This window comes from Vibrio sp. 10N.286.49.C3 (assembly GCF_041469545.1).
Lineage (GTDB): Bacteria > Pseudomonadota > Gammaproteobacteria > Enterobacterales > Vibrionaceae > Vibrio > Vibrio tasmaniensis_A.
Map to the genome: position 1 here is coordinate 1 of NZ_JBFRKT010000046.1, position 57,671 is coordinate 57,671.

At 44.3% G+C, this 57,671-nt stretch carries 49 protein-coding genes and 5 tRNA genes (1 of these 54 running past the window's edge); 12 read left to right on the forward strand and 42 right to left on the reverse strand.

All coding sequences use genetic code 11. From position 1 onward, the window contains the following. From AB4180_RS17135 to AB4180_RS17195, 13 genes are all read right to left on the reverse strand, one after another. Positions 1 to 77 (reverse strand) — tRNA-Arg (locus AB4180_RS17135). Positions 78 to 161: 84 nt separating this feature from the next. Next, positions 162 to 238: transfer RNA gene (locus tag AB4180_RS17140), tRNA-Arg, on the reverse strand. An 85-nt stretch (positions 239 to 323) separates the two neighbouring features. Further along, positions 324 to 416 (reverse strand) — tRNA-Ser (locus tag AB4180_RS17145). A gap of 48 nt (positions 417 to 464) precedes the next feature. Then, positions 465 to 541 (reverse strand) — tRNA-Arg (locus AB4180_RS17150). Positions 542 to 587: 46 nt separating this feature from the next. Continuing rightward, positions 588 to 680: transfer RNA gene (locus AB4180_RS17155), tRNA-Ser, on the reverse strand. Positions 681 to 1,157: 477 nt separating this feature from the next. Further along, the gene (csrA, locus tag AB4180_RS17160) at positions 1,158 to 1,355 is read right to left on the reverse strand and encodes a carbon storage regulator CsrA (protein WP_004415691.1); all 198 of its coding nucleotides are present in this window, start codon (positions 1,353 to 1,355) and stop codon (positions 1,158 to 1,160) included. 92 nt (positions 1,356 to 1,447) lie between these two features. Next, complete coding sequence (locus tag AB4180_RS17165; protein WP_080518014.1) at positions 1,448 to 2,629, reverse strand: aspartate kinase; 1,182 nt, start codon at positions 2,627 to 2,629, stop codon at positions 1,448 to 1,450. Positions 2,630 to 2,849: 220 nt separating this feature from the next. After that, entirely contained in the window at positions 2,850 to 5,432 is a 2,583-nt protein-coding gene (gene alaS, locus AB4180_RS17170; RefSeq protein ID WP_102249692.1) for an alanine--tRNA ligase, read from the reverse strand. Positions 5,433 to 5,682: 250 nt separating this feature from the next. Next, complete coding sequence (locus tag AB4180_RS17175) at positions 5,683 to 7,554, reverse strand: alpha-amylase family glycosyl hydrolase (RefSeq protein WP_102249691.1); 1,872 nt, start codon at positions 7,552 to 7,554, stop codon at positions 5,683 to 5,685. A gap of 363 nt (positions 7,555 to 7,917) precedes the next feature. Continuing rightward, the gene (locus tag AB4180_RS17180; RefSeq protein WP_012604763.1) at positions 7,918 to 9,039 is read right to left on the reverse strand and encodes an ABC transporter ATP-binding protein; all 1,122 of its coding nucleotides are present in this window, start codon (positions 9,037 to 9,039) and stop codon (positions 7,918 to 7,920) included. Positions 9,040 to 9,295: 256 nt separating this feature from the next. Beyond that, a complete protein-coding gene (locus AB4180_RS17185; RefSeq protein ID WP_029225461.1) occupies positions 9,296 to 9,778 on the reverse strand; it encodes a glycosidase in 483 nt (160 codons plus the stop codon). A 96-nt stretch (positions 9,779 to 9,874) separates the two neighbouring features. Further along, entirely contained in the window at positions 9,875 to 10,915 is a 1,041-nt protein-coding gene (gene lpxD, locus AB4180_RS17190; protein ID WP_102249690.1) for a UDP-3-O-(3-hydroxymyristoyl)glucosamine N-acyltransferase, read from the reverse strand. A gap of 37 nt (positions 10,916 to 10,952) precedes the next feature. Continuing rightward, positions 10,953 to 11,984, reverse strand: a complete 1,032-nt coding sequence (locus tag AB4180_RS17195; protein ID WP_012604766.1) for a hypothetical protein — start codon at positions 11,982 to 11,984, stop codon at positions 10,953 to 10,955. A 500-nt stretch (positions 11,985 to 12,484) separates the two neighbouring features. On the opposite strand from AB4180_RS17195, the gene AB4180_RS17200 reads away from it, so the two are divergent. The 6 genes from AB4180_RS17200 to AB4180_RS17225 all read left to right on the forward strand — a co-directional run bounded on the left by AB4180_RS17200 (position 12,485) and on the right by AB4180_RS17225 (position 19,774). Continuing rightward, positions 12,485 to 13,729 carry a maltose ABC transporter substrate-binding protein gene (locus AB4180_RS17200; protein WP_009847627.1) on the forward strand — a complete coding sequence of 415 codons (1,245 nt, stop codon included), beginning with the start codon at positions 12,485 to 12,487 and terminating at the stop codon, positions 13,727 to 13,729. A gap of 127 nt (positions 13,730 to 13,856) precedes the next feature. Next, positions 13,857 to 15,140: a carbohydrate ABC transporter permease gene (locus AB4180_RS17205; protein WP_102249689.1), complete on the forward strand. Its 1,284-nt coding sequence runs from the start codon at positions 13,857 to 13,859 to the stop codon at positions 15,138 to 15,140. 37 nt (positions 15,141 to 15,177) lie between these two features. Next, positions 15,178 to 16,011, forward strand: coding sequence for a sugar ABC transporter permease (locus tag AB4180_RS17210; protein ID WP_029223077.1), 834 nt, complete (start codon positions 15,178 to 15,180; stop codon positions 16,009 to 16,011). Between the two features lie 9 nt (positions 16,012 to 16,020). Further along, positions 16,021 to 17,874, forward strand: a complete 1,854-nt coding sequence (locus tag AB4180_RS17215) for a glycoside hydrolase family 13 protein (RefSeq protein ID WP_102249688.1) — start codon at positions 16,021 to 16,023, stop codon at positions 17,872 to 17,874. A gap of 127 nt (positions 17,875 to 18,001) precedes the next feature. Beyond that, positions 18,002 to 18,919, forward strand: coding sequence for an ROK family protein (locus tag AB4180_RS17220; RefSeq protein ID WP_102249687.1), 918 nt, complete (start codon positions 18,002 to 18,004; stop codon positions 18,917 to 18,919). Positions 18,920 to 18,973: 54 nt separating this feature from the next. Beyond that, positions 18,974 to 19,774 carry a TrmB family transcriptional regulator gene (locus tag AB4180_RS17225; protein WP_009847632.1) on the forward strand — a complete coding sequence of 267 codons (801 nt, stop codon included), beginning with the start codon at positions 18,974 to 18,976 and terminating at the stop codon, positions 19,772 to 19,774. A gap of 299 nt (positions 19,775 to 20,073) precedes the next feature. Here the strand turns inward: AB4180_RS17225 and recA are convergent, their stop codons facing one another. Together recA and pncC are read right to left on the reverse strand one after the other, a co-directional pair. After that, positions 20,074 to 21,114 (reverse strand): recombinase RecA, encoded by a 1,041-nt coding sequence (recA, locus tag AB4180_RS17230; RefSeq protein ID WP_029225458.1) that lies wholly within the window; start codon positions 21,112 to 21,114, stop codon positions 20,074 to 20,076. Between the two features lie 139 nt (positions 21,115 to 21,253). Beyond that, entirely contained in the window at positions 21,254 to 21,748 is a 495-nt protein-coding gene (pncC, locus tag AB4180_RS17235) for a nicotinamide-nucleotide amidase (protein WP_029223075.1), read from the reverse strand. A 124-nt stretch (positions 21,749 to 21,872) separates the two neighbouring features. Between pncC and mutS the strand changes: the two genes are divergently transcribed. Next, positions 21,873 to 24,434 carry a DNA mismatch repair protein MutS gene (mutS, locus tag AB4180_RS17240; protein WP_017103825.1) on the forward strand — a complete coding sequence of 854 codons (2,562 nt, stop codon included), beginning with the start codon at positions 21,873 to 21,875 and terminating at the stop codon, positions 24,432 to 24,434. A gap of 139 nt (positions 24,435 to 24,573) precedes the next feature. Here mutS and rpoS read toward each other — a convergent pair whose 3' ends face one another. The 13 genes from rpoS to rlmD form a co-directional block, all read right to left on the reverse strand. Then, a complete protein-coding gene (rpoS, locus tag AB4180_RS17245) occupies positions 24,574 to 25,554 on the reverse strand; it encodes an RNA polymerase sigma factor RpoS (RefSeq protein WP_009847636.1) in 981 nt (326 codons plus the stop codon). 98 nt (positions 25,555 to 25,652) lie between these two features. Continuing rightward, complete coding sequence (nlpD, locus tag AB4180_RS17250) at positions 25,653 to 26,567, reverse strand: murein hydrolase activator NlpD (protein WP_009847637.1); 915 nt, start codon at positions 26,565 to 26,567, stop codon at positions 25,653 to 25,655. A gap of 35 nt (positions 26,568 to 26,602) precedes the next feature. Further along, the gene (locus AB4180_RS17255) at positions 26,603 to 27,229 is read right to left on the reverse strand and encodes a protein-L-isoaspartate(D-aspartate) O-methyltransferase (RefSeq protein ID WP_017103823.1); all 627 of its coding nucleotides are present in this window, start codon (positions 27,227 to 27,229) and stop codon (positions 26,603 to 26,605) included. Then, positions 27,230 to 27,973 (reverse strand): 5'/3'-nucleotidase SurE, encoded by a 744-nt coding sequence (gene surE / locus AB4180_RS17260; RefSeq protein WP_009847639.1) that lies wholly within the window; start codon positions 27,971 to 27,973, stop codon positions 27,230 to 27,232. A 76-nt stretch (positions 27,974 to 28,049) separates the two neighbouring features. After that, positions 28,050 to 29,096, reverse strand: a complete 1,047-nt coding sequence (truD, locus tag AB4180_RS17265) for a tRNA pseudouridine(13) synthase TruD (protein ID WP_029223074.1) — start codon at positions 29,094 to 29,096, stop codon at positions 28,050 to 28,052. Positions 29,097 to 29,118: 22 nt separating this feature from the next. Continuing rightward, positions 29,119 to 29,598 carry a 2-C-methyl-D-erythritol 2,4-cyclodiphosphate synthase gene (gene ispF / locus AB4180_RS17270; protein WP_029223073.1) on the reverse strand — a complete coding sequence of 160 codons (480 nt, stop codon included), beginning with the start codon at positions 29,596 to 29,598 and terminating at the stop codon, positions 29,119 to 29,121. Between the two features lie 2 nt (positions 29,599 to 29,600). Continuing rightward, positions 29,601 to 30,302 carry a 2-C-methyl-D-erythritol 4-phosphate cytidylyltransferase gene (ispD, locus tag AB4180_RS17275; RefSeq protein ID WP_009847642.1) on the reverse strand — a complete coding sequence of 234 codons (702 nt, stop codon included), beginning with the start codon at positions 30,300 to 30,302 and terminating at the stop codon, positions 29,601 to 29,603. Next, positions 30,302 to 30,583, reverse strand: coding sequence for a cell division protein FtsB (ftsB, locus tag AB4180_RS17280; RefSeq protein ID WP_012604777.1), 282 nt, complete (start codon positions 30,581 to 30,583; stop codon positions 30,302 to 30,304). The genes ispD and ftsB overlap by 1 nt, the downstream gene beginning before the upstream one ends. Positions 30,584 to 30,885: 302 nt before the next feature. Continuing rightward, a complete protein-coding gene (gene eno / locus AB4180_RS17285; protein WP_009847644.1) occupies positions 30,886 to 32,184 on the reverse strand; it encodes a phosphopyruvate hydratase in 1,299 nt (432 codons plus the stop codon). An 81-nt stretch (positions 32,185 to 32,265) separates the two neighbouring features. Continuing rightward, a complete protein-coding gene (locus tag AB4180_RS17290; RefSeq protein WP_012604779.1) occupies positions 32,266 to 33,906 on the reverse strand; it encodes a CTP synthase in 1,641 nt (546 codons plus the stop codon). A 132-nt stretch (positions 33,907 to 34,038) separates the two neighbouring features. Then, on the reverse strand, positions 34,039 to 34,854 hold the full coding sequence (mazG, locus tag AB4180_RS17295; protein ID WP_029223072.1) for a nucleoside triphosphate pyrophosphohydrolase: 816 nt from the start codon (positions 34,852 to 34,854) through the stop codon (positions 34,039 to 34,041). 330 nt (positions 34,855 to 35,184) lie between these two features. Beyond that, a complete protein-coding gene (gene relA, locus AB4180_RS17300; protein WP_102249686.1) occupies positions 35,185 to 37,410 on the reverse strand; it encodes a GTP diphosphokinase in 2,226 nt (741 codons plus the stop codon). 136 nt (positions 37,411 to 37,546) lie between these two features. After that, entirely contained in the window at positions 37,547 to 38,866 is a 1,320-nt protein-coding gene (gene rlmD / locus AB4180_RS17305; protein ID WP_102249685.1) for a 23S rRNA (uracil(1939)-C(5))-methyltransferase RlmD, read from the reverse strand. Between the two features lie 165 nt (positions 38,867 to 39,031). Here rlmD and barA point away from each other — a divergent pair, with 165 nt between their 5' ends. Next, entirely contained in the window at positions 39,032 to 41,845 is a 2,814-nt protein-coding gene (gene barA / locus AB4180_RS17310; protein WP_102249684.1) for a two-component sensor histidine kinase BarA, read from the forward strand. Positions 41,846 to 42,132: 287 nt separating this feature from the next. On the opposite strand, the gene acpS is transcribed toward barA, so the two are convergent. From acpS to rpoE, 11 genes are all read right to left on the reverse strand, one after another. After that, positions 42,133 to 42,513: a holo-ACP synthase gene (gene acpS / locus AB4180_RS17315; RefSeq protein ID WP_009847650.1), complete on the reverse strand. Its 381-nt coding sequence runs from the start codon at positions 42,511 to 42,513 to the stop codon at positions 42,133 to 42,135. Positions 42,514 to 42,606: 93 nt separating this feature from the next. Further along, positions 42,607 to 43,344, reverse strand: coding sequence for a pyridoxine 5'-phosphate synthase (gene pdxJ / locus AB4180_RS17320; protein ID WP_009847651.1), 738 nt, complete (start codon positions 43,342 to 43,344; stop codon positions 42,607 to 42,609). After that, positions 43,341 to 44,069: a DNA repair protein RecO gene (gene recO / locus AB4180_RS17325; RefSeq protein WP_012604785.1), complete on the reverse strand. Its 729-nt coding sequence runs from the start codon at positions 44,067 to 44,069 to the stop codon at positions 43,341 to 43,343. The genes pdxJ and recO overlap by 4 nt, the downstream gene beginning before the upstream one ends. Before the next feature lie 102 nt (positions 44,070 to 44,171). Further along, a complete protein-coding gene (gene era, locus AB4180_RS17330) occupies positions 44,172 to 45,143 on the reverse strand; it encodes a GTPase Era (protein WP_004735384.1) in 972 nt (323 codons plus the stop codon). After that, complete coding sequence (gene rnc, locus AB4180_RS17335) at positions 45,136 to 45,813, reverse strand: ribonuclease III (protein ID WP_004735383.1); 678 nt, start codon at positions 45,811 to 45,813, stop codon at positions 45,136 to 45,138. Before rnc ends, era begins: the two co-directional genes overlap by 8 nt. A 26-nt stretch (positions 45,814 to 45,839) precedes the next feature. Further along, positions 45,840 to 46,736 (reverse strand): signal peptidase I, encoded by an 897-nt coding sequence (gene lepB, locus AB4180_RS17340; RefSeq protein WP_102249683.1) that lies wholly within the window; start codon positions 46,734 to 46,736, stop codon positions 45,840 to 45,842. Between the two features lie 245 nt (positions 46,737 to 46,981). Continuing rightward, positions 46,982 to 48,775: a translation elongation factor 4 gene (gene lepA, locus AB4180_RS17345; RefSeq protein ID WP_009847653.1), complete on the reverse strand. Its 1,794-nt coding sequence runs from the start codon at positions 48,773 to 48,775 to the stop codon at positions 46,982 to 46,984. A gap of 137 nt (positions 48,776 to 48,912) precedes the next feature. After that, positions 48,913 to 49,383: a SoxR reducing system RseC family protein gene (locus AB4180_RS17350; protein WP_009847654.1), complete on the reverse strand. Its 471-nt coding sequence runs from the start codon at positions 49,381 to 49,383 to the stop codon at positions 48,913 to 48,915. Next, entirely contained in the window at positions 49,380 to 50,342 is a 963-nt protein-coding gene (gene rseB / locus AB4180_RS17355; RefSeq protein ID WP_009847655.1) for a sigma-E factor regulatory protein RseB, read from the reverse strand. The genes AB4180_RS17350 and rseB overlap by 4 nt, the downstream gene beginning before the upstream one ends. Further along, positions 50,339 to 50,962, reverse strand: coding sequence for a sigma-E factor negative regulatory protein (locus AB4180_RS17360; RefSeq protein WP_029223850.1), 624 nt, complete (start codon positions 50,960 to 50,962; stop codon positions 50,339 to 50,341). The genes rseB and AB4180_RS17360 overlap by 4 nt, the downstream gene beginning before the upstream one ends. A gap of 26 nt (positions 50,963 to 50,988) precedes the next feature. After that, positions 50,989 to 51,567: an RNA polymerase sigma factor RpoE gene (rpoE, locus tag AB4180_RS17365; protein ID WP_004735377.1), complete on the reverse strand. Its 579-nt coding sequence runs from the start codon at positions 51,565 to 51,567 to the stop codon at positions 50,989 to 50,991. 389 nt (positions 51,568 to 51,956) lie between these two features. On the opposite strand from rpoE, the gene nadB reads away from it, so the two are divergent. Then, a complete protein-coding gene (gene nadB, locus AB4180_RS17370) occupies positions 51,957 to 53,573 on the forward strand; it encodes an L-aspartate oxidase (RefSeq protein WP_012604791.1) in 1,617 nt (538 codons plus the stop codon). Between the two features lie 65 nt (positions 53,574 to 53,638). On the opposite strand, the gene AB4180_RS17375 is transcribed toward nadB, so the two are convergent. Beyond that, positions 53,639 to 54,079 carry a protein YgfX gene (locus tag AB4180_RS17375; protein WP_331284036.1) on the reverse strand — a complete coding sequence of 147 codons (441 nt, stop codon included), beginning with the start codon at positions 54,077 to 54,079 and terminating at the stop codon, positions 53,639 to 53,641. Continuing rightward, positions 54,027 to 54,287 (reverse strand): succinate dehydrogenase assembly factor 2, encoded by a 261-nt coding sequence (locus tag AB4180_RS17380; protein ID WP_004735374.1) that lies wholly within the window; start codon positions 54,285 to 54,287, stop codon positions 54,027 to 54,029. Before AB4180_RS17380 ends, AB4180_RS17375 begins: the two co-directional genes overlap by 53 nt. Positions 54,288 to 54,454: 167 nt before the next feature. Between AB4180_RS17380 and ygfZ the strand changes: the two genes are divergently transcribed. The 3 genes from ygfZ to AB4180_RS17395 all read left to right on the forward strand — a co-directional run bounded on the left by ygfZ (position 54,455) and on the right by AB4180_RS17395 (position 56,662). After that, a complete protein-coding gene (ygfZ, locus tag AB4180_RS17385) occupies positions 54,455 to 55,426 on the forward strand; it encodes a tRNA-modifying protein YgfZ (RefSeq protein WP_102249682.1) in 972 nt (323 codons plus the stop codon). 4 nt (positions 55,427 to 55,430) lie between these two features. Further along, complete coding sequence (locus AB4180_RS17390; protein WP_017097293.1) at positions 55,431 to 55,892, forward strand: aminoacyl-tRNA deacylase; 462 nt, start codon at positions 55,431 to 55,433, stop codon at positions 55,890 to 55,892. A 563-nt stretch (positions 55,893 to 56,455) separates the two neighbouring features. Then, entirely contained in the window at positions 56,456 to 56,662 is a 207-nt protein-coding gene (locus AB4180_RS17395) for a DUF1107 domain-containing protein (RefSeq protein ID WP_009847660.1), read from the forward strand. A gap of 150 nt (positions 56,663 to 56,812) precedes the next feature. Here AB4180_RS17395 and AB4180_RS17400 read toward each other — a convergent pair whose 3' ends face one another. Next, positions 56,813 to 57,671 carry the 3' portion of an FAD-dependent 2-octaprenylphenol hydroxylase gene (locus AB4180_RS17400; protein WP_102249681.1) on the reverse strand. 365 nt of this gene lie beyond the right edge of the window, so 859 of the gene's 1,224 nt are visible here — the last part of the coding sequence; its start codon lies off the right edge, out of view — the gene reads right to left on this strand; it ends in the stop codon at positions 56,813 to 56,815.

The following is a 57,671-nucleotide window of genomic DNA, read 5'->3' on the forward strand; positions in this document are numbered from 1 at the left end:
TGGTGCGCCCTGGAGGATTCGAACCTCCGACCGCCTGGTTCGTAGCCAGGTACTCTATCCAGCTGAGCTAAGGGCGCAACGGTTTCGACACTGAACTTTTAGCTAAGGCAATAAAGCAAAACTAAACATTCAACATCAGGATTAATAAAAACCCTAAATAGTGGTGCGCCCTGGAGGATTCGAACCTCCGACCGCCTGGTTCGTAGCCAGGTACTCTATCCAGCTGAGCTAAGGGCGCACGGTATCTTCAAGTGAAGAAGTTGTGAAATATATCACATTCTTGTTTCTACGAAACAAAAAAAAGGCCATAGGCCTGTAATGAATGGCGGTGAGGGAGGGATTCGAACCCTCGATGCGGCTACAAACCACATACTCCCTTAGCAGGGGAGCGCCTTCGGCCACTCGGCCACCTCACCTAATTCATTATTCTTATCTATTACTTCTTAACAAAGTAATCTAAAGAATGGTGCGCCCTGGAGGATTCGAACCTCCGACCGCCTGGTTCGTAGCCAGGTACTCTATCCAGCTGAGCTAAGGGCGCACATTGTTACTTCTGTGTTTGCTTGCAAATTCAAACGTGCAAGAAATGGCGGTGAGGGAGGGATTCGAACCCTCGATGCGGCTATAAACCACATACTCCCTTAGCAGGGGAGCGCCTTCGGCCTCTCGGCCACCTCACCGTCTTGCGGAGGCACATATTACGTTTTACCGAAAATATGTCAAACACTTTATTGAAAAAAACCGGACAAAAACATTCAACCGTTTGCAATTTAATCAAAGCGCTTGCAAATTGAACTTATAACATCCAATTAGCGCTTTTTCCCTTAAAAATTAAGGTGAAAGATTGGCAATAATTAACTGCGGAAAACAATTATCTAATTTATCTCGCAGTAAGTGTCACTGCTGATTGCACCATACTACGGGATGCTCTATTTCGCCATAGGGTAAGTCAGTAAAACTTGAACTATGGCAAACAAATCTCACGATGCTTCAATAAGAGCTAACTCTGGTGGCGTGGCTTTTCTATATCAAGCACTCCATCCAGCATCTATAACTAAGCCAGCTAGTGAATCAACCTATTGCTAAGTTGTGATTATGTGCACCCCAAGATCAAAAAAGGCTAGCAACAATGCTAGCCCCTCTTCTACGCAAAAGTATTAGTAGTTGCCAGATGCAACGTTACCATTACCTTTTTCAGCTTGAATGCGCATGTAGATCTCTTCACGGTGAACAGATACTTCTTTAGGTGCGTTAACACCAATACGTACTTGGTTACCTTTAACGCCAAGTACAGTAACTGTTACTTCATCACCAATCATCAGTGTTTCGCCAACACGGCGAGTCAAAATTAGCATTCTTTGCTCCTTGAGTAATCTCTAAATTTATCTAGCTACGCGAGCATTATCCAACAAAAGTTATATTTTCGTAAACTATCGATTGAGTTTATTTAACCAAAATGCACTTCTTTTTTAGGATAACCCTGTGTTTCACGCGCTACGATGTATGCATTGTGTAATATGTTAGCAGCCATATCGACTTGCGTTGGTGATATCACCAAAGTTAAAGACTGCTGTTGCAATAAGTGATGCTGTACATCAATTTCGCCTTCAGACAACAATCCATGTGAACTGACCACAATTTCTTGTGTTCGGCTTCCTACCACAGTTAACAAACTAACCTGTTCACTATTACGGATTTTCTCGTCAAAAACTAGTTTTAATTTAGCACTTATGTCCGGTTTGATAATGAGTGCTGCCCGTTCTGCTTCCTCGATCACACTACAGACTTCAATCCCTAATAAATGGCAATGCGACATGAGAGACGGTAAATCTTGATTCAAACACTCGACGCGAACCATATCTCTTTGAATGGCTATCCCAGCAATATCATTCAAACAGTCATTACCCGCGATAAGAGTTCCCTCGCCTTCTTCAAAGCTCGAAAGCACTCTCAATGGTACATTGTGTCGCCACGCATGTTGAACACATGGAAGGTGTAAAACCTTAGCGCCTCTGCGAGCCATTTCTTCCATAGAGGGAAAGTCTAAGGTATCTAATTTCTTAGATTGCTTAACCACTCTAGGGTCGCAGGAATATACACCATCAACATCAGTATATATCTGACACTCTTTCGCTTGAAGGGCGCCCGCCAACGCAACGGCCGTGGTGTCTGAACCACCTCGCCCTAAGGTTGTGATATCACCTTTTGCATTAACGCCTTGAAAACCTGCAACAATGACAATCTGGTCATCATCTAACAGCGCTTTAATAGGAGCGGTATCAATACGCTCAATCGTCGCATTATTATGATTAGAATCGGTGTGTATTTTGGCTTGATAGCCAGTCATCGATGTCGCTTCATAACCCAACTTGTGCAACGTCATCGCCAACAAAGCCATGGAAACTTGTTCTCCGGCCGTTAACAGCACATCCAACTCTCTAGCGTTTGGTACGCTATCAACTTGTGAAGCTAAGTTAACTAACCGATTTGTTTCACCTGACATAGCAGAAACGACAACCAGGATCTGGTTCCCTTCATTTTTCGCTTCAATGATTTTTTCTGCTACATGATGGATTCGTTCAATTGAACCCACCGACGTTCCACCAAATTTCTGCACGATAAGAGGCATTTTCACCCTTCCTCACCTTCCCAAGACCAATGTCTATATATGACAAAAAAACACATACTCCGCGTCATGGCGAAGCAATAAAAAATTAACCAAGGAGTCTAACGTTACCATTAGCCTTCTTGGTTAATCTCAATCAAACCTTTTTCAAAGGTTCTTCCAATGGGCAAAATAAAAGATGCCCAATCAGTTGATTGGGCATCTTTGTATCAATTACTTAAGCTTAAAGACGCTCTTCAAGCCAAATACGTACTGATTTAAGCGCTTCAGGTAGTGCTTCAACGTCAGTACCACCCGCTTGAGCCATATCTGGACGACCGCCGCCTTTACCGCCAACTTGCTCAGCAACCATCTTAACGAGGTCACCCGCTTTAACTTTGCCGATAAGGTCTTTAGTTACGCCAGCAATCAGGCCAACTTTACCGTCTGCTACGTTCGCGATCAGGATAATGCCGCTACCCACTTGGTTTTTAGCATTATCAACCATAGTACGTAGGTTCTTGTTGTCTGCGCCTTCAATTGCAGCAACCAAAACTTTAGTACCAGAGATGTCTTCTACTTTGCCCATGATGTTTGCGCTTTCTGCAGCAGCCATCTTTTCTTTAAGTAGTTGGATTTCTTTCTCTAGCGATTTCGCTTTCTTAGCTGATTCAGCAAGCTTCTCTTCGTAAGCGTTAGCCTGAGCTTCTACTGCATCTAGAGCTGCTTCACCCGTTACCGCTTCAATACGACGAATACCCGCAGCAATACCACCTTCAGAAGTGATCTTGAATAGACCGATATCACCCGTGTTGCTTGCGTGGATACCACCACAAAGCTCAGTAGAGAAATCGCCCATAGACAGAACGCGAACTTCATCATCGTACTTCTCGCCAAACAGTGCCATCGCACCTTTTTCTTTCGCTGACTCGATGTCCATGATGTTAGTTTCAATCACATGGTTCTTACGAACTTGTGCGTTAACTAGACGCTCTACTTCTTTAATCTGTGCTGGTGTTACCGCTTCAAGGTTAGAGAAGTCAAAACGTAGGTTGTCTGGCTTAACTAAAGAACCTTTCTGAGCAACGTGCTCACCTAGCACTTCGCGCAATGCTGAGTGAAGTAAGTGAGTTGCAGAGTGGTTTAGTGAGATAGCAGCACGACGCTCAGCATCAACGCGCGCTTCTACTTTATCGCCTTGAGCAAATACGCCTTCAACTAGCTCACCGTGGTGTGCAAATGCATTACCTAGCTTTTGAGTATCTTGTACTTTGAACAGACCCGACGCTGTGCTTAGCGTACCCGCGTCACCACATTGACCGCCTGACTCAGCGTAGAATGGTGTCTCTTCAAGGATGATGATTGCTTTGTCGCCTGCCGATAGTGAAGATACTTCTTCGCCGTCAACGAATAACGCAGAAATCTCACCTGCACCTTCAGTACCTGTGTAACCACAGAACTCAGTGTTCGTGTCTACTTTGATCGTTGCGTTGTAATCAGTACCGAACTGACCCGCTTCACGTGCACGCTTACGCTGTGCTTCCATCGCCTTCTCAAAGCCTTCTTCATCGATAGTAAAGTCGCGTTCACGAGCTACATCGTTAGTAAGGTCAGCTGGGAAGCCGTATGTATCGTAAAGTTTAAAGACTGTTTCACCGTCAAGCTCTTTGCCTTCAAGTGCGTCTAATGCGTCGTTTAGGATAACCATGCCGCGCTCTAGAGTACGACCAAAGTTCTCTTCTTCGATGCGAAGTACTTTTTCAACAAGCTCTTGTTGTTTCTTAAGCTCTTCAGCCGCAGAACCCATCACTTCAGCCAGTACACCCACAAGTTTGTGGAAGAACACGCCTTGTGCACCAATCTTGTTACCGTGACGAACTGCACGACGAATAATACGACGTAGAACGTAGCCACGACCTTCGTTTGAAGGCATAACGCCATCAGCGATTAGGAATGAACAAGAACGGATGTGGTCAGCGATAACGCGCAGCGATTGGTTCGATAGGTCGTCGTGACCTACTACTTCTGCTGTCGCCTTGATTAGCTTTTGGAATACATCAATTTCGTAGTTAGAGTGAACGCCCTGCATGATTGCAGAGATACGCTCAATACCCATACCAGTATCTACAGCTGGCTTAGGTAGCGGTTCCATAGTGCCGTCAGCGTGACGGTTGAACTGCATGAATACGTTGTTCCAGATCTCGATGAAACGGTCACCATCTTCTTCAGGTGTACCAGGGCGGCCACCCCAAATGTGCTCACCGTGATCGTAGAAGATTTCAGTACATGGACCACAAGGGCCTGTGTCACCCATTGTCCAGAAGTTATCAGATTCAAACTTCTTGCCACCTTCTTTGTCGCCGATGCGAACAATCTTGTCAGCTGGAATGCCCACTTTCTTGTTCCAGATTTCGAATGCTTCGTCATCTGTCTCGTAAACCGTTACTAACAGGCGATCTTTTGGCAGACCTAGTGTTTCAGTCAGGAATTCCCAAGCAAATCCAATCGCTTCTTCTTTGAAGTAATCACCAAAGCTGAAGTTACCTAGCATTTCGAAGAATGTATGGTGACGAGCCGTGAAACCTACGTTTTCAAGGTCATTGTGTTTACCACCCGCACGTACACAACGCTGAGCCGTAGTTGCTCGAGTGTAGGCACGTTTTTCGGCGCCTAAGAAGCAATCTTTGAATTGGTTCATGCCTGCGTTAGTAAATAGCAGGGTTGGATCGTTATGTGGAACTAACGATGAACTGTCTACGATTTGGTGTTCTTTGCTCTCAAAGAACTTAAGGAACGCGTTGCGAACCTCATCAGTGCTCATGTACATGCAGCTCTTCCTGAAAATAGTCGAGTTAGAATTTTGCCGTATTGTAGATCATGGTTAAGGCTTCGACTAGTTTTCTTGTAGAAAAGACACCCTTGGGCAGGATTTTAGTTGAAATTCGATAAAATGAAGAATATTCCACTAGCTCAAGCGAAGAAAAATAAAAAAAACCTCGCACACTATGTACGAGGTTTATGCTGTTGATACTCAATCAAAAACCAGTAAAACCGTTATCAATAGCCTGTATTACCTGTTAGTGCTTAGTGCGTAAGATAACCACTTCATTTTGGTCTAGATTAAATGTGCCACTGCCATTAGAAACAACTACTTGGTCAGTGCCTAATACACTATCGTAAGTTCCGTTTGCCAATCCTAAATTCACCGCGTTAACCGATGTACCTTGACCGAGGTTCATTGCAACCACAACTACGTCATCGCCTGCGTTACGTTCATATACCAATACATCATTGCTTATCCAGCGCTCGATATAATCACCTTGCTGAACCGCATAGCTGTCCTTACGAAGCTTACTTAATGTTTTTATCATCTTGTAAGCGTTGGTCGTTTTATCAAAGCTTGGCATCATTTCACGGTTGTATGGGTCATTACCTTGTTGGCCAAAACCGTTGGTAGTGAAGTTAGCCGCGTAGTGCTCTGTTCCATAGTAAATACATGGAATACCACGAGAGGTCATGATAAGCGCTAAACCCAGCTCCACTCTGTCTTGTGCAAAGGCAACACTTTGGCTGCCGCCCCACTTGTCTTTACCTGCGCCAAAGTTCTTCGCATCGGAACGCAAAACCGTAGAAATACGTGACGCATCGTGGTTATCTAAGAACACCACTTGCCAATCACTGCTTGTGAATTTTTGGTCTCTCAGCTTCATGTAGTTATTAATGGCATACATGCCAGTTCCATTGTGTTGTAGCAAGGCGTTTTCGATGGTGTTTCTCAAACCAAAATCAAGCAATGCAGAGCCTGATGTATTGGCAAAATCGATAGAGGCAAAGTTTGATCCCGTTGCGTCAGCACCTGAATCCATCCACTCACCAAAGAAATAAAAATCTTTACCTTGGCTTTTCTTCGCGTACGCGTTTATTTGGCCAGTAAAATCTTGGATAAACTCTTTATCCATATGTTTCACCGCATCAATACGAATCGCATCCACCCCTAAGTCTACCCAGAATTTCGCGCCATCAATCAAGTACTGACGCGCAGGGCCATCTTTACGTTGGTCAAAATCGGTTAAGTTAAACAAGGTTTTATTACGAACTGCCCATGCGTCGTTCCATTCCCAATCTTTACCGTTTTCAGCGATCGCTCCATTATGATGGTAATACCCTGCATTATCATTTTTGTAGTCGGTAACTCGGACACCCTTTTTATAAAGTGCACCGTATTCCCCTTCATCATCAGGGTTAGAGTGATTAGGCGCATAGTCCAGCACGAGTTTCATGCCGTAGCTATCCATTTTCGTCTTTAATGCTTTAAAATCTTCAACGGTACCTAGGTGCTCATCAACTTTAAAAAAGTCACGTCCCCAGTAGCCGTGGTAACCCGCTCCACCCCGACTGTCAGGTACGTTAATGTTATCAGCTGGAGGCGTTATCCAAATGGCCGTGATCCCCATATCATGCAAGTAATCTAGCTTTGCAGTTAAACCTTTTAAGTCACCACCAAAGTATTTTTTGAAATCCGATTTGTCTGCCGAATACATGTCGGCACCCGTCGCTGTATTATTGGCTGAATCGCCATCATAGAAACGGTCAAGAAACACGAAATACATGGTTTCATCACGCATATCAAAGGGAAGTTTTTCATGGACCACCACTTTATTCGTGTCGTCATAGAAATTAATTTCGTAGGTTTTATTAGGGTCAACTGAGAAATTTGATAGAGGGTAGTTTTCAGACCAATCACCAAAGCGATCAACCTTAAAACTAGGAGAGTTCGTTCCATCACCGGTATTAAATTTTTTCACTATTTGCCAGTGGTTTGCTTTCACTTTAACCATAGATTCGGCTTGCCAGTTATTGGCTGTACCACGGAAATAGGCCTGGTTCCAATCTGCCATAGCAGGTAGGGAAGCCAGTAATGCTGATAGCACAATAAGCTTATTCTTCATGTGTCGTCCTTTATTCACGTTATGTTGGTGTAGGTTATTGTTTTATATTCTTGTCACGCGATTTAACTATCAGGTCGTGTTTCGTGAGCATGCTATATAGTCTCCCTCCCATACAACCATTACGGCCGCGTTAAATAATGTCAGAAGCGATGAAGTCAGCTGTACGAATAAAACCTTCCTTATATAAGTTCTATTTAATTGAGGCGTGACAGTATCTTGAGAATGAGTTCTCAGGATTCATTTATATTTTTATTATGCCCTTAAGCCAAAGTGAGATACTTAGGGCATATTATTAAAGTGAGGTGTTAGAACGTTCTATTGAAACCATTCATCTACGATAGTTAATGCCAATAAGGCCTGATTTTACAACGTCAGGTTCTGTTCGGTTTCACCATCAAAAATATGGCAAAAAGCAGAATCAAAATTAAAGCGTACTTGGCTGCCAATATCTGATGTACTTATGCTTTGGTTATTCACTCGCGCAACAATTTCGTTATCACCCAATTTGAAATACAGGTATTTTTCATTCCCTAAGTTTTCAACCACGGTCAGCTCACCAGGGTGTACGTTCACCATCTCATCATCAGCGGCAATATTTATGTGTTCAGGTCGAATGCCTAGACACACGGGCTTATCAATATGATCCACAAGCTTTTCTTGCAAACGTTTAGGAATAATAATTTGGGCGTTAGGGGCAAGTTCCACGTAAATATCATCACCTAACTTGCGTAGGGTTGTGTTCACTAAATTCATGGCTGGGGAGCCGATAAAACCCGCCACAAACTTGTTCTGTGGTGCGTTGTACAAGTTGGTCGGCGTGTCCACTTGCATAATGTTACCTTGATTTAATACACAAATTCGGTCGCCTAAAGTTAAAGCTTCCGTTTGATCGTGCGTGACATAAATCATGGTCGCAGGGTTACCTTCATCTTTAAGAGACTTGTGCAATTGTGCGATTTTTACACGCATCGAAACACGTAGTTTGGCATCAAGGTTGGATAGAGGCTCATCAAATAAGAACACGTCCGGTTTACGAACAATAGCTCGCCCCACCGCAACACGCTGACGCTGACCACCCGACATTTCTTTAGGCTTACGATACAGGAGATCGGTAATTTCTAGTTTTTCAGCGGCATCTTCTACACGTTGTTTGATCTCTTCTTTTGGTCGCTTTTGCATTTTCAAACCAAAGGCCATGTTATCGAAGACCGTTTTGTGTGGGTACAACGCATAGTTTTGGAATACCATGGCAATACCACGCTCTTTAGGCGCTAAATCATTCACCACTCTATCGCCAATACGCACTTCACCTGCCGAGATATCTTCTAAGCCAGCAATCATTCGCAATGTGGTAGATTTGGCGCAACCAGACGGCCCCACAAATACCATGAACTCACCTTCGTGAATATCTAAGTCAATTCCGTGTACGGCTTTAAAACCATTATCGTACTGTTTTTCTACTTTACGTAGGCTAACTGTTGCCATTTGAAACTCCGAATACGGGTTAAATCTTGATAGGTAAAAATCTTTTTAGCCAGTGACTGGAGCTCTCAAGTTACTGGCTAAAAAGACGTAAACGTTAATCATTGAACATTTAAGGTTTATGTTTAAAACATAGGCACTCTGATATTCAGAGCACCTTTCTTCTGTATCACTGCGTTCAACCACGAGTTTATAAACGGTGTTATAGCGTGGTTATAAATGGTGATATAGAGTGAGTTATGTCGGTTGGCTACATCGCTTATTTACACGCTTTAACCAATGCACGAACTGGCTTCTTATCTTCGCTAATTTCAACACTCCATAAATATTTGCCATCCTCTGGAATATTAACGGTGGTGTTTTTTGCAAAGCCACCACGTTTTAGCGTCTTCTCATAACCCGCCGTCATCGACATGCCAGCTGCGGTAAATTGTGGAGACCAGCCCATCGTTGCGAACTGCAAACTTACGTTGCCCGCTTTTTCTTCGCTTACCACTTGGTAAATACCTTTGCCTTTATGCGACATCTGACGGTTTTCCATGTGGATCCACTGACCATCAGGGAAAGTGCCTATAACATAAAGTGAAGGACGAATTGGCCCGCGATCTTCCACCGTGGCGAGATTACAATTGGCGAAAGGACCTGTTGCTTTCATTTGATCAGCTGCTGGCGTGTCAGCTGTGCTCGCACAACCCATTAACGCTGAAGATAAAAGTGCGGCTACAAGTAGAGTACGTTTCATTGTCATTTCCTTATTATTTTTTATATATGTAGGGTTCTATTCCGTTTTAGTCATCGCGAGTTAGGGCTTTAATTTTTAAGCTCTCGCTTCGGCAACCTATAAACGAAATAGTCTCGCTATTAAGCTCTTTTTCGGTACCACCGCTCTTTTGTCTGTATCAAGTTCTAACGATTTAGAGTTTGGACGGGAGTTACTGTTTTTTTGATGAGTTAATTTGTTCAATACGGCTAAGTTTTTATAATAAGAACGTGCATCTTTCGCCGGATAACCGAACAGATCACTATTGGCAGGGAAAGAGTGGCTCACACCTGATTTGGCTTTAATAACGGAGTTTTTCCCGATAGTAAGATGCCCTGCGGTACCGGCTTGACCATGAACAATGACATGATCTTCCAAGGTAGTGTGGCCCGCAAAACCAGCCTGAGATACCAGTAAACAATGCTGGCCTATTTTGCAGTCATGCCCTATTTGCACTAGGTTATCTATTTTGGTTCCACGACCAATAACGGTGTCGCCTAAAGTGCCTCTGTCGATGGTGTTATTACAGCCAATTTCAACTTCATCACCAATGATCACTCGACCCACACTTTCCACGCGTTCATAACGGGTGTTGTGCCCGGTCATGTATTCGAAGCTGTAATTACCAATGGAGTTGTTAGAGTCGATGGTGACATTGTTACCAATCACTGTGCCTTCTTTGATGACTGTATTGGCATGAATTGCAACGTTATTGCCGATTGTTACACCGTTCATGATTTTAACACCGGGCATGAAATGGCAACCTTCACCTATTTGACAATGCTTTCCGATATAAACATCGGGAGTATCTGATGTATTCCCTTGATCAAATAATTGATATTTTTGAACTTTATAATGACGCATTAGTTGATTGAGCTTCTCAGCTTCGAGCTTCTCAATCACGATTTTTGTTTTTGCTTTAGTCTGTAAAATGGCTTCTGGCCCAACAATGACATCAGCCAAAGTTTCAGATAGCCCTTTTAAATCGGCTTTAGCAAAGACAATGGCTAAGCCGCCCTCTTCTACGCTGGAAACTGGGCGAATCTTAGATATTTCTACCGTGTTATCACCTTCAATTTTTCCACCAACGATTTGGGCGATATCTGAAACTTTGATCATAATATTACTCTGTCATTTGAGTTGTGATTAATACCACTTAGAAGCGGTAAAGCGCTTGTAGATACATTGTTTCTTGTTCTACAGTTTTCTCTTCGCCTTTCAGCTTAGAGAAAGTCTCTGTGTCTTTAGCCCACTCAAGTTCGCCTTTTACCAACCAATCGTCGCCAATTGCTTGCTCATAGCCTAAAGTTGCCTTACGAATATCTTTGAAGAAAGTTTCGTTCTTTGCCCAACCGTCTGTATGTTTCGTTTCGTTTTCACCAATACGAGCACGAACGTACATAGTGCCGGCTTCTTCAAAGCTGTACTGAACGATTGGCTCAATGTACATCTCGGTGAAATCGCTGGCTTCATTGAGTGAACCGTTAGCGGTTTTCGCTTTATTTTCTTTAACTTGATAGTAGAGCTCAGCTGCAACTTCCCACTGACCAAAGCGCTTGTAAGGTTTAAATAAGAGACTGTAACCTTCCTCTTCACGAGAACCCCAAGCACTCTTATCTGAATCGTTGTATAGGTACTCTAGGTTTGAATAGAAGCCCGCTGAATATTCATTATTCCAGTACGTAAGGTATGGACGAATACTGTGCTCAGCTTTCGTGGTTTTCAAGCCGTCTACTTTCGCAGAAGTAACAATATCACCCTTTGTATATTCCAACTCATAGATCAAGCCCGTTCCCCAACCATTTCCTAGCTGAAAACTTTTATTTAATGATAATAAGTGCTTATATCCATTTTCTGTTTCTGCGTATGCGCCTTTCTTTTTCTTACGATTTTCAAGTTTGAACGCGTAAAGTGCTGTCGCATTCCACGCAGCGTTGTTATAGAAGACGTTAAACACTTCATGAGTCGTTGTACGCTCTTTAGACTTGCCACCACCCCATGATGCAAAATCAGTGATGTTTTTCTCTTCGACTTCAATCGATGTTCCAACATGCCCACCAAATTTTAAAGCGTCATAAAAAAAGATATCACTTGGAGACATAGTTCGGTCATCAGCAGCCGAAGCGCCAGCACTAATAAGTAGAGTGTTGGTGATCACTACAGACAATAATGTTTTTTTCACGGTCATTCCTTATTGATTCTTCACTGAATCATTTGTTGTTATTTGTAGGGTTATTTTTGTTCACTGTTTCTCTTTATCTATCCACTGTGTCTCTTGATAGGCTTGCTGATTTCGCAACATTTAACCAGAAAAACATAGTCGTCCGTAATGAACGCCTATTTATTGTTCTAGAATTATAAATGTTTTGCTTCCTATTGAATTTAGAAATGAGAGATCAATCACCCTTGACTGCGGAGATTATTGATCACCATCACAAACGGTAGGCTTTTCATTAATCTAAGTATCAAAACGAACAAAGCACCGTTCAAAACCCCCAATAAACAAGACATAAAACCCTATAGCTACTAGATGTAAAAAGCACAAACGGAAGGTGACAAGCATCACAAATACGCTGACATTTCAACCAGGTAATGTTGACATATTGTCGGCGAGACATACCATAGTAGTACTTAACGAACGACTACTATGATTTTAAATAGCGCGGTGTCAGTATGAAAAATTCAGGAATGAAAAAGAATCTATTCGCGGCAGCCTTAATGGCGGCAACGTTAACGACCAGTACATTAACGGCTGCAGCCGATGCAAACGCAGACACAATTCAGCCAGAAAATGGGGCTGAGTTGTTAATCTGGACCGACAAAACAACACTCGACTACATGGAGTACGCCGCTCAGTCCTTTAATAAAGAGTTAGGATACGATATTGATTTTTCATTCCGTGGGTTAGCGCCGATCGATGCCGCTTCTCGTTTGATTCAGGATGGCGGCTCTGCTCGCGTGGCAGATGTAGTAGAGATTGAACATGACTTATTGGGGCGATTAGTCGTGGCAGGTGGGGCGATGGAGAATCTGGTGTCTGCCGAACGTATCTCGAATACTTTTATGCCAAATGCGATTAATGCGTCTCAAGCTGAAGGGGTGAGCTATGGCTTCCCAGTTAGCTTCGCTACTACCGCTCTGTTCTACAATAAAGATTTACTGACTAAAGCACCTGAGACTTTTGAAGAAATTATCGAATTTTCAAAAACTTTCAACAATAAGCAAGAACATAAATACGCACTGCTTTGGGACATACAGAACTATTACGAGTCTCGTATGTTTGTCACGCTTTACGGCGCATACGAATTTGGTAATAACGGTACCGATGCAAAAGACATCGGCATCAATTCTGAAAAAGCCCAACAAGGCTTAGAAGCAATGAAAACCCTGCAAGTGGCCAACAATTCAAATCCAGTTGATATGCGCAACCCGCAAGTACGTCGTGGCTTATTTAATGAAGGAAAAGTCGCCGCTATTATCGACGGCCCTTGGGCAATCGAAGGGTATCAAGAATCAGGGATAAATCTTGGTGTTGTACCTATGCCTAAATTAGCAGGCCAACAACCACGCACTTTTGCAACTGTTCGTCTTGCGGTTGTGTCTTCTTACACTGAGTATCCGAAAGCCGCACAATTATTTGCTGACTACCTTACTTCCGACGCGATGCTGAAAAAACGCTATGAGATGTCAAGAGCACTCCCTCCGATCCAGTCAGTTATGGAAGAGATCATTGTTGATGCCGATGAAGCCACTTACGCCATTATTACGCAAGGTTTCTACTCAGACGCAATGCCATCGATTCCTGAAATGGGCTTCATTTGGTCACCAATGGCCAGTGCTATTACAGACTACTGGGTAAACGATAAACCTGCGAGTTCTGTTCTTGACCGTGCGCTTTCGATCATCGAAGAACAAATAGAATTACAAGAGTAACCTCTGAACTCCCGTCGCGACTTACAAGCGACTTAGCTCATGCGCTGTGTCATAAAGCCACAGCGCTAGTTCAGGGCGTGACCAGAAAACGAATACATAACGACAACCTAAACAATAGAGATAAACAATGTTGTTAACAGAGAATCAGCCGGCATCACGAATGCCCGCTTCACTCCTTATTATGGGGAGTACACAGATCGTAAAAGGTCATTGGATAAAAGGCGGTGTATTTTTAGCCATGCAGCTAATCACATTGTTGATTCTCCCGGAGCTGTTGGCCTCGCTAAAAGGCTTAGTCACTTTAGGAGATGTCGCTCAAGTTCGTGAAGGCTTTAAAATATTACAGGGCGATAACTCGGTCTTTATGTTGGTCGAAGGGGTCATAGCCCTACTCTACAGCTTCTTATTCATCTGTCAGTACATCGCTAATGTCCAAGATGCAAAAGTCAGCCTTAAGTCACGACTGAACCTTCGAGAACAATTTAAAGACATTTACGACCAAAAGTTCGCGTTCATCATGCTATCGCCAGCTTTTATTGCCAGTATCGCATTCATTATTTTACCAATCATAATTACGGTACTCGTCTCTTTCACTAACTATTCGGCACCTCATCATATCCCACCAAGAAACCTTGTAGATTGGGTGGGGTTTAAAAACTTTGTTTCACTATTTGAACTGAAAATATGGTCGAGCACTTTCTTCGGTGTCGCTTCTTGGACGGTTCTGTGGGCATTTTTTGCCACCATATGTACTTGTGGGTTTGGTTTTTTACTGGCGCTTGCGCTACAAAATCGAAACATTAAAGCAAAAAAAGCATGGCGCTTTATCTTTATTCTCCCTTATGCCATTCCTGCTTTCGTGACCTTATTGATGTTCCGCTTGCTACTGAATGGTATTGGACCAGTCAACGCAACGTTAAACTCGTGGGGCTTTGATTCGATTGCCTTCTTATCAGACCCTTTCACCGCAAAAATTACCGTTATCGCGGTGAGTGTTTGGGTTGGCGCACCTTACTTTATGCTGCTTATTGCAGGGGCACTGACTAACATTTCAAGCGAACTTTATGAAGCCAGTGAAGTCGATGGTGCAAGCAAGTTCCAGCAATTTAAAGAAATCACCCTGCCTATGGTGTTGCACCAAGTGGCCCCATCGTTGGTCATGACCTTTGCCCATAACTTCAATAACTTTGGGGCGATTTACCTGTTAACCGAAGGGGGCCCTATCAACCCTGAATATCGATTCGCAGGGCACACCGACATTCTGATCACTTGGATTTACAAGCTCACGCTCGACTTCCAGCAGTATCAAATCGCTTCGGTTATCTCAATCATTATCTTCTTGTTCTTGTCTGGTATTGCGATATGGCAATTCAGCCGCATGAAGTCATTCAAAGACGATGTAGGTATGTAACATGGCTAATTTAAATAGTACGGGTAAGTTAATTAACATGGACAAATACATTGGCAAAATAGGCACCCTAGTCGTGTACTTATTTCTCATTGCCAACGCATTATTAGTACTTGGCCCAGTGATTTGGACAGTGCTAGCTTCATTCAAAACGGGGAATAACTTATTCAGTTCTTCTTTCACAAGTATTGACTTTACGCTCGACCACTACCGCGCGTTATTCACGGACACACCCTATTTAGACTGGTATAAAAACACCTTTCTTCTCGCGACAGCGAATATGGTTATCTCACTGGTTGTCGTGACTATTTCAGCGTTTGTGTTCTCTCGCTACCGCTTCAATGGTAAGCGCAACATTATGATGAGCATTCTTGTATTGCAGATGTTCCCGGCCTTTCTTTCGATGACGGCTATCTACATTTTGCTATCAAAAATGGGATTGATTGATACCTATGCTGGCTTGTTATTTGTGTATGTAACGGGCTCATTACCATTCATGATTTGGTTGGTGAAAGGTTATTTCGATGCCATTCCCACTTCATTAGATGAAGCCGCAAAAATTGATGGTGCAGGCCACATGACGATTTTCCTCGAGATCATTCTCCCTCTCGCGAAACCTATCTTAGTGTTTGTTGGTTTAGTGTCTTTCACCGCACCTTGGATGGACTTCATTTTACCTACGCTTATCTTACGCAGCGAAGAAAAAATGACGCTAGCCATCGGTATTTTCAGTTGGATTTCATCTAACTCAGCGGAGAATTTCACACTGTTTGCCGCGGGTTCATTATTGGTTGCAGTACCTATCACTTTGCTATTTGTTGCGACTCAAAAACACATTACTACCGGCCTCGTCAGCGGCGCAGTTAAAGAATAATAATTAGGGATGATTTCCGCTATGGCTATTACAAATTCAGTTATCAACAAACCGATTACAAAAAGTTCAATCACAAAAAGCTCGCTGACTCACTCAGCAAAAAGTGCAGACAGCTACGCTTACAACAATGAAACGCTTCACCTTCGCTTACGCTGTGCAAAAGGCGAACTAGACAAGGTTTCACTTTGGATAGGCGACCCGTACCACTGGGCAGAAGGTGGTCTCGATGGTGGCAACCTAGGTGGCAGTGATGCACACGGTTGGGTGGGTGGCAATGAAGTGACCATGATTCATGAAGGGGAAACCGAGTACCACGACCACTGGTTTGCAGAGTTTACTCCACCGAAACGTCGTAGCCGCTATGGCTTTATTTTGTACGGAAAAGGCGGCGAAAAGATTCTATTTGGAGAAAAACGCTGCGCCGACATTTCAACGACTGAAAACGCAGAAATCGAGCTGAGCAACTTAAGTAATTTCTTCTGTTTTCCTTACATAAACCCTCGTGACGTTTTAAAGACACCGACGTGGATAAAAGACACCATTTGGTACCAAATATTCCCAGAGCGCTTTGCTAATGGTCGCCCTGAAACTTCACCTGCCAACGTGCAGCCTTGGGGAACCAGACCTGTATCCGACAACTTTATGGGTGGCGATTTATGGGGCGTGATCGATAAGCTCGATTACCTGCAAGATCTTGGCGTGAATGGTTTGTATTTGTGCCCTATTTTCACAGCCAACGCCAACCATAAATACGACACTGTCGACTACTACAATGTAGACCCGCACTTTGGCGGCAATGAAGCTTTTAAAGCACTCGTCGATGAAGCCCATAAACGCGGCATGAAAATTATGCTCGACGCGGTGTTCAACCACATTGGGTCTCAATCACCACTATGGCTAGACGTTGTGAATAACGGGGCAAAGTCCAAATACGCCGACTGGTTTTGGATCAATCAGTTCCCTGTATACCCAGATACGCCAAAAGAAGAATGGGATTTCTGGAACTTAAACTACGAAACTTTCGCCAACGTCGTCGAAATGCCAAAGCTGAATACTGAAAATGAAGAGTGTCGCGCATACTTGTTAGACGTAGCGCGCCACTGGGTAGAAGAGTTCAACATTGATGGATGGCGTTTAGACGTAGCTAACGAAGTTGACCACGCGTTTTGGCGTGACTTCCGTAAAGTCGTAAAAGATGCCAACCCAGACTGCTACATTCTTGGTGAGATTTGGCACGAAGGTATGCCTTGGTTACGTGGCGACCAATACGATTCGTTGATGAATTACCCGCTGACACAAGCCATTACCGACTACTTTGGTCTTGGCGACGTTGATAAAGAGAGCTTTGTAAATGCAGTGAACGCGTCGTACATGGCATACCCACGCAACGTAAACGAAGCGATGTTTAACTTATTAGATAGCCATGACACCACTCGCATTATCTCTTTATGTCAGGGCGACAAACGTAAAGCTAAATTAGCCTATTTATTTATGTTCACTCAAGTCGGTGCTCCATGCATTTATTATGGTGGCGAGATTGGTATGGATGGCGGCCGCGGCATGGGCAGCGAAGACAACCGAAAATGCATGATATGGGAAGAATCAGAGCAAGACTTAGAATTCAAAAACTTCATTCAAGAAATGATCGCTTTGCGTAAAGCTAATCCCGATTTTAATCAGCCTAGCATTGACTGGTTAAACGTGAAGGATGAAAAAGAGACGGCAGATAAAGAGTGTATCGCTTACCGCCGTGGCAATTTAATGTTTGTTTTAAACAACAGCGATAAAGATAAACAGATCATACTCGATGGAAAATCACTGACCATTAGCGCTTATGGCTACGTGATTGAGCAAGCGAACTAAATCCAAGTGTGTCATTAATCAAATCATGCCCATTAAAGCAGAACCAAATATAGTGATGGGAATCGCGATTGATTCCCACTCTATTTACTCGGTCGCCAGCACTTCTAACGGACAAGAGGTGTATAGAATGATGCAGCGCATTCCTGACGACCTTGCCCACTTGACCCAACATTTGATAAGCCGAATATCGAGCGTCAGCTACCGCTATGGACGTATCGCCACGATAGGCATAAGTGTATCCGAGTTTTTTTTATCTCATTGCCAATCCGCACGTAAACTTGCAAAACCAAGTCCTACTCACTCACCAGAAATCACCCAATTAACACTAAACCTGAATCAGCATTTCAAGGTCGACTGCTCGCTTGTGATGCATTCACACAGTGCGGCCATTGCGTGCGACGCTATTAGTAACGCCATGAAAAGCGCTGACTCAATTGAACAACCACTCTCGGCAGGTTCAAGTCTAAATAAGAGGGCTAGAGATTTATACAAAGAGGCCATACTCAGCGTATTTTTGGGCGATGGTTGTGGCATAAGTTTTTATCAAAATAACGAGCAAGTGCACCACCCATTAAGCTCACATTGGGCACATTCAAGGTTGCCTAATTTTCAATGGCTCGTTGATGGCTTAACTCCTGTATGTCGCTGTGGAAATGAGGCCTGCATTGAACAGTTTTTATCCGCACCAAGTATTGAGCGGCAATATCATCAAGTCGTGCTAAAAGACCAAACTTTAACGCAAATTTTTTCAGGCGTAGACCTAAGTGAACCGCATGCATCGCGCATATATCGTACTTATATCGACCAATTGGCGCGCAGTTTAGTTAATCCCATTCAGCAATTACAGCCCACACGACTCGTATTATCAGGCGAAGCAACGACCTACCCTACATTAACGGCAGATTTAAAAGTCGCATTGTCTCGCTACATTCACGTTAATGAAATTCCAGTGATTATTCACCCAAAACAAGATGAATTCACCTTTGCTCGCGGAGCGTTTCTCATCGCTGAAAAAAATCACAACAATCATTTACGCTCGTCGTGACAAGAATGGTAACCTTAGAAGGAGAAGATATTGAATAGTTTCAGAGGACAACCCGTGTCAGAGCTAGTCACCAAATTAATGGATTTTGGGTTTACCAAAACCGATGCGCTTGTTTATATTAATTTACTCAAAAACGGCCAATCCAGCGGATATAAAATCGCGAAAGAGATCTCTATCTCCCGCTCTTCTGTTTACTCGTCTATCGATAACCTTTACGCCAATGGCTACATTTTCATGTCTGATGGCGACACTAAAGAGTACGAAGCTAAATCACCAGACTTGATTTTCAGCCAGATAGAAAAAAAGACCGTCACCAATATTAATTTCCTTAAATCAGAATTATCTAAGATGATGCTGAAAGAGGAAAAAGAGTTCGTTTACAACGTATCGGGGTTCGACAACTTACTTCAAAAGGCCAAGGAAATCATTAATCAGGCAAATCTAGAAATTTACCTGAATACCGATTTTAACCTTGAGTTGTTTGGCAAAGAATTATGCGACGCCGTGGAACGTGGAGTACGAGTGATTGGCTTTTCATTCAACAAAATGGCGAGCCCACATGAAAAGATAGAACTACATTCGCGTTCTGAAAATGAAGAAACCGAATACCCTTCACACCGCTTTATGTGCGTAGCCGATATGAAGCTCGCCCTAATGTTCTCACACCGTGAAGAAACCTTAGGTTTGTATGCCAATAATCGCTTAATTGTAAAAATGATAGCAGAGCATATTCACAGCGATATTTACCTAACAGAATACGAGCGCCTGGCTCCTAATCAGCACCAACACGTCAGAGTAAATACGATTCACGAACAGCATAATGCCATGGTACTCGACGAGCTTAAGAAGCACTAACTCAGCAGATCGAATTCAATAATAAGATACGAACAAAGGTCTAGTAATAGGCCTTTCGGGGAAAGAAATTTTGACGGGAATCTATTTAATCCAAAGGGTTTCTTTGGTTATTTGATAAAGAATAGATTTATGAGTGCATAACTATAAGTCATCTAGAGCAGCCAACCACCGTCACTTTCCTCTAAACAATCAAATACCTTACATTTTTACGACTGAAACAATAAAGCCTCGAAAATTCGAGGCTTTAAAATCTTTCAAAGTCATGCTTTCTTATGAAGATGACTTAACAAAACGTTAGCTTATAGCTCTTCGTTTTCTTCTTCCTTCTCTGCATCTTTCTCTTCAAGCACAGCAGGAGTTAGCAGTAACTCACGAAGTTTAGTATCAATTTCTAGAGCAACTTCTGGGTTTTCACGCAGGTATTTACCAGCGTTTGCTTTACCTTGGCCGATCTTGTCGCCTTTGTAGCTGTACCAAGCGCCAGCTTTTTCTACTAGCTTATTCTTAACACCTAAGTCGATAAGCTCACCTTCGCGGTTGAAGCCCTTGCCGTAAAGGATTTGAGTTTCAGCTTGTTTGAATGGTGCAGCAATCTTGTTCTTAACAACCTTGATACGAGTTTCGTTACCAACAACTTCATCACCATCTTTAATCGCGCCAGTACGGCGAATATCAAGACGAACAGATGCGTAGAACTTAAGTGCGTTACCACCTGTTGTTGTTTCAGGGTTACCAAACATCACACCAATTTTCATACGAATTTGGTTAATGAAGATGGCCATACAGTTAGACTGCTTGAGGTTACCAGTCAGCTTACGCATCGCTTGAGAAAGCATACGAGCCTGAAGCCCCATGTGGCTGTCGCCCATTTCGCCTTCGATTTCTGCTTTAGGTGTTAGTGCAGCTACTGAGTCAATAACAAGAACGTCGATAGCACCTGAACGAGCCAGTGCATCACAGATTTCAAGCGCTTGCTCACCCGTATCTGGTTGAGAAACAAGAAGCGCATCGATATCAACACCCAACTTTTGAGCGTAGATAGGGTCTAGTGCGTGCTCGGCATCGACGAATGCACACGTTTTGCCCACTTTCTGTGCTGCAGCAATAAGCTCAAGCGTTAGCGTTGTTTTACCTGATGATTCTGGACCGTAAACTTCTACGATACGTCCCATCGGTAGGCCACCAGCACCTAGTGCGATATCTAGAGATAGAGAACCTGTAGAAATAGTTTCTACGTCCATTGTGCGGTTATCACCAAGACGCATGATTGAACCTTTACCAAATTGCTTTTCAATCTGACCAAGGGCTGCGGCTAACGCTTTTTGTTTATTCTCGTCCATTACTATCTCCACATAATCGGTTGTCTTAACAAGCGATCTAGAATCTATTTCTAACCCACATAGGGGTGACTAATTGGCTTTTATTATACTGTTTATTCATACAGTGTCTATACCTGTATGAAAATAATTTGTACAAATGTTACTTACCTTCCATTGATAGGTAATCATAAATAACTTGTAGGGCATGGTGCGTGGCTTGTTGGCGTACTTGTGATCTGTCGCCTGTAAATACATGCGTTTCTACTTTATCCCAACCGTTTAGTGCTTTCCAAGCGAAACATACCGTTCCAACAGGCTTATCTTCGGTCGCGCCACCTGGGCCAGCAATACCACTGATCGATACAGAGATAGTCCCATTTGAATGTTGCAATGCCCCGCTCGCCATTTCTATTACGACAGGCTCACTCACCGCACCGAACTCAACTAAGGTTTTAAGCTGTACGCCGATCATCTCTTGCTTCGCTTCATTGCTATAAGTAACAAATGCACGATCAAACCAACCAGAGCTCCCTGCGATATCCGTCACCGCGCTAGCAACCCCACCGCCAGTGCAAGATTCAGCCGTCACTAAAACGTGTTTATGTTTAGCGAGTAAGTGTCCAAGCTGTTCACTAAGATCTTGAGTCATCTGCATCATCAACTTCCCTTTATCTACTGTCATATCATTCGGATTCGCATCTTTTCGCATGTGTCGCTTTTCGCACGAAACGCTTTCACGTATCCTAAGCCGCAATAGAAATAAACGAAAGAAGTTAACTGTGAAAGCCGATCAAAAACATACTCCCATGATGCAGCAGTACCTAAAGCTAAAAGCAGAAAATCCAGAAATTCTGCTGTTCTACCGCATGGGCGATTTCTACGAGCTTTTCTACGATGATGCTAAAAAAGCCTCTCAACTCCTCGATATTTCGCTAACCAAGCGTGGCTCTTCAAACGGTGAGCCTATTCCTATGGCGGGCGTTCCATACCACGCCGTTGAAGGTTACCTTGCGAAGTTAGTGCAGTTGGGCGAGTCCGTAGCGATTTGTGAGCAGATTGGTAATCCAGCAACTTCAAAGGGCCCGGTTGATCGCGCTGTCGTAAGAATTGTGACTCCGGGAACCGTAACCGACGAAGCACTGCTTTCTGAGCGTGTTGATAACCTGATTGCCTCTATTTACCACCACAATGGTAAATTTGGCTACGCGACGCTTGATATTACTTCTGGCCGATTCCAGCTATGTGAGCCGGAAACCGAAGAAGCAATGGCGGCAGAACTGCAGAGAACCTCTCCTCGTGAGCTACTGTTCCCTGAAGATTTCGAACCTGTAAATCTAATGGCAAGCCGTAATGGCAATCGCCGCCGCCCGGTATGGGAATTTGAATTAGATACCGCGAAGCAGCAATTGAATAAGCAGTTTGGTACTCGCGATCTGGTTGGCTTTGGCGTAGAAGGCGCGAAACTAGGCTTATGTGCGGCTGGTTGTTTGATCCAATACGTGAAAGATACCCAACGTACTGCCCTTCCACATATCCGTTCACTGACGATGGATAAACAAGATCACTCGGTGATCCTCGATGCAGCAACTCGTCGTAATTTGGAGATCACGCAAAATCTTGGTGGTGGTACTGATAACACCCTTGCCGAAGTACTAGATCACACTGCGACAGCTATGGGTAGCCGTATGCTTAAGCGCTGGTTACATCAACCAATGCGCAATATCTCTGCACTCGATCAGCGCCTAGATGCGATTGGTGAAATGAAAGATTTGGCTCTCTTTACAGAGCTACAGCCAACCTTGAAACAGATCGGGGATATCGAACGTATTCTTGCTCGATTAGCACTTCGTTCAGCTCGTCCTCGCGATATGGCACGTCTTCGCCAAGCGATGGAATATTTGCCAGAGCTTGCAGAAACACTGACGCAACTGAAGCACCCGTACCTAACTCAACTTGCTCAATATGCCTCGCCTGTGGATGAGGTTTCTGAACTACTTGAGCGAGCGATCAAAGAGAACCCTCCCGTGGTTATCCGTGACGGAGGTGTAATTGCAGAAGGCTACAATGCCGAGTTAGACGAATGGCGCGACCTTGCGGCTGGCGCAACCGAATTTCTTGATAAACTAGAGCAAGAAGAGCGCGAACGTCATGGTATCGATACACTTAAAGTGGGCTACAACAACGTACACGGTTTCTTCATTCAAGTAAGCCGCGGACAAAGCCACCTTGTGCCACCACACTATGTTCGCCGTCAAACGCTGAAAAATGCAGAGCGTTACATCATTCCTGAGCTAAAAGAGCACGAAGACAAAGTACTTAGCTCTAAATCGAAAGCCCTAGCTATCGAGAAGAAGTTGTGGGATGAGTTGTTTGATTTGTTACTGCCTTATCTAGAGCGACTACAAAACATTGCTTCTTCAGTGTCTCAACTGGATGTTCTACAAAACTTAGCTGAACGTGCAGACACCCTTGATTACTGTCGTCCAACCATGACAGAGTCAGCTGGCGTACAAATTCAGGCAGGTCGTCACCCTGTGGTTGAACAAGTAATGGACGAACCCTTTATTGCTAACCCTATCGACCTCAATGATCAACGTAAGATGCTGATCATCACAGGTCCAAACATGGGTGGTAAGTCGACCTACATGCGTCAGACTGCACTCATTGCGCTGATGGCTCATATTGGTTGTTATGTTCCAGCAGAAAGCGCGACGATTGGTTCTATCGACCGTATCTTTACTCGTATTGGCGCATCCGATGACTTGGCTTCAGGTCGTTCAACCTTCATGGTTGAGATGACAGAAACCGCAAACATTCTACACAACGCGACACCAAATAGCCTTGTGTTAATGGATGAAATCGGTCGTGGTACCAGTACTTACGATGGTCTGTCTCTGGCTTGGGCAAGTGCGGAATGGCTAGCCAATCAAATCAATGCGATGACACTATTTGCAACGCACTACTTTGAGCTAACTGAGCTGCCTAACCAACTTCCAACACTGGCTAACGTGCACCTAGACGCGGTAGAACACGGCGACAGCATTGCCTTTATGCACGCTGTTCAAGAAGGTGCCGCAAGTAAATCTTACGGTCTAGCGGTAGCGGGATTGGCTGGTGTACCGAAAGCGGTAATCAAGAATGCTCGAGCGAAGTTGACTCAACTAGAAGCGTTAAGCATGGAGTCACCAACATCAAAACCAAGTGGCGTTGATATCGCAAACCAACTGAGCCTGATCCCTGAACCGAGTGAAGTGGAGCAAGCACTAGCGAATGTTGAACCTGATGATCTAACACCTCGCCAAGCACTAGAAGAGCTCTACCGTTTGAAGAAGCTGCTTTAGTTTCTTATCAAGTAGCTTGTTATTGCCGTCCGTGATTTTGATTAGACGGCATCAAATACCAAAGCCACAAACAAAAAAACGCTGACTTAAAGTCAGCGTTTTTATTTGTCTTCTATTCAAAGAAACATAATCAGTTCATTTAGTCGTTTTCTACGTTGAACAGATTTTCCATGTTCAAGCCTTGCTTGATTAGAATTTCACGTAAACGACGAAGACCTTCAACTTGGATTTGGCGAACTCGTTCACGAGTCAGGCTAATTTCACGGCCTACTTCTTCTAGTGTTGATGGTTCATAGCCTAGTAATCCAAAGCGACGCGCAAGCACCTCTTTCTGCTTAGGATTCAGCTCATCAAGCCAGAAAATCAACGAGTTCTTAATATCGCTATCTTGAGTTGAAACCTCAGGGTCTGAGTTGTTGATGTCCGGAATTATATCCAGTAGCGCTTTCTCACCATCACCACCGATAGGTGTATCAACAGAGCTCACTCTTTCGTTTAGACGAAGCATCTTGCTCACATCACCAACAGGTTTGTCTAGCTTAGAAGCAATTTCTTCTGCCGTTGGTTCATGGTCAAGTTTTTGTGAAAGTTCTCTTGCGGTACGTAGGTAGATGTTCAGCTCTTTCACAACATGGATTGGCAAACGGATAGTGCGAGTCTGATTCATTAGCGCACGTTCAATGGTTTGACGAATCCACCATGTTGCGTAAGTTGAGAAACGGAAGCCACGCTCTGGGTCAAACTTCTCTACGGCGCGAATCAAACCTAGGTTGCCTTCTTCAATAAGATCGAGAAGTGCAAGACCACGGTTGCTATAACGACGAGAAATTTTCACCACCAAACGCAGGTTACTTTCGATCATGCGTTTGCGTGCTGCTTCATCACCGCGTAGAGCTCGACGTGCATAAAGCACTTCTTCTTCAGCGGTTAATAGTGGTGAGAAACCGATTTCGCCTAAGTAGAGTTGAGTCGCATCTAAGCTTTTAGACGTAACTTCAGTCTCTTCTTTCGCTTCGGTTTTCTTAGTGACTGTTCGTTTTGCTTTTCCAAGAGCTTCCTGTTCCGTGGTTGCTTGGTTAAGATCGAACTCTTCTTTGGTTACTGCATTGCTTATACTCATAATGCCTCCCCCTGGCGAAATTAGCATGACATTACAACTTCATATGTCGCTAAATGACTATGTCACTCCATACAATACGTAATTTTTGCATATTGTATTTAAGGTAAATACCGTTTTGGATTAACTGATTTACCTTGGTAACGAATCTCAAAGTGCAGCCTGACACTGCTGGCTCCAGAGCTTCCCATTGTTGCAATCTTCTGCCCTGGTTTCACACTTTGCCCTTCAGATACTAATAGTCGGTCGTTATGCGCGTATGCACTTAAGTAATTATCATTGTGCTTCACAATCACTAGATTGCCGTAGCCTCGTAATGCATTACCCGAATAAACAACCGTTCCCCCTGCAGTAGATACTATTGGCTGACCTCGCTGTCCTGCTATGTCTATGCCTTTATTTCCTTGTTCGCCTACAGAGAACTTCTTAATTACTCTCCCTTTCGTTGGCCATAACCATTTGGATACTTTGTTACTCGTTGGTTTTGTTGGCGGTGTAACATTCTGTTTACCTTTAGAACCAACATACTCCTTTGATTTGGATTGTACAACCTTCTTTTGTGGATCTTTTTTCGCCACTTTGGTGGTTGTTTGAGCGGGCGCAGATTTAGAGCTTTTACTCTTTTGAGATGTTGTTTTAGGTTTGCTTGAGGCCAACAAAGTTGTGGATGCGGCAACAGGCGCAGCGACGGCTGCAACCGCTACCGTTGATTTACCATACGCTGGAGCGTTGTAGCTAGGACGCCATAACTTAAGGCTCTGTCCGGGATGGATGGTATAAGGTGCAGACAGATTGTTATAGCGAATCAGCTCTTTAACATCTTTATTTGTTACGTAAGCAATAAAATAAAGGGTATCGCCTTTTTTCACTTCATAGTAACTACCACGATAACTACCACGATCAATCGATGAGTAATTCTTGTTTAAGCTTGAAACTGGCGCAGGCGAATTCGCAGCACACCCAACAAGTGCACAGCTAAGCAGTAGAGAACTTCCTTTAAAAACCTTCGAACGCATCGACTTTCTATCCACCTACACCATTAATAATTTTATTAAGCTAACTCACCAGGTACAAGAGGTACAAATCGCACCATCTCGATAACACTCGATAAGAACTCATCACCGTGGCGAACAATCTTCAACAGTTGTTGTTCATCATCTCCGACCGGAATTAATAAGCGGCCTCCATCTTTCAACTGCTGCAAAAGCGCTTGAGGGATCGACTCTGCAGCAGCGGTGACAATAATCGCATCAAAAGGCGCCTTAGAAGACCAACCTTGCCAACCATCACCGTGCTTGGTTGAGATGTTGTAGAAATCGAGTTGCTTCAACCTACGCTTAGCATCCCATTGTAGCGACTTTATTCTTTCAACCGAATACACGCGATCAACCAGCTGAGCCAAAACAGCCGTTTGATAACCAGAACCCGTTCCGATCTCCAAAACGCGGCTGTCTTGTTGTAACTCAAGCAGCTCGGTCATTTTAGCAACAATGTAAGGCTGAGAAATTGTCTGCCCCTGCCCGATAGGCAGCGCATTATTATCATAGGCTTGGTGATGCATAGCCTGTGATAAAAAGCTCTCTCTCGGTAGTAAGTAAATAGCATCAAGAACCTTTTGATCCTGAATACCATTTTCTATCAGAAAAGTAACTAAGCGCTCAGCTTGTGGATTACTCACTTATTTATCCCCTAACCATGTAGTCATCGCACCCAACGACTCATGTGCCGTCAGATCAACTTGTAGTGGTGTTACCGACACAAAACCATGTTCAATGGCGTAAAAATCGGTACCCTCACCAGCATCTTGCTCCTTACCAGGAGGGCCAAGCCAATAGATATCATGACCACGTGGGTCTTTCTGCTTAATCATATCTTCAGCATGGTGACGAGCACCTAGACGTGTCACCTGAGTACCCGATATTTGTTCTAATGCTAAGTCAGGGACGTTCACGTTTAACAGGCGATTGGTCGGGATTGGGTTTGCTAAATGTTGTTCGACAATACGGCGAGCAACCGCTGCCGCTGTCTTAAAATGTTGTTTTCCAACCAGAGAAAATGCCACCGATTGAACACCTAAAAAGTGGCCTTCCATTGCTGCTGCGACTGTACCTGAATAAAGCACGTCATCACCAAGGTTAGCTCCGTGATTAATACCCGTTAAAACCAGATCAGGCATGTCACTCTTTAGGAGTTCGTTCAATGCGAAATGTACACAGTCGGTCGGTGTTCCTTGTACCGAATAGGTATTTCTAGCAATCTCTTGAACACGCAAAGGCTGTTCCAAAGTTAATGAATTTGAAGCACCAGAGCGATTACGGTCAGGTGCCACAATGATAACTTCAGCAAGATCACGTAATTCATTTGCCAGCTCATGAATACCTTGAGCATGCACACCATCATCGTTGCTGAGTAAAATCTTCATCTTGTATCCTTTCTTTTGTACCAATGCCAAGTCACTTAAATTCCAAGATTAAGTGACTTAGACCCAAGCAGAATCATTATTGCTCGTAGGTTCTTTCTACGTGTACTTCTTCAACTAACTCACGAACGATAGCGGTTGCGAAGCAGCCTGCGTCCAGAGAGAATTTAAGAGTGACATTGTCTTCGTTTACTTCCCACACTAAACCCATCGGCTTCAACGAGGCTTCACGGCGATCATGGCGCATACGGTTGCCACAAATAAGCGCCATTAGATCCGGTTCAGCATCAAGGTGTTTCTGCTCTAGAGCTTGAGACGCATCCGTCGTCGGTAACGCATTATCTCCAGCTAAAGCAACGGTAATAAACGCAGAACCATTGGCGATATCTTGGTTTACAGCTTCGATATTAGCGGCTGTCACAGCAAGTTGAGCATCGTTTTTAACTACAATATCGCCGACCAATGCCGAAGCAAACGCATCGTGCTCAATACGGTCAGAAAGAATTAAGTTGTAGATCCAAGAACGAGCTGCAGAGAGGTACAAGCTGCGCTTATTTTGATTACGTGTACGAACGTTTTCACGCCCCCAACGACGAGCTTCAGATAAGTTGTTACCTTCATTGCCAAACCTCTGAGCACCAAAGTAATTTGGCACGCCCACTTGAGCGACTTTTTCCAAACGTTTGACTACATCATCGCAGTCCGTTACTTCAGACAAAGTTAGCTCGAATTGGTTGCCAACTAAATCGCCTGGACGTAACTTTTTGTTGTGGCGTGCTGTCGCCAAGATCTCAATGCTTGGGTATTGTGCAAGAAAAGCAGAAAAGTCAGGTTCACCTTTTGGTAGATGCACGCTCAACCACTGTTCTGTCACAGCATGACGGTCTTTCAAACCAGCCCAACTCACGTCTTTCGACTTAACACCACACGCTTTAGCCAGCTCGTTTGCTACAAAGCTCGTGTTCTCACCCGTTTTACGAATACGCACCATTAGGTGTTCGCCTTCACCAGTGAACTCAAAACCTAAGTCTTCATTAACGACAAAGTGTTCGGCTTTTGCTTTTAGTTTTGCTTTCGCAGTTGGTTTACCGTTTAGATAAGCCAATGAAGATAAAATATCTGACATGCTGTTCTTTTCGTGTTGGTGCTTACGCACTTTTAGTAATTAGGACCACCGCTTCACATGCGATGCCCTCTTTGCGACCTGTAAAACCTAAACGCTCAGTGGTCGTCGCTTTTACATTCACATTGCTAATGCTGGTTTCTAAATCTTGTGCGATAGCGTGGCACATAGAGTCTATATGAGGCGCCATCTTTGGAGCTTGCGCCATGATAGTAATATCGGCATTACCAATCACGTAGCCTTGTTCTTTTACTCGACGATAAACATCTTTTAGAAGTTCACGGCTATCCGCGCCTTTCCACTCATCATCAGTATCGGGGAAATGACGACCAATATCACCGGCAGCAATCGCACCTAATAAAGCGTCACACAACGCATGAAGGGCAACATCACCATCTGAGTGTGCGATAAGACCCTGCTCATAAGGGACTCTAACGCCACCTATAATTACCGGACCTTCACCACCAAACTTATGTACATCAAAGCCATGGCCAATACGAATCATCATTATTCCTTATTCTGACTTAAATAGAACTCAGCAAGTGCTAAATCTTCAGGCTGAGTAATCTTAAAATTATCTGAGCGCCCTGCCACTAAAGCGGGCGATAAACCTTTCCATTCAAAGGCTGAGGCTTCATCGGTAATCGAAACGCCTTGTTGCAACGCCTCGCTTAATGCATTCCACAGAGGCTTTGCTCTGAACATTTGCGGCGTAAGTGCATGCCATAGATCGGCTCGCTCAACGGTATGTTCGATCTGCCCTTGGGCACCTCGCTTCATCGTGTCACGAACTGGCGCCGCTAAAATAGCCCCTACATCATGGCTCATCGCGCCGGAAATTAGCTTGTCGATATCACTGAGTTGAACACAAGGCCTTGCCGCATCGTGAACCATTACCCAATCGCTAAGCTGCTGCTCAGCGATACAGTTTAGCGCAGAGAGTACCGAGTCCGCTCGTTCGCTTCCGCCAGACACTCTGACCACTTTTGGATTTTGGTTGAGTGCTAACTCCGGGTAATAGGGGTCATCATCGCTGATCGCAACGACAATTTGAGAGACTTGTGGATGAGACAGTAATTTCTCAATGGTGTGCTCTAAAATCGTTTTGCCGTTAATCTTAAGATATTGCTTAGGGCGGTCTGCTTTCATTCGGCTACCGACGCCCGCTGCAGGTACAACGGCAATCACACTTTGAAGTTGAGTCGACATTAATGGGATTCCTCACCAATGATGCGGAAAAACGTTTCGCCTTCTTTTACCATTCCAAGCTCATGACGTGCGCGCTCTTCTATCGCGTCTAAGCCTTGGCGTAGATCATCGATTTCCGCAAACATCTCTGCGTTACGAAGATGGAGCTTTTCGTTTACTTGCTGTTGAACTTGGATTTCGTTGTTCACACCGTAGTAATCAGAAATACCATTTTTACCGAGCCACAGTGTGTGTTGTAGCCAGCCAAACACTATGAGCAGTACTAAAGCAAAAATTCGCATAACACCTTTCGCCGGTTGAAAAAGAAGGAACTAGAATAAGGCACATATATACCATAATGAGCTTATTGGTGCGAGATATGTGGTGTTAGGGAATCAATAAGTCGGAGAATTATTGTCGGGATAAGTATGGTAACAATGAGATTCCCGACTCCTTCCTTCATCAGTCTAGGGAATGACGAACTTTAGATGTAACGAGGAGGAGCTTTAGAACCTAGAGCTTCTTCCCGTCATTTTCTACAGACAAAAAAATGCCCCGCATAAGCGAGGCATTTAAAAAGCTTAGATTAATAATTCGCTAGGAATTATTGACCTTTAACTTCTTTAAGACCGTTGTAAGGAGCTTTAGAACCTAGAGCTTCTTCGATACGGATAAGTTGGTTGTACTTAGCAACACGGTCAGAACGGCTCATAGAACCAGTTTTGATTTGACCTGCAGCTGTACCTACCGCTAGATCAGCGATAGTTGCATCTTCAGTTTCGCCAGAACGGTGAGAGATTACTGCAGTGTAGCCAGCGTCTTTAGCCATCTTGATAGCAGCTAGAGTCTCTGTTAGAGAACCGATTTGGTTGAACTTGATAAGGATAGAGTTAGCTACGCCTTTCTCGATACCTTCAGCAAGAATCTTAGTGTTTGTAACGAACAGATCGTCACCAACGATTTGAAGCTTGTCGCCTAGAAGTTCAGTTTGGTGCTTGAAGCCATCCCAATCAGACTCGTCAAGACCATCTTCGATAGAAACGATTGGGAAGTTGTTCGCTAGCTCAGCTAGGTAGTGGTTGAACTCTACAGAAGTGAAAGTTTTACCTTCACCCTTCATGTTGTAGATACCAGCTTCTTTGTCGAAGAACTCAGATGCTGCACAGTCCATAGCAAGAGTAACGTCTTTACCTAGTTCGTAACCAGCAGCTGCAACAGCTTCTGCGATAACTTCTAGAGCTTCAGCGTTAGACTTAAGGTTAGGAGCGAAACCACCTTCATCACCAACTGCAGTGCTGTAGCCTTTAGACTTAAGAACTTTAGCTAGGTTGTGGAATACTTCAGCGCCGATACGTAGACCTTCTTTAAGAGTCTTAGCGCCAACTGGTTGGATCATGAACTCTTGGATGTCAACGTTGTTATCTGCGTGCTCACCACCGTTGATGATGTTCATCATTGGTAGAGGCATAGAGAATTGACCAGCAGTACCGTTTAGCTCAGCAATGTGCTCGTAAAGAGGCATGCCTTTCGCAGCAGCAGCAGCTTTTGCGTTAGCTAGAGATACAGCTAGGATAGCGTTCGCACCGAACTTAGACTTGTTTTCAGTACCGTCTAGGTCAAGCATGATTTGGTCAACGTCAGCTTGTGCTTTAGCGTCAGAACCTACTAGAGCTTCAGCGATTGGGCCGTTTACAGCTTCAATAGCTTTAAGAACACCTTTACCTAGGAAACGTGATTTGTCGCCGTCACGTAGCTCAAGAGCTTCGCGTGAACCAGTAGATGCGCCAGATGGAGCAGCAGCCATACCTACGAAACCGCCTTCTAGGTGTACTTCAGCTTCTACAGTTGGGTTACCACGTGAATCGATGATTTCACGACCTAGAACTTTAACGATCTTAGACATTGAATGTTTCCTTCTCGTTGAATATATAAATGTCAAATTTAAAGGTAGCAGCACAACTTACGCAGCTACCTGTATTCCTTTTTACTTCTCTAATTCGCCGCGCTGGAACTCGCCAGCTGCTTTAACGAAACCTGCAAACAATGGGTGACCATCGCGAGGTGTTGAAGTGAACTCTGGGTGGAATTGAGCAGCAACGAACCATGGATGGTTCGGATTCTCGATAACTTCAACCAGTTTCTTGTCCGCAGATAGACCCGATACTTTTAGGCCCGCTTTTTCAATTTGTGGACGAAGATTGTTGTTCACTTCGTAACGGTGACGATGACGTTCATGGATCGTCGCGCTACCGTATAATTCGTAAGCTTTTGTCCCTTTCGCTAGGTGACAAAGCTGTGAACCAAGACGCATTGTGCCGCCAAGGTCAGATGTTTCTGTACGCTCTTCAACTTTACCTTCGCCGTCAGTCCACTCAGTGATAAGACCAACAACTGGGTACTTAGTTTCAGTACAGAATTCAGAAGAGTGTGCCCCTTCCATTTTCGCAACGTTACGAGCGTACTCGATAAGTGCTACTTGCATACCTAGACAGATACCTAAGTAAGGTACTTTGTTTTCACGAGCGTATTGAGCAGCAAGAATCTTACCTTCAACACCACGATCACCAAAGCCACCAGGAACTAGGATTGCATCTAGGCCTTCTAAAACTTCTACGCCACGAGACTCAACGTCTTGTGAATCTACGTATTTAATATTAACGCTTAGGCGATTTTTCAAGCCCGCGTGTTTTAGCGCTTCATTTACTGATTTGTATGCGTCTGGTAGTTCAATGTACTTACCAACCATACCAATCGTCACTTCACCCGTTGGGTTAGCTTCTTCGTAAATTACTTGTTCCCATTCAGACAGGTCTGCTTCTGGAGCTGTGATGCCGAAACGCTTACATACAAGTTCATCAGTGCCTTGAGCTTTAATAAGCTGAGGGATCTTGTAGATAGAGTCAACATCGCGCATAGAAATAACTGCATTTTCTTGCACATTACAGAACAGAGCAATTTTCTTACGCTCGTTCGAAGGAATGTTGCGGTCTGAACGACAAACTAGAATGTCTGGCTGAATACCAATAGACAGCAGCTCTTTTACAGAGTGTTGCGTTGGCTTAGTTTTCACTTCGCCCGCAGCTGCTAGGTATGGCACTAGAGTAAGGTGCATGAACATTGCGCGTTCACGGCCTAGCTCTACTGCTAGCTGACGAATCGCTTCCATGAATGGTAGAGATTCGATATCACCAACCGTACCACCAACTTCAACTAGCGCGATATCGTGGCCAGCTGCGCCAGAAATTACACGTTCTTTGATAGAGTTAGTGATGTGCGGGATAACCTGAATAGTTGCACCTAGGTAATCACCGCGACGCTCTTTAGCGAGTACGTCTGAGTAAACACGACCTGCAGTGAAGTTGTTACGCTTAGTCATCTTGGTGCGAATGAATCGCTCGTAGTGACCAAGGTCAAGGTCAGTTTCAGCGCCATCTTCCGTAACGAACACTTCACCGTGTTGAGTCGGGCTCATTGTGCCTGGATCAACGTTGATGTAAGGGTCAAGCTTCATCATAGTCACTTTAAGACCACGAGCTTCTAAAATAGCCGCAAGAGATGCTGCTGCAATACCTTTACCTAGAGAGGATACAACCCCGCCAGTAACAAAAATGTAATTTGTCGTCATGTTTAACCTGAAATTGGTTGAATGAGGGAAATGGATTACTTCTGGACGGGATGAAAATATACCAGAAGCCCCTTATCGCCACAACGTGAAATCTATCACACTGCTATTTTTTATTTTTTGCTTCAAATCAATTCATGATAAAAGCTTTGATGATCTTTTCTCCGCCACTTTGACTTCATCCCATATGGAATCAAGCTGTTGTAGAGAAAAGTCGGTCAAAATTTTATCTTGCTGACGAACTTTTTGTTCCACACCTTTAAAGCGGCGTGAAAATTTCAGATTGGCTTTATTGAGAGCCGTTTCTGGATTTTTACCCAAATGTCGCACTAAATTGACGGTAGCAAACAACAAATCACCCAGTTCTTCTTCAACTAAATCTTCGTTTGGCGTTACTTGAAGCGCTTCTTCTAGCACCTCATCAACTTCCTCTAAAACCTTATCAGCGACCGGGCCGATAGAGTCCCAATCAAAGCCAAATTTCGCGACTTGCTTTTGAATCTTTGTAGCACGCGAAAGTGCAGGTAGAGAGTTTGGTATTGAGTCTAGAATACTTTCTTGAGTTTTGCCTGCCTGTGCTTTCTCTTTGGCTTTTTCAGCTTCCCAGTTGGCATTAATTTCTTCATCACTGGCAAACTCTGTATCAGAAAATACGTGTGGATGACGGCGCGTCAGCTTCTCATTGATACCGTCGACCACATCAGAGAACTCAAACAAGCCCTGCTCTTTCGCCAATTGGCTATAGAAGATCACCTGAAACAACAGGTCACCCAACTCTTCTTGTAAGTTTGGCCAATCTTTATTGTGAATCGCGTCCACCACCTCATAGGTCTCTTCGATCGTATGCGGCACAATGGTTTCAAAATTTTGTTTTAAATCCCAAGGACAGCCACCCTCAGGATCGCGCAGCTTAGTCATGATCTGTTCAAGTTGTTCAATCGGGTGATTCATCGTTTTCTTCCTATTCACTGTCTTTGATTTTTAAATTTAAAACTTCACTAAAACTAAAAAAGGTGAGCAGCCAAAACCACTCACCTTTCTATTTTTTCGGTCATCCTCAAGAGCGAAGAATGAGCGAGTTGGGGATCTCAAATCGCTTGGCGAGATTCCCTATCACGTTCGTCCCTCACTGTAGGGAATGACGACTATCTTTGTTTTACTAAGTAATTGGCTCTTCTAACAAGGCAACAAACTTACGAGACTTCTGAGCATAGCTTGCCTATGTGATGAAGCGAGTATAGTGCAGTTAACACAGTTAGAAGGCCAAGTACGACGTAAAAACTAGCCTAGGCGTTTTACGCTCATAACATCTTTGATCTGTTCTACTCGGCTTGTCACTCGACTCAGAATTTCAATATTGGTCACTTCCAAATCGAAATCCATCACCGACAGCTGACGTTTATAGTCAATACGGCTCTTCATTGTCGTCACACTGACTTTTTCGTTCAAGAACAGGGATGTGATGTCTTTCAACAAGCCGGTACGTTCTAGCGCCTCTACACGCAGTGTTAAGATATACGAGCCTACAAAACCATCTCCCCACACCGTATCGATGATACGTTCAGGGGCATGTAGGTTAAGTTCACTTAACTGCTCACAATCGCTGCGGTGTACTGAGATACCACGCCCTTGAGTAATGTAACCTTTGATCACATCCCCCGGGATAGGCTGACAACAACGAGCCAAGTGGGTCATTAGGTTATCAACACCTTCAACAACGACAGCATCCTTTTTCGGACGGCTCTGATGCGCTGGCTTATTGTCAGACTCAAGCAACTTCTCGAGTGCTTTCTTATCTTCTTCTTCAGCCGTCGGCTTATTGACCAGAGCATTGATGTGATTAACCACTTGGTTAATACGCAAATCACCGCTACCAATACCTGCATACAATTCATCAGGTGTATTGACGTTGAATCGTTTCAGCGCATATTGCTCAGCATCTTTCAGTGTTGCGCCGACTCTGCCTAGCTCGACTTCTAGGATGTCTCGTCCAGCTTCGAGATTTTTCTCACGACTCTGAGCGCGGAACCAAGCGTTAATTTTTGCTCGAGCTCGACTTGAATGAACAAAACCTGTGGCCGGATTTAACCAATCACGTGATGGATTCGGTTCTTTTTGAGTAATGATCTCAACTTGATCGCCCATCGCCAACTTATGAGTAAACGGAACGATTCGACCTGCGACTTTGGCACCGATACAACGGTGTCCAACCATCGAGTGAATGTGGTAAGCAAAATCCAACGGCGTTGCACCCATTGGTAAATCGACCACATCACCGCGTGGTGTAAAGGCATAGACTCGGTCATCAAAGACTTGGCTACGTACTTCATCCAGCATTTCGCCAGAATCCGACATCTCTTCTTGCCAGTCGATAAGCTTACGCAACCACGTGATTTTCTCATCGTAGCCACTGCGTACACCGCTAGAAGCACCTTCTTTGTACTTCCAGTGCGCAGCCACACCTAACTCAGAGTCTTCGTGCATTTGCTTGGTACGGATCTGAATTTCGATGGTCTTGCCTTCAGGGCCAAGAACTACGGTATGAATTGATTGGTAACCATTGGGCTTAGGATTCGCCACATAGTCATCAAATTCACTTGGAAGATGTTTATATTTGGTGTGAACCACACCTAGACCGGCATAACAGTCTTGCAGTTGGTCGGCAATAATACGTACCGCACGCACGTCAAAAAGCTCATCAAACTCTAAGCCCTTTTTCTGCATTTTACGCCAGATGCTGTAGATGTGTTTGGGACGACCGCTGACTTCAGCATTGATGCTTGAACGGTTCATTTCTGATGTTAGGTCATCAACAAAGTCAGTGATGTATTGTTCGCGCACGATACGACGCTCTGACAGCTGTTTGGCAATCTGCTTGTAGGTATCTGGTTGTTGATAGCGGAAAGCGTAATCTTCAATTTCCCACTTTAGCTGACCAATGCCTAAACGGTTTGCAAGAGGCGCATAGATGTTAGCACACTCTTTCGCTGCCGCACGGCGAACAGCATCAGGGGCCTTTTTTACCTCGATGAGGTTGCAAATTCGTTCTGCTAGCTTGATGACGACGCAGCGGAAATCATCGACCATGGCCAGTAACATTCGACGAACGTTATCTACTTGTCCCGAGGCAGCACTGCCTTCAAGGGTAACGTTGAGCTGGCCCAAAGCTGCCATTTCTTCAACGCCATCAATTAACTTTACGGTTTCTTTACCGTAGCTTTCTTCAAACGCTTCACGTCCAAAAACGCCGCTTGAAACAACGGGGAAAAGTTGCGCTGCAATTAAAGTGGCACGGTCCATCGACAACGTAACCAAGATTTCGATCATCTCACGTCCACGCCAAAGCAGGAGCGACGCTTGCTCGTGATCTTTTAATAGCTCTTCACAGTGACGATAAACTTTGGTCAGTTTATTCGAGGTTTTTACGTCTTGATTCAGTGACGCAATCCAACTTTCTAGCTCAAACTGTTCGCTTGGGTTTAAATGTGCGCTTCGTACCGCAACCATCATGCCTTCCTAGTTATTATGTTTTATACCCAATTCAATATGACTAACTGATTCCAAGTTAGTTCGACTCATATTGATATCAGCGCAGGCTTCCCTGCGCCTTTGTGATTCATTTTTAAGCCTTATTTAAGGGCTTCTAAGCCTTGATAAAGAGAGCCATCGATTCTAGATGACTGGTATGGGGAAACATATCCAACATACCAAGTTTGGCTAATTGATAGCCTTGTTTTTCTAAACTCTCAGAATCTCTCGCTAGAGTAGCAGGATTACACGAAACATAAACCACACGCTTCGCTCCTAACGCTGAAATTTGATCAACGATCCCACTCGCTCCAGCACGTGCCGGGTCAAGCAATACTTTATCGAATTTCTCTTTTGCCCAAGGCTGTGAAGATAAGTCTTCTTCAAGGTTAGCTTGGTAAAATTCCGTATTGCTTAACTGGTTTAACGCTGCATTAGATGTGGCTTGCTGAACCATTTCATCAACGCCTTCTACACCAACCACAAACGCCGATTGTTGCGCGATAGGCAGACTGAAGTTGCCTAAACCACAAAACAGGTCAAGCACACGCTCATCCGCTTGAGGCTCTAACCACTCAATCGCTTGAGCAACCATCTGTTGGTTCACTTTCTGGTTAACTTGTATAAAGTGGTTTGGCTCAAAAGGTAAGGTTACACCGGTTTCACTATAGCTTGGCGAATCACCCACCAAACGAACCAACTTATCGGTTTCTGGCATCGAGTACAGCGTTGCACCTTCTTCTTTCGCGAGCGTCATCAACGCTTGCTCATCTTTTTCAACCAAAGGTTTAAGGTGACGCAGCACCATAACAAGGCCAGTATCACCCAACACCAATTCAACATGTCCTAAAGACGTAAGGCTACTGAAAGTGTTCAGTAAACTTTTCAGTTTTGGCAGCAATACATTAAGGCGAGGGTCAAGCACCGCGCAGTCGGTGATGTTTTCAACCTGTTTACTTTGTTTCTTACGGAAACCAAACTGAAGCTGCTGTGTCTTCTTATCAACAAATAGACTGATACGCGCGCGACGACGATAACCGGTTTCATCACCGACAATCGGCTGGGCGACTTCGGTGTTAGCCGTTTGGTATTTGCTCATCAGGTGCGTCAAAGATTGTGATTTATGCTCAACCTGAGATGAGTAACCGAGATGTTGAAGATGACAGCCACCACACTGATTAAAGTGCTTACAGAATGGCTTTAAACGCAGCTCACTCGGTTGAAGTAATTTGATGAGTTTTGCTCGCGAAAACTTACTTTTGCTCTCAGTAAGTTGAATAACCACCTTCTCACCGGGCAATGCGCCATCAATGAAAACGGGTTTGTTCTTCTGATAAGCGATGCCAGCGCCATTGTGATCCATTCGTTCAACCAAAACCGATTGATGCTTGGTCTCGAGTTGAGTTTTCTTTTTTGGTTGGAAAAAACGTGCCATTGCTTGTGCCTAATGTATCTTTTAATAAGTAATTGGTATCCAGGACTCACTATTCTGTCTTGGAATCATTGTCGAACGTCACGGCTTTGATTAAGCTTACCGTTCACTTAACCGCCATTGTGTGCGTTATTTTCCCATATCCAGACCTCGATGTAATTAAAGAACATGACCAGATATGGCTTAAGAGCCCGTGTAATTACCTTAACTCTAGCTCCAACCCTAATTATTGGGCTGCTATTGAGTGCATTTTTCTCATTTAACCGCTATCAAGACCTTGAGGGTCAAGTGGTTAACACTGGTACTAGCATCATTGAACCACTAGCGATTGCGAGTGAGTCTGGCATGAAGCTCGAAAGTCGAGAGTCTGTTCGTCAGCTGATTAGCTATGCTCATCGAAAAAATTCTAAGCTGGTGCGCAGTATTGCGGTGTTTGATGAACGTCATGAGTTGTTTGTAACGTCAAACTTCCATCCTGATTTTGAAAGCCTGACCTATCCGAAAGATAAACCGATTCCGCATTTAAGCTCATCGAACCTGCTCGATAACACGCTGATTCTTAGGACACCCATCATCGCTGAGGGACAATACATCAACTCAGCTAATGGCCAGTCTCAAGCGAACCAAGCGATCGGTTATATTGCGATAGAGTTAGACTTGTCGTCACTTCGATTGCAGCAATATCAAGAAGTGTTCTCTGCCTTCTTGGTGCTGATCCTTGGTCTTGGACTTTCTGGGGTATTTGCCTTCCGCTTGATGCACGATGTAACCCAACCGATCACACACATGAAAAACATGGTCGATCGAATTCGTCGTGGCCACTTAGATGTGCGTATCGAAGGCAAAATGCATGGTGAGCTTGATTCACTGAAAAACGGTATCAACGCGATGGCGGTCTCGCTATCAGAATATCACGTCGAGATGCAGCACAGCATCGACCAAGCAACATCTGATCTGCGTGAAACCCTAGAGCAATTAGAGATTCAAAACGTTGAGTTAGACATTGCGAAAAAACGAGCTCAAGAAGCCGCTCGTGTTAAATCCGAGTTCTTGGCGAATATGTCTCATGAGCTTAGAACACCACTCAATGGTGTGATTGGCTTTACTCGTCAGATGCTCAAGACACACCTATCGAACAGCCAAACCGATTACCTGCAGACCATTGAACGCTCGGCCAACAACCTACTCAGCATCATCAACGATATCTTGGACTTCTCGAAACTTGAAGCCGGCAAACTCGCTCTAGAAAACATTCCATTTGAATTCCAAGCGAGCCTAGAAGAGGTGGTTAACCTTCAAGCCACTAATGCTCATGAAAAAGGTCTTGAGCTTACACTTAAGATCGACCCGAAAGTACCACCAGGCGTTGTTGGTGATCCACTGCGTATCCAACAGATCCTGACTAACCTCGTGGGTAACTCGATCAAGTTTACCGAGCGTGGCAACATTGACATCAGCGTTGAACTTCGTTCACAAAGCGAAGACAACATTGAGCTGCAGTTTATGGTTCGAGATACGGGCATTGGTATCTCAGAGCGCCAACAAGCACAACTTTTCCAAGCCTTCAGCCAAGCTGATGCGAGCATCTCTCGTCGTTATGGTGGTACAGGCTTAGGTCTGGTAATCACCCAAAAACTGGTCAGCCAAATGGGCGGAGAGATCAGCCTAACCAGTCGTCTTCACCAAGGTTCAACCTTCTGGTTTACTTTGAGACTATCAACGACTGATATGCCGATGACTGAACTGATTGAGACTCAGTGCCTGCAAGACAAGCAGCTGCTGCTTATCGAGCCAAACATGCAAGCGGCGTCGATTACTCAGCAAATCTTAACCCAAGAAGGCTTGGTGGTAACGTATCGTTCGGTGATGCCTGACGAGTCGACCTCGTATGACTACGTTCTACTCAACCTAGCCGCGAACCAAGAGTATCAATTTGATACCGTGAGTGGTTGGGCGATTGGCGCGAAGAAAATCGCTCAGAACGTCATTATTGGTACGCCAAGTACCGAGCTTGCATTAGGTGAGCAACTGATGAAAGAGGTTGATGTCCAATGCATCACCAAGCCTCTCTCTCGCAAGAAGTTGCTGCAAACTTTGGTATCGAATCAAGCTCCAACCTTAATTGCACCCGCTATTGAAACACATTCAGAAGAGAAACTACCGCTTACGGTATTGGCGGTCGACGACAACCCTGCCAACCTTAAACTGATTACTGCGCTGCTAAAAGAGCGCGTAGAGACAGTGATCAGTTGTACTAGTGGTCAGAAAGCTCTCGACAAAGCGACAGAGACTCCATTTGATGTCATTTTCATGGATATTCAAATGCCGCAGATGGACGGCGTGACCGCTTGCCAAAAAATTAAGGCGTTGGCGAACAATGCAAACACGCCTGTGATTGCTGTTACTGCGCATGCAATGATGGGAGAGCGTGACCGACTACTTGAAGCAGGTATGGATGACTACCTAACCAAGCCTATCGAAGAGCATGTGTTACAACAGGTTCTTATTCATTGGAGCCCTACCTCTGAGATTGAGCACATTGATAAAATAGACCCAGATCACCCGGCGGTCTCTGCTGAAATCGACCACAACTCTGTTTCAGAAGTTGAAGCCAGCGAGCACAAAAACATCATCATTGATTGGCAAGCTGCTTTGAAACAAGCCGCCAATAAAGAAGACCTCGCACGCGATATGCTGCAAATGCTCGTAGATTTTATTCCTGAAGTTTATGAAGCCGCGGAAAAAGCGATCGAAGACAGTGACTACCCCGTTGAAGCGCTGACACACATCATCCACAAGATGCATGGCAGCAGCTCATACAGTGGGGTACCAAGGCTTAAGTCGGTATGTGCAACGATAGAGAAAGAACTTCGTTCAGGCACTTCTGTTGAAGACATTGAACCGGAGCTTTTTGAACTTCAGGATGAATTAGATAAGGTTCAAGCAACCGCGATTCATTATTTGAAACCAGCCAAGACCTAGCGAATATTTCTTACTCACAAATATTCATTAAACGATTTACCAGCCAATAAAAAGCAGAGCTCATGAGCTCTGCTTTTTTCTGTCTAGAACCTAGAGCACCAGATATAATACCAATCACAGTAAGTAAGTGATCAAAAATAGCGTAGGAAAAAAGCTTGAGAACAAGGCAGGATTTTTCGATAAGTAGTTATTCTACAATCAAAAATTCTAACGAAGTTATCGAGTTTTTTAACAAGCTAGGGTGAACAGTTATTTACTACGATTGGTATAAAGTAGCGGTAATCTATTTACGACTCGAGTAGTACCGTAGCCACCGCATAATGGCGCTCATCAGAGATAGTCAGGTGAATCGACTTTGTACCACTCGCATCTGCGATTTCACGCGCTTTTTTATGCAGGCTTAGAACTGGCTTGCCATGCTCATCGTTTGAAATCTCGAAATCGTGGAAGGTCACACCAAGAGCGATGCCTGTGCCTAATGCCTTAGACGCCGCCTCTTTTGCAGCAAAACGCTTTGCAAGGTAACGCCCTTTTTGCTTAAGTTGCTGGAATACTTCAAATTCAGAATCGGTCAAAATACGCTGAGCGAAAGCCTCACCACTTCGTGATAATGCCTTTTCAACACGTTCAATTTCTGCGATATCTGTACCTAATCCAACAACAGCCATGTTTACCCTACTACCAACTTCTATCTATTAACTTTTCGATTCTACTGATTAACCGCTTAACGCTTACAACTAAACGAATGCCGAGTTAAAGAACTAAGCGTTGTTGCGCGCTGTTTCCATCACGGCTTTCATGTCTGCAACGGCTTTATTCAAACCATCAAAGACTGCGCGGCCCATGATCGAGTGACCAATGTTCAACTCGTAAATCTCAGGAAGTGCCGCAATTGGCGCTACGTTATGGTAAGTCAGACCGTGACCCGCATTCACTGTAATACCAAGGTCGTCTGCGTAGCTTGCACCTGCAGCAATCTTTTTAAGCTCGTCTTGTTGGTCTTCTTCAGTTTTAGCATCAGCATAGTGGCCAGTGTGCAGTTCAATGAACGGTGCGCCACACGCTTTCGCAGCATCGATTTGCTCACGATCGGCATCGATAAACAGAGATACTTTGATACCAGCAGCGGACAATTTTTCGGTCGCCGCTTTGATCTTTTCAAGTTGACCAACTACATCCAAGCCACCTTCAGTCGTTAGCTCTTCGCGTTTTTCTGGAACTAAGCAAACGAACTCAGGATTAGTATCGAGTGCAATTTGAACCATCTCGTCCGTTACGGCCATCTCTAAGTTCATGCGAGTCTGGATTGTCTCAGCAAGAATACGTACATCGCGATCAACAATATGACGGCGATCTTCACGCAAGTGAATCGTAATGCCGTCAGCACCCGCACGTTCAGCAATTTCAGCTGCGTGTACTGGGTCTGGATATTTAGTACCACGTGCATTACGTAGAGTTGCAATATGGTCGATATTAACGCCTAAAAGGATTGAGCTCATTTTCCAATACTCCGTGCTCTAGAGAGGGCTATTGTTGGCATAAATAGCTCTCTACTTTTTAATGGTTTGCCGCCAAGATACGGCTTTAAGGCTATGCGTGTAAAGCGTTTTGCCGCTTTTAACTGCTCTTTAGTGATAAACCTACGCTCACTGATTGCGATAAGTTCATCGCCCATAAAAGTCAGGTTATCTCGACGCACCGAAGCGATGAAGCCTTTCTGCTCTCGATAGCGATAAGTCATGCTCGGATCAATCGCTTCGCCAGTGCCCGCGCAGTGTAAAAAGTCGACGCCATACCCCATAGCGGAAAGTAGAGCCAATTCAAAACGACGCAGTGCTGGCTCAGGGTTCTCATTATGAGCGAGTTCTGTTAAGGCATGAAGATAGTCATGAAAAAATGCGGGCATGGCCACTTCGGCCATCAACACTCGCCCAACTAATTCATTAACGTACATTGCTGAATACAGATTAATGCCGGCAAGAGGAAGCCCCAAGCTGATCGGTTCAGCTTGGCGCAACGTTTTCATTGAACCATTGCCAGACCACTTAAGCAGTAGCGGCGTAAAAGGTTGCAATGCACCTTTCAAATTAGAACGCTTACTCCGCGCACCTTTAGACATCAACGTCACCCGACCGTACTCTTCGCTGAAGACGTCCAGAATCAGGCTCGACTCACTGTATGGTCGACGGTGCAACACAAAGCATCGCTGTAACCCTTCGCTCAATCACTTACCCTTCTTACAGATACAAAAAGAGAGAGTTCGCACTCTCTCTTGTATTTATATTCAATTCAACTTTCTTAATATCAGAAAGTGACGTTCAATATATTATAGATCGTCGATGTAGCCTAACGAGCGAAGTGCACGCTCATCGTCAGCCCAACCAGACTTAACTTTAACCCAAGTCTCTAGGTAAACCTTACGACCGAACAGTTCTTCCATGTCGATACGAGCTTCACGACCAATCGTTTTGATCTTCTCGCCCGCTTTACCAATCACCATCTTCTTCTGACCAGTACGTTCAACAAGAATCAAAGCATTGATGTGGAAACCATCGTTATCTGGGTTGTAATCAAAACGCTCGATTTCAACCGTTACTGAGTAAGGTAGCTCTTCGCCTGTGAATCGCATCAGTTTTTCACGGATGATTTCAGAGGCCATAAAGCGCTGTGAGCGATCCGTTACGTACTCTTCTGGGAAGTGGTGCGTCGCTTTTGGTAAAGAATTACGAACGTGCTTACGCAGTACATCGATATTCTTACCTTGCTTCGCCGAGATTGGCACAACATCAAGGAAGTCCATCTTCTTAGACACTTCCATCATGTGTTGCATCACGTCTGTACGGTCTTGAACGTTGTCTACTTTGTTAATACAAAGGACAACTGGGAAATCTGTTTTTCTCAGCTTATTCAGTACCATCTCATCGTCGTCAGTCCAGTGAGTACCGTCAACAAGGAAGAATACTAGATTCACATCGCTCAGTGAGCTGTTCGCCGCACGGTTCATCAAACGGTTAATTGCACGCTTTTCTTCAATATGAAGTCCAGGAGTATCAACGTAGATCGCTTGGTAATCGCCTTCAGTTTCTACGCCCATAATACGGTGGCGTGTCGTCTGAGGTTTACGTGATGTGATCGAGATTTTCTGACCCAAAATATGGTTCAGAAGCGTCGATTTACCTACGTTTGGTCGACCCACGATAGCGATGAAGCCACAGTGTTGGTTTTCCGGTAGGCCCGTTTTTTTGCTATCAGATGAAAAGAATGCATCGATATCGAAATCTTGATTGTTATCAGACATTGCTTAGTTGCTCTAATGCTGTTTCAGCAGCCGCTTGTTCTGCCTTGCGGCGGCTAGTGCCTTTACCGATAACAGGTTTATCCACACCTGCCACTTCACACTCAACCGTAAACTCTTGGTTGTGTGCTTCACCTTTAATATTAGTCACTGTGTAGACAGGTAGGGGATTTCTTCGGCCTTGTAAAAACTCTTGTAAGCGAGTTTTTGGATCTTTTTGAGATACACCAGGCTGAATAGACTCTAGGCGAGATTGGTACCAGCTTAAAATAATACGGCGAACAACCTCGGTATCACTATCTAAATAGACAGCACCGATGATCGCTTCAACCGCATCCGCTAGAATAGAATCACGACGGAAACCGCCACTCTTCAACTCACCTGGACCTAATTTTAAGTAATCTCCTAGTTCGAATTCACGACCTAGTTCTGCCAATGTATGACCACGTACTAATGTTGCGCGCATGCGGCTCATATCACCTTCGTTTACCTTAGGGAAACGGTGGTAAAGATCATCAGCGATAACAAAACTTAAAATTGAATCGCCCAGAAACTCAAGACGTTCGTTATGTTTACCTGCGGCACTGCGGTGAGTCAGCGCCAAATGGATAAGATCGGCATCATTAAACTGATAGCCAATCTTTCTCTCTAGTTTATCAATTGGAGAATTCATGCTCTCTCGATGTGTTATGTGATCGATTAATGAATCCCACCGATGCGATTAAAACGCACACCAGTAGGAATCCATGTTGGAAGTACACTGTCTGAACCACGTTCGAATTCGAAGCTGATCCAAATAGCAACGGCCTTACCAACAAGGTTTGCTTCAGGGACAAAGCCCCAGTAACGGCTGTCAGCACTGTTGTCACGGTTATCACCCATAACAAAGTATTGGCCTTCTGGAACGATCCACTCGTTAACACCATTGCGAGGTTGATATGCTTGCACACGATCACGGCGTAATGGGTTAACTAAGATTTGGTGCTCCACGTCACCCAGTTGTTCATTCAACTGAATTAGAGGCACACCATCTTGAATAAATTGGCTTTCTTCAACGTTACTCAACTTCACTGGTTTACAGTTACTGCCACCCTTCGCTTGAATGCAGATTTCTTTATTGCTGCTGTAGCGAATGGTATCACCCGGCATACCAATAACACGCTTGATGTAGTCGATATTCGGCTGAGGTGGGTATTTGAATACGATTGAATCACCACGTTCTGGTTTGCCTGTTTCTACCAATTGAGTGCGCCATACAGGATCTTTTAGACCATAAGCGTATTTTTCTACCAAGATGAAATCACCAACCAATAGTGTTGGCATCATCGATCCAGATGGAATTTGAAACGGTTCATAAATAAATGAACGCAAAACCAAAACAAATGCAATTACAGGGAAAATGGACACACTGTTCTCAACCCACCAAGGCTGAGCCGTAACTTTTGCGCTGGTTGCAGCGTCTAGGCCATTCGACTGTGCTTCAACGTCAGCCAGTTTTTGTTGGCGCTTCTTCGCCCACACAAACTTTTCCAACGCCCATACAATGCCGGTCACTAGAGTTACGATCACTAAGATAAGCGAAAATGTATTAGCCATTGATATCCCTTAAATTTCATTTCTTTAAAAATAACGAAAGTGAAAGAGTATAACCCTTTCACTCTGCTTAATATTTCTAATCCGTATCAATCATGCTGACTAAATGCTGGGGAGATTACGCAGGAAAAATCGTTTAGTTCGAGGCGCAAAGTGCAGTGACTAGTGGGCCTAATTGCAATCTTTGCAACAAAGAAATAAACGATTTTAACCAGTAATGTTCAGCAGATAGTTAGTGCGATTGATACCTAGTCTTTGCCAACATGAAGGATTGCTAAGAATGCCTCTTGAGGCAGTTCAACGTTACCGATCTGCTTCATACGCTTCTTACCTTCTTTTTGTTTCTTAAGAAGTTTCTTCTTACGACTGATATCACCACCGTAACATTTTGCGATTACGTTCTTACGCAGTTGTTTCACTGTAGAACGAGCAATAATGTGGTTACCAATCGCGGCTTGAATCGCGATATCAAACATCTGGCGAGGGATGAATTCTTTCATCTTCTCAACCAGTAGACGACCACGAGACTGGGCAATATCTTTGTGTGTAATGATCGCCAGTGCATCAACCGTTTCACCATTCAACAATACATCTACACGTACCATGTTTGATGCTTCGTAACGTTGGAAGTTGTAATCCAATGATGCGTACCCGCGAGACGTTGACTTCAGACGGTCGAAGAAGTCTAGAACCACCTCAGCCATTGGAAGATCGTACGTCACAGCAACTTGGTTACCGTGATAAACCATGTCGACTTGCACGCCACGCTTCTCAACACACAGTGTGATCACGTTGCCTAGGTAATCCGAAGGTACCAGAATATTACAGCGAGCAATCGGTTCACGAATTTCTTCTAAGTCATTAATAGCAGGCAGTTTAGCCGGGCTATCAACATAGAGAATTGTGCCATCCGTTTTTACAACTTCGTACACTACGGTTGGTGCCGTTGTGATTAGGTCTAGGTCGTATTCACGCTCTAAACGCTCTTGGATGATCTCCATGTGAAGCATTCCTAAGAAGCCACAACGGAAACCAAAGCCAAGTGCTGCTGAACTTTCTGGTTCGTAAAATAGTGATGCATCGTTCAGGCTTAGTTTGCCTAGTGCGTCACGGAAGTTTTCGTAGTCATCAGACGATACTGGGAATAGACCTGCGTATACCTGAGGCTTCACTTTTTGGAAACCAGGTAGACGTTCTGTGCTGCCGCCTTTTGCAAGCGTCAACGTATCACCAACAGGTGCGCCAAGGATGTCTTTAATACCACAAACAACCCAGCCAACTTCGCCAGTATTTAGCTCAGTTGTGTCGATTTGCTTAGGTGTGAAGATACCTAGACGGTCAACACCCCAAACTTGGTCTGTCGACATTACTTTAATCTTGTCGTTCTTCTTCAGCTTACCGTTCTTGATACGAACCAAAGAAACAACGCCTAAGTAGTTATCGAACCAAGAGTCAATGATCAGAGCTTGTAGTGGCGCTTCTGGATCACCTTCCGGTGGCGGGATAGCCGTTACGATGTTTTCAAGAACGTCATCAACACCGATACCGGTTTTTGCAGAACAACGCGTCGCTTCCATCGCATCGATACCAACGATCTCTTCGATTTCTTCAGCAACTCGTTCAGGTTCAGCTGCAGGTAAGTCAATCTTGTTCAAGATTGGCACTACTTCCAGTTCCATTTCGATCGCGGTGTAACAGTTTGCTAGAGTTTGAGCTTCAACACCTTGGCCGGCATCCACTACAAGAAGCGCGCCTTCACAAGCGGCTAGAGAGCGAGATACTTCGTAAGAGAAGTCTACGTGTCCAGGGGTATCGATAAAGTTAAGTTGGTAAGTTTCACCATCTTTAGCTTTGTAATCTAAAGTCACACTCTGCGCTTTAATTGTAATACCACGCTCGCGTTCTATATCCATAGAATCGAGGACTTGAGCTGCCATCTCACGTTCACTTAACCCTCCACAAACTTGGATTAAGCGGTCAGAAAGGGTCGACTTACCGTGGTCGATGTGGGCGATAATCGAAAAATTACGAATGTGCTTCATAGGCTTGGTGTGACTAAACTCTTTGAATAGGGATAATAAGAAAGCCGCAACGCGTCCAATCTACAGTCAGCATTGGTGGCGGCATTTCAATCAAGTTGGCAGATTCTACCCAATTTAAGGGCAATAAGCATCATAAATTAGATGAGAGACTTGCCTAGGATTCTAATCAAGACAACTTCTTGCTTGGATTTGTCTTCCATTGGTTTAGCTAAGCGCTTCGCCAAACCAATACCACCAGCAGTAAACAGCGCTGCAGTTAAGATAACAATGCCCTCGCCCCCTTGGAGTAAGGGTTGTAACAAGAGTTGTCCAAAACCAGCACCAACCATCAACATGAAAAGCGGGATAAGATAAACAATAGCCGCAGACTGAAGTAGGCTTTTTTCTGGAAAGCCAATTTCTACGATCTGGCCTGCTTTGACTAGGCTTTGGGTTTTAAGCTGCCAAAACAAGGATTTATTGCCAACAGCCTTGGTCACAATACCCGTTCCGCAGCTTTTTTGAGATGAGCAACTGCTGCAACTGGTTTGTTGTTCGCAGCTCAGTTGAACAAAATATTGCTTACCTTTTTGTTCGACTGAGCTAACGGTTGCCAACGCAGTCATCATTGCGCTGGTGCCGGTTTATTGAACGTGACGGATTGAGCGATACGCTTGGCCGTTGCTGGCGGAATATCACCAACCACAGAGATTTCTTTGTCGCCAATCACTAAGCTGTGCAAGGTTCTTCGCCCTTGGCGTACCAGCTGTCCTTTCAATGAATGTTCGTCTTTATCGGCGATATAAACCGAAAAGCTAAATAATCCATCACTGAAAAGCTGGCTTTCAACCATTTTTTCGGTCGCAGCCATTTGGTAACGGCTGAGTTCTTTCGACTTAAATCCTTCTGGCACCCACGAGGCCTGCCAGTCGGTCTCGCTCACCAAGCCTTCTGGCAATGACAAAACCTTCGGCAATTTAGCTTGATTCAAGCCGCCCATTGCTTCTGCAATTTTATCGTTCACGACATAAGAGATAGTGCGGTACTGCTCAAGCACTTCGCCATCACGATCCAAAAGATCGGCACGCAAAGGAAGGTTGGTTTTCTCGTCGACCCAAACCACATAAGAGTATCGAAGGCCGTCTTTCGGCACTACGCGTAATACTTGCGTGGTACTGCCCGCCTCACGAGAACGCCCAACTTTTACAAAATCGTAGTATTGATTGAGAGAATCGATATCTCGATTAATCATCGGTATGACAGGTGCAACCATGCTGCCAGACTGAATAGTAAATGGCTCTGTACCCGGTTCGATGTAGCTAACTTCATTGCCACGTCGAATAACCTCACGAACAGGGCCGCTTAGATAAACAAGGTGTGCAAGTTGTTGGTCGTCGTTAACTGCATGACGATAAAGCAGAGGTTCAATACTGCTCTTCTTTATCAATATGTAGGAGAGTTCGTAATTTAGATGCTGACTGGCCTCGTTCATTTGATGTAACAAGGCCTTTGCAGTGGTTTCCTCTGCAAAGGCTGTTGGAGACATCAAGCTGAACAGTGTCAGTGCACTGACCAGGATTTTCTTCATTCAATATCCGATTCTAGGTGTGCATCTTCCATTGGCGATGCATCACTGTTTAATCTTAGTTGTAGCTCATAATCTTCTAACAATGCATGAACGCGTTTGCGTTGCTCTTGCATGTTAGCTTCAGATGCAGGTCTCTCAACAGAGTCACGCGTTAAGCTTACTGGTTCCGCAGAACCTGCAAATGGAATCGTCTGGAGTACAGGCAACTGCTCTGGAGCTGCGGGATCGCTGCCGCCGTATTGCTGAACACCTAATACAACTGCTAATGAAACACACGCTGCCACGGCAACTTGTCCAAACTGTTGTAACCACGCAGGAAGCTGACGCTTCGCTTGCTGAGGTTTAGGCTGCTCTTCTATCGGAGCAACAATAGGTTCAACATTCACTTGGTGCAGGTTCGACATTGAACCATGTGCAGGCTCATCATCAAGCGCTGCCGCTACACTGTTAGCAATGTTCCACTCTGGAGTTTCTGGCGCATCCCCACGCATAACATCACCAATTAAATGGTAACTCTGCCAGGTATCCATGCTTTCTTGATCAGATTCGAGATCTACTATGAGAGCTTTATCGATCGTTTCACCATCCATGAGTGCCGAAAGCTTTTCTTTATCAGCCATTATTTTCACCATAATTATTACAAGTTCTAGCGTTGTAAAAGAGGTTTAATTTTCTTTTCTACCGCTTCACGAGCTCGGAAAATACGCGAACGTACGGTTCCTACAGGGCAATCCATTACTTCTGCAATCTCTTCGTAGCTCAAACCTTCGAGCTCACGCAACGTCATTGCAGTTTTTAAGTCTTCGGGTAGCGCTTCAATCGCTCCAAAAACAACTTGTTTCAATTCGTTTGACAGCGTTAAGTTCTCAGGGTTCGATATTTCTTTTAACGCGCTGCCTGTTTCGTAATATTCTGCATCTTCTGCATCGACATCTGTTGCTGGCGGCCTGCGGCTCTGGGCAACAATATGATTTTTAGCGGTGTTCACGGCAATTCGGTACAACCATGTATAGAAAGCACTCTCACCACGAAAGTTAGGTATCGCGCGGTAAGCTTTAATAAAAGCTTCTTGTGCTACATCAGGTACATCACCGGAATTATTCACGTATCGAGAGATAAGATTACAAACTTTGTTTTGATACTTAACCACTAATAAGTTAAATGCCTGCTTATCTCCACTCTGAACTCGCTCAATCAACACTTGATCGGTTAGCTGCTCGTTCATTCGAGCGGGTACTCCTATTGTTATAACCCTTACCTTCACAGATATGGGTACTAATTATGCGAAATGTAGTATTGACACCACCGTCTACAAGAGCACTATTGTGACTAAGCCAAATACCGAAAGTTCCAACTTTCCTAAAATTATTTGCCATTATTGTTTCACAATGTGATGTAATAAAAATAGTTATCCCTATCAATTTGGGGAAACTTGAGCAAAAGCAATGGTATTGAGCAATTAAATATTTCTAGATAGCTGTCTATATATTGATTTTGTGTCGTGTTTTAGGATGACTAGGGAAAGATTATAACAGTCTTACCCAAACTCCTAAAACAAGACGAAGTCAATTGAGCATGGACAACTCGACTATAGCCCGGGATTTAATAAGTTTTATGAACGCAAACCGTGAACATCAGTGTGATGTATTAGTGGTAGGAAGTGGTGCGGCAGGCTTGTCATTAGCCTTACGCGTAGCAGAACATGCAAAAGTAATTGTATTAAGCAAAGGACCACGCAGCGAAGGATCGACGTATTACGCACAAGGTGGTATTGCGGCGGTGTTCGATGAATCGGACAGTATTGAGTCTCATGTAGAAGATACTCAAATTGCTGGGGCTGGGTTATGCGAAGAAGATACAGTTCAATTCATTGCTGAAAATGCTAAAGAGTGTGTGCAATGGCTGATTGATGGTGGTGTTCCATTTGATAAAGATGAGAACAGCACAGAAGGCCAACCAAAATATCACCTCACTCGTGAGGGCGGCCACAGTCACCGCAGAATTCTGCACGCTGCCGATGCAACTGGCATGGCGATGCAAACCTCACTGCAAGATAACGTCAAGAATCACCCAAATATCGAGATCTTCGAGCGTCACAATGCGCTGGATTTAATCACTGAAGATAAGATAGGTGGTTCGAAAGACAAGGTTATCGGTGCCTATATTTGGAACCGTAACCAAGAACACGTTGAAACCGTGCGCGCTAAATTTGTTGTATTAGCAACAGGCGGCGCTTCAAAGGTTTACCAATACACCTCTAACCCAGATGTCTCTTCAGGTGATGGTATTGCTATCGCTTGGCGTGCGGGTTGTCGTGTGGCAAACCTTGAGTTCAACCAGTTCCACCCGACTTGCTTATTCCACCCAGAAGCGCGTAACTTCCTACTAACGGAAGCATTGCGTGGTGAAGGTGCCTATTTACGTCGCCCAGATGGCTCTCGCTTTATGAAGGACTTCGATGAGCGCGGTGAATTGGCTCCACGTGATGTGGTTGCTCGTGCGATTGACTTTGAAATGAAGCGCTTAGGTGCTGACTGCATGTATGTTGATATCAGCCACAAACCTGAAGAATTCATCACGACGCATTTCCCAATGATCCATACTCGCTTGATGGATTTGGGGATTGATATGACCAAAGAACCGATTCCAATCGTACCGGCAGCTCACTACACTTGTGGTGGTGTCATGGTGAATAAGCAAGGTCAAACCGACTTAACTAACCTATATGCAATTGGCGAAGTGAGTTATACCGGCTTGCACGGTGCAAACCGTATGGCTTCAAACTCACTGCTTGAGTGTGTGGTATACGCGTGGGCAGCCGCAAAAGATATCGTTGAAAACATCGACCAATCTCAACTGTGCGCTGAACTTCCGGCATGGGATGAAAGCCAAGTCACAAACAGTGATGAAGAAGTGATCATTCAACACAACTGGCACGAGCTAAGACTGTTCATGTGGGATTACATGGGTATTGTTCGAACGGACAAACGCCTTGAACGTGCAATGCGCCGCATTCAGATGTTGCAGCAGGAAACTCATGAGTACTACAGCTACTTTAAGGTTTCAAATAACCTATTAGAACTGCGTAACTTACTACAAGTGGCTGAGTTGATGGTTCGCTGTGCAATGCAACGTAAAGAGAGCCGCGGCCTACACTACACGCTGGATTACCCAGAACTTGCTGAAGACAGCGGCCCAACCATTCTGACACCAGAGAAAAACCAGTCTTAATTTTTGGTCATGGAAAAAGACGACAGGGAGCCTAGCGCTCCCTTTCTTTTATCTTTGGTTCTTGTTTATCCAATGCTTTCGTTTATCAAACGGACTCGTTGTAAATGCGCCAAGAAGTGTCGATATTCACGTTCATTGCAACTATCTCGCCACAACAAGACTGAATATCCGCACTCAAACTGCAATTTAACGAAGAACTGCGCCCAAATCTTATCAACGGACTTAAGTGTGTAGGCTTGTTCATTGAGTCGGACCTCGCCATCTTCTTTATAGTCAAAGCACCCATGTGCTGTAATCAAGATTACATGATTGGCTTTAAACAAACTGAACACTAAAGCTAAACAATAGAGGGCAACAGCGAGTGGAATAGAAGAGAAAACGATGAAAAACAAAAGGCACCCAAAAACAGTGCCTTTTGCAAATAATGCGGAATACGAAGGGTTAAGCTGAAGCTTAACGAACCTTGCTGAGGTTATGCGCGACAATTTTATCAACCATTGAAGCATGGCCTAGGTTTTCACTGCGTCCGTGTCCCATTACCCAAGTAAACAGGTCTGGGTCATCACACTCTAATAGAGAAACAAACTCACGCTGCTCCTGCTCTTGCAATGAATCAAAACACTCTTCGAAAAATGGCATGATAACTACGTCAAGTTCCAACATGCCACGACGGCAACCCCATTTAATTCGTGCTTTCTGCTCTGCAGTGTACATTGGCTATCCTCACCTATAATTTTTCTTTCTCGGAGTGTAACAAGTCATACGCTCTGCAACTACTATGTGAGTCACAGTCCCTATCTAAGCTCACAAAAAAACCTAAGCTGACAAAGAAACAGAACCGGATTAACATAGAGCCAAATAAAATTCTTAGGAAAGATAAAATGGATTGGAAAAACACATTTCAGCCGCTCGCTCATACGCAAAATGAATCGCTTCCAGAACTGATGATGACACACGTGTCAGATTGGAGCGCAATTACCATGATAGGCGATGACAAAAAGTCGTACCTACAAGGTCAAGTAACGTGCGATGTCGTCACTCTTCCTAATGATGAATCCACGTTAGGCGCGCATTGTGATGCGAAAGGAAAGGTTTGGAGTATCTTTCGTTTGTTCCACCACAATGGTGGCTACGCTCTTATGCAGCCTAAGTCTGCGATTGAAATCGAATTAGTTGAAATCAAGAAATACGCCGTATTCTCTAAGGTTGATATCGAGCAAACGTCTGACGTTGTTATCGGTGTGATGGGCGCGTCAGCTGATCAATACATTGACTCAATTTCAGAAAGCCAAGGTAAAGTGCGTGTAATCTCTGGTGGCACCGCTGTTCAAGTCTCTGACAACCGTTGGGCTCTACTTGTTACGCAAGAAGCAGCAGAAGCCTTGGTATCAAGCAGCACTGCAGAAAAAGTATCAGAAGCGCTTTGGCAGTATCATGAAATTCTTGATGCTCAGCCGAACCTATCGAAAGCAGAGCAAAACGAACACATCCCTCAAGCACTCAACCTGCAAGCGATTGGCGGTATCAGCTTTTCAAAAGGCTGTTACACAGGTCAAGAAACAGTTGCTCGTGCTAAATACCGTGGCATGAACAAGCGTGAAATGCGCATTGTTTCAGGAACGAGTTCAGATGTATTGTCTCTAGAGAATACGATTGATCTAGAGCGCAGCGTAGGTGAGAACTGGCGCGGTGCAGGCCGACTATTAAACGTCTATCAATTTGCTGATAATCAGGCGATTGGTTTGATGGTGTTGCCAAACAACCTTGATGACGATGTTCAGCTTCGATTGACTGCACAACCTGAGAAAATATGGAACATTCTGCCACTGCCTTACAGCCTTGACGAAGAGTAGCCACGTGGAAACACTGATTACACAATGGTTGGATCAACAGCAGGTGGACTATCGCCTGCTGGTGCAAAGCAAGCCAACCACCAGCATCGAAGAGACAGCGCAAGAACGAGGTATTAATGCCTCTCAAATGGTCAAGTGCATCCTGCTTAAGGATATGGGAAACCAGTATGCGTTGGCCTGTACTCTTGGCGATCGCTCTATCGATCCAAAGAAAGTACGCTCGGTACTGAATTGCCGTCGAATGACCTGCGTATCACTCGCTGATGTTGAAGCCATCACCGGCTTTAAAGCTGGATGTGTTGGGCCTATTGCTCTAAAGAGATACATGCCGATCATTTTTGATCCTTCCATTCAGAGCAACTCGACCGTTACCATTAGCTCGGGAGATCGAATGGCTGGCGTTGCGTTGGATCCCAATGATCTCATAGCACTATGTGCACCGATCGTCGCTGACATCAGTCGATGAACGTTTCGAACAGATCATGCTTCGCAAACTTCATTTCAATATTTCATTGAGTACATTTTTAGTGTGAACTTCGTCATAAGAAAAACACACCCACCCTAAATAGTTACTCAAAATAAAAGCATAAGTAGTCACAAGGTTGAATTTGCGTTATTGTAATTTTACTGACTAGCCTTTAAGCAAATCAGTACAAGTGAATCCACTGAGTAACATCAGTATCCACTTTTGTGTAATGCATCTGTGACTATTCGCCCGTTTTAGATGGGCTTTTTTTTTGTTCAAAATTTACAATTTGATTACACAAACAAAAAAATCCCGCCTATTCTTATACTTGTAACATTAGCACTGCTTAATACCGGACAGGAAAGTTCGTAGCAGTTCACTACTCAGTACTATTTTGGGGAGGAGCTCACGTAAAAATAGATATTTACTGAAGAAAGTGCTTAGAACAGCACAAATATCTAATTAACGTCAACTCTACTGCATATTACTCCATGCTTATCACAATAATTATCTCGGAGTTTTTCTATAATATGCAGGCTAGGTAAATATAAGGATAATTAAAAATGAGACTGTTTAAGCGCTATACACCGAGTATGATTGCTAAACATGTAAGTCGACTTTTCAAAGGACGAATCTACATTTACGGCGTAGGTAAATTTGAGTTTGATAACGGTAAACTCGTACTACCAGACCGAGCAGAGAAGCGTCACTTCCAAACCGTGAAAGAAATAAATAGTGAAATCATGAAACTGCGCTGCGCGTACGCATGATCTGATAGTCTAAAGAATTAAAAACAAAAAGGGTTGGCATTATGCCAACCCTTTTTTCGTGTTCAGATTGAGTCAATGGCAATCAGCTCCAGCTGCTGTGACCATCAACAACGGCTCACCCGTGCGCGACTATTGATTTGCGATTGTTGATTATTGGTGCGTAACTGGACGCTTGGCTAGATCAGGAAGATTGCCCGACAACCCCAGCGCTCGCTTCATTATCTCATCTTTCGCACCCGGTAATTGACCAGCAAGCTTCATACCGATACCACGAATCAGCTTCTTAGCCGGATTATCGCCTTCAAACAGATCTTTAAAGCCCTGCATTGAAGCAATCATTTTCGCCGCCTCAGCTTTTCTCCAGCGCTCATAGCCACGAAGGTTGCGCTTGGTGCCAATATCCTCACCAGAAGCCCATAGCGTTAACAGCTCTTGCGCTAAGCTTGCTGCGTCTAATAGACCAAGGTTCACACCTTGCCCTGCTAATGGGTGAATAGTATGAGCAGCATCACCCACCAAAGCGACACGCTCTACAGCAAAGTCACGTGCATAACGCATGCGCAGTGGGAAGGCAAAACGGTCACCAACCACTTCGCATAATCCAAGCTTTGAGTCGAACTCTGCCGTTAGCTGCTTATTAAAATCAGCATCCGACATTGATACAAGCTTCTCGGCACGATTAGGCTCCGTAGACCAAACTATCGAGCTCATATTCGTTGGTTGCATTGGCAGGAACGCCAACGGCCCTTGCGGTGTAAATATTTGACGAGCAACGCTATGGTGCTGCTCTGAGGTTTTTATGTTCGCGACAATCGCACTGTGGCCGTAATCCCAATGAGTTAATGGGATATCTTGTTGCTTGCGAACCCAAGAGTTTGCACCGTCAGCTCCAACAACTAACTTTGCTGTCAGCGCTTGGCCGTTGTCTAACGTTAGCCATGCTTCGCTCTCACCAATCGCCATCGTTTTACACGTTGCAGGCATGTATAGGCTGACGTTATCTTGCTTC

Excerpts from the sequence above, each read along its gene's own strand:
- csrA (WP_004415691.1), bottom strand. The coding sequence starts at position 1,355 with ATGCTAATTTTGACTCGCCGTGTTGGCGAAACACTGATGATTGGTGAT.
- AB4180_RS17165 (WP_080518014.1), bottom strand. The coding sequence starts at position 2,629 with ATGCCTCTTATCGTGCAGAAATTTGGTGGAACGTCGGTGGGTTCAATT.
- alaS (WP_102249692.1), bottom strand. The coding sequence starts at position 5,432 with ATGTACATGAGCACTGATGAGGTTCGCAACGCGTTCCTTAAGTTCTTT.
- AB4180_RS17175 (WP_102249691.1), bottom strand. The coding sequence starts at position 7,554 with ATGAAGAATAAGCTTATTGTGCTATCAGCATTACTGGCTTCCCTACCT.
- AB4180_RS17180 (WP_012604763.1), bottom strand. The coding sequence starts at position 9,039 with ATGGCAACAGTTAGCCTACGTAAAGTAGAAAAACAGTACGATAATGGT.
- AB4180_RS17185 (WP_029225461.1), bottom strand. The coding sequence starts at position 9,778 with ATGAAACGTACTCTACTTGTAGCCGCACTTTTATCTTCAGCGTTAATG.
- lpxD (WP_102249690.1), bottom strand. The coding sequence starts at position 10,915 with ATGATCAAAGTTTCAGATATCGCCCAAATCGTTGGTGGAAAAATTGAA.
- AB4180_RS17195 (WP_012604766.1), bottom strand. The coding sequence starts at position 11,984 with ATGACCGTGAAAAAAACATTATTGTCTGTAGTGATCACCAACACTCTA.
- AB4180_RS17200 (WP_009847627.1), top strand. The coding sequence starts at position 12,485 with ATGAAAAAGAATCTATTCGCGGCAGCCTTAATGGCGGCAACGTTAACG.
- AB4180_RS17205 (WP_102249689.1), top strand. The coding sequence starts at position 13,857 with ATGTTGTTAACAGAGAATCAGCCGGCATCACGAATGCCCGCTTCACTC.
- AB4180_RS17210 (WP_029223077.1), top strand. The coding sequence starts at position 15,178 with ATGGACAAATACATTGGCAAAATAGGCACCCTAGTCGTGTACTTATTT.
- AB4180_RS17215 (WP_102249688.1), top strand. The coding sequence starts at position 16,021 with ATGATTTCCGCTATGGCTATTACAAATTCAGTTATCAACAAACCGATT.
- AB4180_RS17220 (WP_102249687.1), top strand. The coding sequence starts at position 18,002 with ATGATGCAGCGCATTCCTGACGACCTTGCCCACTTGACCCAACATTTG.
- recA (WP_029225458.1), bottom strand. The coding sequence starts at position 21,114 with ATGGACGAGAATAAACAAAAAGCGTTAGCCGCAGCCCTTGGTCAGATT.
- pncC (WP_029223075.1), bottom strand. The coding sequence starts at position 21,748 with ATGCAGATGACTCAAGATCTTAGTGAACAGCTTGGACACTTACTCGCT.
- rpoS (WP_009847636.1), bottom strand. The coding sequence starts at position 25,554 with ATGAGTATAAGCAATGCAGTAACCAAAGAAGAGTTCGATCTTAACCAA.
- nlpD (WP_009847637.1), bottom strand. The coding sequence starts at position 26,567 with ATGCGTTCGAAGGTTTTTAAAGGAAGTTCTCTACTGCTTAGCTGTGCA.
- surE (WP_009847639.1), bottom strand. The coding sequence starts at position 27,973 with ATGAAGATTTTACTCAGCAACGATGATGGTGTGCATGCTCAAGGTATT.
- truD (WP_029223074.1), bottom strand. The coding sequence starts at position 29,096 with ATGTCAGATATTTTATCTTCATTGGCTTATCTAAACGGTAAACCAACT.
- ispF (WP_029223073.1), bottom strand. The coding sequence starts at position 29,598 with ATGATTCGTATTGGCCATGGCTTTGATGTACATAAGTTTGGTGGTGAA.
- ispD (WP_009847642.1), bottom strand. The coding sequence starts at position 30,302 with ATGTCGACTCAACTTCAAAGTGTGATTGCCGTTGTACCTGCAGCGGGC.
- ftsB (WP_012604777.1), bottom strand. The coding sequence starts at position 30,583 with ATGCGAATTTTTGCTTTAGTACTGCTCATAGTGTTTGGCTGGCTACAA.
- eno (WP_009847644.1), bottom strand. The coding sequence starts at position 32,184 with ATGTCTAAGATCGTTAAAGTTCTAGGTCGTGAAATCATCGATTCACGT.
- AB4180_RS17290 (WP_012604779.1), bottom strand. The coding sequence starts at position 33,906 with ATGACGACAAATTACATTTTTGTTACTGGCGGGGTTGTATCCTCTCTA.
- mazG (WP_029223072.1), bottom strand. The coding sequence starts at position 34,854 with ATGAATCACCCGATTGAACAACTTGAACAGATCATGACTAAGCTGCGC.
- relA (WP_102249686.1), bottom strand. The coding sequence starts at position 37,410 with ATGGTTGCGGTACGAAGCGCACATTTAAACCCAAGCGAACAGTTTGAG.
- rlmD (WP_102249685.1), bottom strand. The coding sequence starts at position 38,866 with ATGGCACGTTTTTTCCAACCAAAAAAGAAAACTCAACTCGAGACCAAG.
- barA (WP_102249684.1), top strand. The coding sequence starts at position 39,032 with ATGACCAGATATGGCTTAAGAGCCCGTGTAATTACCTTAACTCTAGCT.
- acpS (WP_009847650.1), bottom strand. The coding sequence starts at position 42,513 with ATGGCTGTTGTTGGATTAGGTACAGATATCGCAGAAATTGAACGTGTT.
- pdxJ (WP_009847651.1), bottom strand. The coding sequence starts at position 43,344 with ATGAGCTCAATCCTTTTAGGCGTTAATATCGACCATATTGCAACTCTA.
- era (WP_004735384.1), bottom strand. The coding sequence starts at position 45,143 with ATGTCTGATAACAATCAAGATTTCGATATCGATGCATTCTTTTCATCT.
- rnc (WP_004735383.1), bottom strand. The coding sequence starts at position 45,813 with ATGAATTCTCCAATTGATAAACTAGAGAGAAAGATTGGCTATCAGTTT.
- lepB (WP_102249683.1), bottom strand. The coding sequence starts at position 46,736 with ATGGCTAATACATTTTCGCTTATCTTAGTGATCGTAACTCTAGTGACC.
- lepA (WP_009847653.1), bottom strand. The coding sequence starts at position 48,775 with ATGAAGCACATTCGTAATTTTTCGATTATCGCCCACATCGACCACGGT.
- AB4180_RS17350 (WP_009847654.1), bottom strand. The coding sequence starts at position 49,383 with ATGATGACTGCGTTGGCAACCGTTAGCTCAGTCGAACAAAAAGGTAAG.
- rseB (WP_009847655.1), bottom strand. The coding sequence starts at position 50,342 with ATGAAGAAAATCCTGGTCAGTGCACTGACACTGTTCAGCTTGATGTCT.
- AB4180_RS17360 (WP_029223850.1), bottom strand. The coding sequence starts at position 50,962 with ATGGCTGATAAAGAAAAGCTTTCGGCACTCATGGATGGTGAAACGATC.
- rpoE (WP_004735377.1), bottom strand. The coding sequence starts at position 51,567 with ATGAACGAGCAGCTAACCGATCAAGTGTTGATTGAGCGAGTTCAGAGT.
- nadB (WP_012604791.1), top strand. The coding sequence starts at position 51,957 with ATGAACGCAAACCGTGAACATCAGTGTGATGTATTAGTGGTAGGAAGT.
- AB4180_RS17375 (WP_331284036.1), bottom strand. The coding sequence starts at position 54,079 with ATGCTTCAATGGTTGATAAAATTGTCGCGCATAACCTCAGCAAGGTTC.
- AB4180_RS17380 (WP_004735374.1), bottom strand. The coding sequence starts at position 54,287 with ATGTACACTGCAGAGCAGAAAGCACGAATTAAATGGGGTTGCCGTCGT.
- ygfZ (WP_102249682.1), top strand. The coding sequence starts at position 54,455 with ATGGATTGGAAAAACACATTTCAGCCGCTCGCTCATACGCAAAATGAA.
- AB4180_RS17395 (WP_009847660.1), top strand. The coding sequence starts at position 56,456 with ATGAGACTGTTTAAGCGCTATACACCGAGTATGATTGCTAAACATGTA.